General features: G+C 70.9%; 54 protein-coding genes and 1 riboswitch (1 of these 55 running past the window's edge). Of the genes, 26 read left to right on the forward strand and 28 right to left on the reverse strand.

The features are described from left to right. The 3 genes from ABH926_RS09340 to ABH926_RS09350 form a co-directional block, all read right to left on the reverse strand. Positions 1–156, reverse strand: the beginning of a protein-coding gene (locus tag ABH926_RS09340; RefSeq protein WP_370364998.1) for an ABC transporter ATP-binding protein. Its footprint begins 690 nt before the window's first position; only the first 156 of its 846 coding nucleotides appear in the window; its start codon is at positions 154–156; the stop codon falls past the left edge of the window. Further along, a complete protein-coding gene (locus ABH926_RS09345) occupies positions 153–593 on the reverse strand; it encodes a GntR family transcriptional regulator (protein WP_370364999.1) in 441 nt (146 codons plus the stop codon). The genes ABH926_RS09340 and ABH926_RS09345 overlap by 4 nt, the downstream gene beginning before the upstream one ends. Before the next feature lie 74 nt (positions 594–667). Beyond that, positions 668–1,711, reverse strand: a complete 1,044-nt coding sequence (locus ABH926_RS09350; RefSeq protein ID WP_370365000.1) for an NAD(P)-dependent alcohol dehydrogenase — start codon at positions 1,709–1,711, stop codon at positions 668–670. Positions 1,712–1,879: 168 nt separating this feature from the next. Here ABH926_RS09350 and ABH926_RS09355 point away from each other — a divergent pair, with 168 nt between their 5' ends. Further along, positions 1,880–2,902, forward strand: a complete 1,023-nt coding sequence (locus ABH926_RS09355) for an endo alpha-1,4 polygalactosaminidase (RefSeq protein WP_370365001.1) — start codon at positions 1,880–1,882, stop codon at positions 2,900–2,902. A 73-nt stretch (positions 2,903–2,975) separates the two neighbouring features. Here the strand turns inward: ABH926_RS09355 and ABH926_RS09360 are convergent, their stop codons facing one another. The 3 genes from ABH926_RS09360 to ABH926_RS09370 form a co-directional block, all read right to left on the reverse strand. Next, positions 2,976–3,446 (reverse strand): carboxymuconolactone decarboxylase family protein, encoded by a 471-nt coding sequence (locus tag ABH926_RS09360; protein WP_370365002.1) that lies wholly within the window; start codon positions 3,444–3,446, stop codon positions 2,976–2,978. A gap of 82 nt (positions 3,447–3,528) precedes the next feature. Beyond that, positions 3,529–4,227, reverse strand: coding sequence for an alpha/beta fold hydrolase (locus tag ABH926_RS09365; protein ID WP_370365003.1), 699 nt, complete (start codon positions 4,225–4,227; stop codon positions 3,529–3,531). Positions 4,228–4,232: 5 nt separating this feature from the next. After that, positions 4,233–4,790 carry a DUF4188 domain-containing protein gene (locus ABH926_RS09370; RefSeq protein WP_370365004.1) on the reverse strand — a complete coding sequence of 186 codons (558 nt, stop codon included), beginning with the start codon at positions 4,788–4,790 and terminating at the stop codon, positions 4,233–4,235. Between the two features lie 121 nt (positions 4,791–4,911). Between ABH926_RS09370 and ABH926_RS09375 the strand changes: the two genes are divergently transcribed. Continuing rightward, complete coding sequence (locus tag ABH926_RS09375; protein ID WP_370365005.1) at positions 4,912–5,565, forward strand: MerR family transcriptional regulator; 654 nt, start codon at positions 4,912–4,914, stop codon at positions 5,563–5,565. 23 nt (positions 5,566–5,588) lie between these two features. Here ABH926_RS09375 and ABH926_RS09380 read toward each other — a convergent pair whose 3' ends face one another. After that, positions 5,589–6,494 carry an LLM class flavin-dependent oxidoreductase gene (locus ABH926_RS09380; RefSeq protein WP_370365006.1) on the reverse strand — a complete coding sequence of 302 codons (906 nt, stop codon included), beginning with the start codon at positions 6,492–6,494 and terminating at the stop codon, positions 5,589–5,591. 228 nt (positions 6,495–6,722) lie between these two features. On the opposite strand from ABH926_RS09380, the gene ABH926_RS09385 reads away from it, so the two are divergent. From ABH926_RS09385 to ABH926_RS09395, 3 genes are read left to right on the forward strand one after another with little or no spacing between them, the layout of a single operon-like run. Beyond that, positions 6,723–7,628 carry a S41 family peptidase gene (locus ABH926_RS09385; RefSeq protein WP_370365007.1) on the forward strand — a complete coding sequence of 302 codons (906 nt, stop codon included), beginning with the start codon at positions 6,723–6,725 and terminating at the stop codon, positions 7,626–7,628. Positions 7,629–7,671: 43 nt separating this feature from the next. After that, on the forward strand, positions 7,672–8,028 hold the full coding sequence (locus ABH926_RS09390; RefSeq protein ID WP_370365008.1) for a YciI family protein: 357 nt from the start codon (positions 7,672–7,674) through the stop codon (positions 8,026–8,028). Positions 8,029–8,042: 14 nt separating this feature from the next. Beyond that, positions 8,043–9,341 carry an RNA polymerase sigma factor gene (locus tag ABH926_RS09395; RefSeq protein WP_370365009.1) on the forward strand — a complete coding sequence of 433 codons (1,299 nt, stop codon included), beginning with the start codon at positions 8,043–8,045 and terminating at the stop codon, positions 9,339–9,341. On the opposite strand, the gene ABH926_RS09400 is transcribed toward ABH926_RS09395, so the two are convergent. The 4 genes from ABH926_RS09400 to ABH926_RS09415 are packed head-to-tail and all read right to left on the reverse strand — an operon-like array spanning position 9,284 to position 12,326. Beyond that, positions 9,284–10,033 carry a MerR family transcriptional regulator gene (locus tag ABH926_RS09400; RefSeq protein WP_370365010.1) on the reverse strand — a complete coding sequence of 250 codons (750 nt, stop codon included), beginning with the start codon at positions 10,031–10,033 and terminating at the stop codon, positions 9,284–9,286. The two genes, ABH926_RS09395 and ABH926_RS09400, sit on opposite strands and share 58 nt — an antisense overlap. Positions 10,034–10,038: 5 nt before the next feature. Beyond that, positions 10,039–10,827 carry an ABC transporter permease gene (locus tag ABH926_RS09405; RefSeq protein WP_370365011.1) on the reverse strand — a complete coding sequence of 263 codons (789 nt, stop codon included), beginning with the start codon at positions 10,825–10,827 and terminating at the stop codon, positions 10,039–10,041. 10 nt (positions 10,828–10,837) lie between these two features. Further along, complete coding sequence (locus ABH926_RS09410; protein ID WP_370365012.1) at positions 10,838–11,785, reverse strand: ATP-binding cassette domain-containing protein; 948 nt, start codon at positions 11,783–11,785, stop codon at positions 10,838–10,840. Positions 11,786–11,840: 55 nt separating this feature from the next. Next, positions 11,841–12,326 carry a carboxymuconolactone decarboxylase family protein gene (locus ABH926_RS09415; RefSeq protein WP_370365013.1) on the reverse strand — a complete coding sequence of 162 codons (486 nt, stop codon included), beginning with the start codon at positions 12,324–12,326 and terminating at the stop codon, positions 11,841–11,843. Positions 12,327–12,463: 137 nt separating this feature from the next. On the opposite strand from ABH926_RS09415, the gene ABH926_RS09420 reads away from it, so the two are divergent. From ABH926_RS09420 to ABH926_RS09430, 3 genes are read left to right on the forward strand one after another with little or no spacing between them, the layout of a single operon-like run. Beyond that, positions 12,464–13,345, forward strand: a complete 882-nt coding sequence (locus tag ABH926_RS09420) for an RNA polymerase sigma-70 factor (RefSeq protein WP_370365014.1) — start codon at positions 12,464–12,466, stop codon at positions 13,343–13,345. A gap of 50 nt (positions 13,346–13,395) precedes the next feature. Next, positions 13,396–14,403, forward strand: a complete 1,008-nt coding sequence (locus ABH926_RS09425) for an LLM class flavin-dependent oxidoreductase (RefSeq protein ID WP_370365015.1) — start codon at positions 13,396–13,398, stop codon at positions 14,401–14,403. Continuing rightward, entirely contained in the window at positions 14,343–14,882 is a 540-nt protein-coding gene (locus tag ABH926_RS09430; protein WP_370365016.1) for a DUF6882 domain-containing protein, read from the forward strand. The genes ABH926_RS09425 and ABH926_RS09430 overlap by 61 nt, the downstream gene beginning before the upstream one ends. 40 nt (positions 14,883–14,922) lie before the next feature. Here the strand turns inward: ABH926_RS09430 and ABH926_RS09435 are convergent, their stop codons facing one another. Beyond that, a complete protein-coding gene (locus ABH926_RS09435) occupies positions 14,923–15,540 on the reverse strand; it encodes a hypothetical protein (protein ID WP_370365017.1) in 618 nt (205 codons plus the stop codon). Positions 15,541–15,880: 340 nt separating this feature from the next. Here ABH926_RS09435 and ABH926_RS09440 point away from each other — a divergent pair, with 340 nt between their 5' ends. Next, the gene (locus tag ABH926_RS09440; RefSeq protein ID WP_370365018.1) at positions 15,881–16,456 is read left to right on the forward strand and encodes a DUF1062 domain-containing protein; all 576 of its coding nucleotides are present in this window, start codon (positions 15,881–15,883) and stop codon (positions 16,454–16,456) included. An 85-nt stretch (positions 16,457–16,541) separates the two neighbouring features. Here the strand turns inward: ABH926_RS09440 and tuf are convergent, their stop codons facing one another. Together tuf and ABH926_RS09450 are read right to left on the reverse strand one after the other, a co-directional pair. Further along, complete coding sequence (gene tuf, locus ABH926_RS09445; protein ID WP_370365019.1) at positions 16,542–17,738, reverse strand: elongation factor Tu; 1,197 nt, start codon at positions 17,736–17,738, stop codon at positions 16,542–16,544. A 323-nt stretch (positions 17,739–18,061) separates the two neighbouring features. Further along, positions 18,062–18,475 (reverse strand): winged helix-turn-helix transcriptional regulator, encoded by a 414-nt coding sequence (locus tag ABH926_RS09450; RefSeq protein ID WP_370365020.1) that lies wholly within the window; start codon positions 18,473–18,475, stop codon positions 18,062–18,064. An 86-nt stretch (positions 18,476–18,561) separates the two neighbouring features. On the opposite strand from ABH926_RS09450, the gene ABH926_RS09455 reads away from it, so the two are divergent. Further along, a complete protein-coding gene (locus ABH926_RS09455) occupies positions 18,562–19,434 on the forward strand; it encodes an aldo/keto reductase family oxidoreductase (protein ID WP_370365021.1) in 873 nt (290 codons plus the stop codon). 48 nt (positions 19,435–19,482) lie between these two features. Here the strand turns inward: ABH926_RS09455 and ABH926_RS09460 are convergent, their stop codons facing one another. Next, positions 19,483–20,091, reverse strand: a complete 609-nt coding sequence (locus ABH926_RS09460; protein WP_370365022.1) for a TetR/AcrR family transcriptional regulator — start codon at positions 20,089–20,091, stop codon at positions 19,483–19,485. Then, the gene (locus ABH926_RS09465; protein WP_370365023.1) at positions 20,091–20,936 is read right to left on the reverse strand and encodes an oxidoreductase; all 846 of its coding nucleotides are present in this window, start codon (positions 20,934–20,936) and stop codon (positions 20,091–20,093) included. Before ABH926_RS09465 ends, ABH926_RS09460 begins: the two co-directional genes overlap by 1 nt. 573 nt (positions 20,937–21,509) lie before the next feature. On the opposite strand from ABH926_RS09465, the gene ABH926_RS09470 reads away from it, so the two are divergent. The 6 genes from ABH926_RS09470 (at position 21,510) to ABH926_RS09495 (ending at position 26,146) form a co-directional block, all read left to right on the forward strand. Continuing rightward, positions 21,510–21,782: a cell wall-binding repeat-containing protein gene (locus ABH926_RS09470; protein ID WP_370365196.1), complete on the forward strand. Its 273-nt coding sequence runs from the start codon at positions 21,510–21,512 to the stop codon at positions 21,780–21,782. 138 nt (positions 21,783–21,920) lie between these two features. Next, complete coding sequence (locus tag ABH926_RS09475) at positions 21,921–22,505, forward strand: hypothetical protein (RefSeq protein ID WP_370365024.1); 585 nt, start codon at positions 21,921–21,923, stop codon at positions 22,503–22,505. Between the two features lie 157 nt (positions 22,506–22,662). Next, positions 22,663–23,418, forward strand: a complete 756-nt coding sequence (gene nth / locus ABH926_RS09480) for an endonuclease III (protein ID WP_370365025.1) — start codon at positions 22,663–22,665, stop codon at positions 23,416–23,418. A 14-nt stretch (positions 23,419–23,432) separates the two neighbouring features. Further along, positions 23,433–24,134, forward strand: a complete 702-nt coding sequence (locus ABH926_RS09485) for a CoA pyrophosphatase (RefSeq protein WP_370365026.1) — start codon at positions 23,433–23,435, stop codon at positions 24,132–24,134. Then, positions 24,135–25,316 carry a MarP family serine protease gene (locus ABH926_RS09490; protein WP_370365027.1) on the forward strand — a complete coding sequence of 394 codons (1,182 nt, stop codon included), beginning with the start codon at positions 24,135–24,137 and terminating at the stop codon, positions 25,314–25,316. Between the two features lie 113 nt (positions 25,317–25,429). Continuing rightward, positions 25,430–26,146 carry a metal-dependent hydrolase gene (locus ABH926_RS09495; RefSeq protein WP_370341068.1) on the forward strand — a complete coding sequence of 239 codons (717 nt, stop codon included), beginning with the start codon at positions 25,430–25,432 and terminating at the stop codon, positions 26,144–26,146. 4 nt (positions 26,147–26,150) lie between these two features. On the opposite strand, the gene ABH926_RS09500 is transcribed toward ABH926_RS09495, so the two are convergent. Beyond that, positions 26,151–27,050 carry an alpha/beta fold hydrolase gene (locus ABH926_RS09500; protein WP_370365028.1) on the reverse strand — a complete coding sequence of 300 codons (900 nt, stop codon included), beginning with the start codon at positions 27,048–27,050 and terminating at the stop codon, positions 26,151–26,153. Between the two features lie 125 nt (positions 27,051–27,175). Here ABH926_RS09500 and ABH926_RS09505 point away from each other — a divergent pair, with 125 nt between their 5' ends. The 5 genes from ABH926_RS09505 (at position 27,176) to ABH926_RS09525 (ending at position 32,731) form a co-directional block, all read left to right on the forward strand. Further along, a complete protein-coding gene (locus ABH926_RS09505) occupies positions 27,176–28,423 on the forward strand; it encodes a GNAT family N-acetyltransferase (RefSeq protein WP_370365029.1) in 1,248 nt (415 codons plus the stop codon). A 24-nt stretch (positions 28,424–28,447) separates the two neighbouring features. After that, positions 28,448–29,278 carry an enoyl-CoA hydratase/isomerase family protein gene (locus ABH926_RS09510; RefSeq protein ID WP_370365030.1) on the forward strand — a complete coding sequence of 277 codons (831 nt, stop codon included), beginning with the start codon at positions 28,448–28,450 and terminating at the stop codon, positions 29,276–29,278. A 117-nt stretch (positions 29,279–29,395) separates the two neighbouring features. Continuing rightward, positions 29,396–29,525, forward strand: a riboswitch (cobalamin riboswitch). A gap of 105 nt (positions 29,526–29,630) precedes the next feature. Continuing rightward, positions 29,631–30,620, forward strand: a complete 990-nt coding sequence (locus tag ABH926_RS09515) for an ABC transporter substrate-binding protein (protein WP_370365031.1) — start codon at positions 29,631–29,633, stop codon at positions 30,618–30,620. A 9-nt stretch (positions 30,621–30,629) separates the two neighbouring features. Beyond that, positions 30,630–31,964, forward strand: coding sequence for a FecCD family ABC transporter permease (locus tag ABH926_RS09520; protein WP_370365032.1), 1,335 nt, complete (start codon positions 30,630–30,632; stop codon positions 31,962–31,964). Continuing rightward, the gene (locus ABH926_RS09525; protein WP_370365033.1) at positions 31,961–32,731 is read left to right on the forward strand and encodes an ABC transporter ATP-binding protein; all 771 of its coding nucleotides are present in this window, start codon (positions 31,961–31,963) and stop codon (positions 32,729–32,731) included. Before ABH926_RS09520 ends, ABH926_RS09525 begins: the two co-directional genes overlap by 4 nt. Here ABH926_RS09525 and ABH926_RS09530 read toward each other — a convergent pair. The 6 genes from ABH926_RS09530 to ABH926_RS09555 form a co-directional block, all read right to left on the reverse strand. Further along, positions 32,728–34,092, reverse strand: a complete 1,365-nt coding sequence (locus ABH926_RS09530) for an ABC transporter substrate-binding protein (protein WP_370365034.1) — start codon at positions 34,090–34,092, stop codon at positions 32,728–32,730. The two genes, ABH926_RS09525 and ABH926_RS09530, sit on opposite strands and share 4 nt — an antisense overlap. A 66-nt stretch (positions 34,093–34,158) precedes the next feature. Further along, positions 34,159–34,527: a hypothetical protein gene (locus tag ABH926_RS09535; protein ID WP_370365035.1), complete on the reverse strand. Its 369-nt coding sequence runs from the start codon at positions 34,525–34,527 to the stop codon at positions 34,159–34,161. A 35-nt stretch (positions 34,528–34,562) separates the two neighbouring features. Further along, positions 34,563–35,057 (reverse strand): SigE family RNA polymerase sigma factor, encoded by a 495-nt coding sequence (locus ABH926_RS09540; protein ID WP_370365036.1) that lies wholly within the window; start codon positions 35,055–35,057, stop codon positions 34,563–34,565. Between the two features lie 108 nt (positions 35,058–35,165). Beyond that, positions 35,166–36,065 carry a hypothetical protein gene (locus ABH926_RS09545; RefSeq protein ID WP_370365037.1) on the reverse strand — a complete coding sequence of 300 codons (900 nt, stop codon included), beginning with the start codon at positions 36,063–36,065 and terminating at the stop codon, positions 35,166–35,168. A 126-nt stretch (positions 36,066–36,191) separates the two neighbouring features. Next, complete coding sequence (locus ABH926_RS09550; protein WP_370365038.1) at positions 36,192–37,817, reverse strand: long-chain fatty acid--CoA ligase; 1,626 nt, start codon at positions 37,815–37,817, stop codon at positions 36,192–36,194. Between the two features lie 43 nt (positions 37,818–37,860). Beyond that, positions 37,861–38,433, reverse strand: a complete 573-nt coding sequence (locus tag ABH926_RS09555) for a SigE family RNA polymerase sigma factor (protein ID WP_370365039.1) — start codon at positions 38,431–38,433, stop codon at positions 37,861–37,863. A 313-nt stretch (positions 38,434–38,746) separates the two neighbouring features. Here ABH926_RS09555 and ABH926_RS09560 point away from each other — a divergent pair, with 313 nt between their 5' ends. After that, the gene (locus ABH926_RS09560) at positions 38,747–40,399 is read left to right on the forward strand and encodes a hypothetical protein (RefSeq protein WP_370365040.1); all 1,653 of its coding nucleotides are present in this window, start codon (positions 38,747–38,749) and stop codon (positions 40,397–40,399) included. A gap of 67 nt (positions 40,400–40,466) precedes the next feature. Here ABH926_RS09560 and ABH926_RS09565 read toward each other — a convergent pair whose 3' ends face one another. Further along, positions 40,467–41,612, reverse strand: a complete 1,146-nt coding sequence (locus ABH926_RS09565) for a DUF1906 domain-containing protein (RefSeq protein WP_370365041.1) — start codon at positions 41,610–41,612, stop codon at positions 40,467–40,469. 158 nt (positions 41,613–41,770) lie between these two features. Between ABH926_RS09565 and ABH926_RS09570 the strand changes: the two genes are divergently transcribed. Beyond that, entirely contained in the window at positions 41,771–44,077 is a 2,307-nt protein-coding gene (locus ABH926_RS09570) for a heavy metal translocating P-type ATPase (RefSeq protein ID WP_370365042.1), read from the forward strand. A gap of 104 nt (positions 44,078–44,181) precedes the next feature. Here ABH926_RS09570 and ABH926_RS09575 read toward each other — a convergent pair whose 3' ends face one another. Then, positions 44,182–46,092, reverse strand: coding sequence for a cell wall-binding repeat-containing protein (locus ABH926_RS09575; protein WP_370365043.1), 1,911 nt, complete (start codon positions 46,090–46,092; stop codon positions 44,182–44,184). A 239-nt stretch (positions 46,093–46,331) separates the two neighbouring features. Here ABH926_RS09575 and ABH926_RS09580 point away from each other — a divergent pair, with 239 nt between their 5' ends. Genes ABH926_RS09580 through ABH926_RS09590 form a run of 3 tightly spaced genes read left to right on the forward strand, consistent with a single transcriptional unit; the run spans position 46,332 to position 50,790 of the window. Then, the gene (locus ABH926_RS09580) at positions 46,332–47,411 is read left to right on the forward strand and encodes a glycosyltransferase family 2 protein (RefSeq protein ID WP_370365044.1); all 1,080 of its coding nucleotides are present in this window, start codon (positions 46,332–46,334) and stop codon (positions 47,409–47,411) included. Continuing rightward, the gene (locus ABH926_RS09585) at positions 47,408–50,272 is read left to right on the forward strand and encodes a YfhO family protein (RefSeq protein ID WP_370365045.1); all 2,865 of its coding nucleotides are present in this window, start codon (positions 47,408–47,410) and stop codon (positions 50,270–50,272) included. Before ABH926_RS09580 ends, ABH926_RS09585 begins: the two co-directional genes overlap by 4 nt. After that, a complete protein-coding gene (locus ABH926_RS09590) occupies positions 50,269–50,790 on the forward strand; it encodes a GtrA family protein (protein WP_370365046.1) in 522 nt (173 codons plus the stop codon). The genes ABH926_RS09585 and ABH926_RS09590 overlap by 4 nt, the downstream gene beginning before the upstream one ends. Here ABH926_RS09590 and ABH926_RS09595 read toward each other — a convergent pair. From ABH926_RS09595 to ABH926_RS09605, 3 genes are all read right to left on the reverse strand, one after another. Further along, positions 50,780–51,376 carry a dihydrofolate reductase family protein gene (locus tag ABH926_RS09595; RefSeq protein ID WP_370365047.1) on the reverse strand — a complete coding sequence of 199 codons (597 nt, stop codon included), beginning with the start codon at positions 51,374–51,376 and terminating at the stop codon, positions 50,780–50,782. The genes ABH926_RS09590 and ABH926_RS09595 overlap by 11 nt on opposite strands. A 142-nt stretch (positions 51,377–51,518) precedes the next feature. Further along, positions 51,519–53,375, reverse strand: a complete 1,857-nt coding sequence (locus tag ABH926_RS09600; protein WP_370365048.1) for a glycoside hydrolase domain-containing protein — start codon at positions 53,373–53,375, stop codon at positions 51,519–51,521. A gap of 103 nt (positions 53,376–53,478) precedes the next feature. Further along, positions 53,479–55,515 carry a cell wall-binding repeat-containing protein gene (locus tag ABH926_RS09605; RefSeq protein WP_370365049.1) on the reverse strand — a complete coding sequence of 679 codons (2,037 nt, stop codon included), beginning with the start codon at positions 55,513–55,515 and terminating at the stop codon, positions 53,479–53,481. Between the last annotated feature and the right edge of the window lie 91 nt (positions 55,516–55,606).

Consider the following 55,606-nt stretch of genomic DNA (forward strand, 5'->3'; position numbering starts at 1 on the left):
GGCGGCCATCGACATCAGCGTCGACTTGCCGGCGCCGTTCGCGCCGACCAGCGCGATGACCTTGTTGGCCGGCAGTGCGACGGTGAAGTCCTTGAGGGCCCACAAGCTGCGGTAACGCTTGCCGAGGCCGTTCGTCTGTATAGCGAACTCGGTCATCTCGCGGATCCGAGCTCTGATCCGTGCCCGGCCGCGCGCTGCTCAGCCGTCAACTCCCCCGGCGGCTCCGCGAGCACCGAGGTCATCAGGGCCCGCAGGTCGTCGTCCTCCAGGCCGGCGTCGCGGGCGTCGCCCACCCAGCCGGTCAGGCGGTCGCGCAGCTCGCCCATCACGGCCGGGTCGGCAGAGCCGCCGAGGGTGCCCGACACATAGGTGCCGGCGCCCTGCCGCGCCTCGACCAGTCCCGACAGCTCCAGCTCGCGGTAGGCCTTCAGGACGGTCGCGGCGTTGACGGCGCAGGAGGTGACGACCTCCCGCACCGTGGGCAGCTTGTCGCCGGGGTGCAGCAGCCCCAGCCGCAAGGCCTCGCGGACTTGTTGCACGAGCTGCGCGTAGGCCGGGACGCTGCCGGCCCGGTCGACATGAAAATCGATCACGAAAAGACTCCCGTCGCAGGATCGGACGAGAGAATTGTTACGGTTAACTAGAACACTAGTCAACCGTTACGCGGTCACCGCAGCGTGGAGATGTCGATGACGAACCGATACCGCACGTCAGAGGCGAGCACCCGCTCGTACGCCGCGTTGACGTAGTCGGCCGCGATCACCTCGATCTCGGCGCCGATCCCGTGCTCGCCGCAGAAGTCGAGCATCTCCTGGGTCTCGGCGATCCCGCCGATCAGCGAGCCGGTCAGGACCCGCTGCCGGTTCAGCAGCCGCAGGTGCAGGCCGCTCTCCTCCGGCGCCGCGCCGACGTTGATCATCACTCCGCCGCCGACGGCCAGCATCGAGATGTAGGAGTCCATCGGGAGCGGCGCGCTGACCGTGCTCAGGATCAGGTCGAAGCTGCCGGCCAGTTCCTCGAACGTGGCCGGGTCGGACGTCGCGCGGTAGTCGCTCGCCCCCAGGGCCAGGCCCGCATCCTTCTTGGACAGAGTCTGGGACAGGACGGTCACCTCGGCGCCGAGCGCGCGGGCGATCTTCACCGCGACGTGGCCGAGCCCGCCGAGGCCGACCACCGCGACCTTCTTGCCGGGGCCGGCGCCCCAGCGGCGCAGCGGCGCGTAGGTCGTGATGCCGGCGCACAGCAGCGGCGCGGCGGTGTCCAGCGGCAGCGCGTCCGGGATGCGCACCACGAAGCGGTCGGTCACCACGATCTGCGTGGAGTAGCCGCCCTGGGTGACGGTGCCGTCCACGTCGGTGTCGCCGTAGGTCCAGACCGCCTTGACCGAGCAGAACTGCTCCTGGCCGCGTTCGCACTCCTTGCAGGTCCCGCAGGAGTTCACCAGGCAGCCGACGCCGACCCGGTCGCCGACCGCGAACCGTGTCACCTCGGCGCCGACCTCGGAGACCACGCCGGTGATCTCGTGGCCCGGCGCCAGCGGGTAGGGGCACGCGCCCCAGTCCCCGCGGACCTCGTGGATGTCGGAGTGGCAGATACCGGTGTAATGGATGTCGATCCGCACATCTCGGGGTCCGACCTCGCGGCGCTCGATGGTGATCGGCTGGAGCGGGGCGGTCGCGGAGATGGCGCCGAAGGCGTTCACTGTGGGCACTCGATCATCAAACCCCCTGATCAACGGCTCGCGCCAATCACGGGACCGGCGAGGGCCGGCCGCACCGGCGCCGAGCTGGTGGAAAGTGGTCACGCGGGATGACCGATACCAAGCTCCTTACGCGCGGCAGCGGTTAGCATCGCCGTGTCGGGAGTGAGAGGTGGGGCGATGCGCGGGCGTGTAGTGGTCGTGGCGGCGGTTCTGGCCGTCGCGGGGTGTTCCAGCGGCGGCGGGTCGAAGCCGGATGCGGCGCAGGCCGGCGGTTCGACCGCGGCGAGTTCGTCCATGCCGAGTTCGTCCGCGCCGAGTTCGCCGGCGGCGGATTCGCCGGCGACGACGCCCGACCCGACGGCCGGCTCCTCGTCGTCCGCCTCGCATTCGCCCTCGCCCTCGCCGTCGCCGTCGGCCGGCAGCAAGTCCAGCTCGCCGAGCCAGGCCCAGGCCCCGGCCCCGGCCCCGGCCGCGGCCAAGGCCGGAGCCCCGCCGCCGACCGGTGTGAAGTGGGACTACCAGATCGGCGGCGCCTACGCCCCGCCGGCCGGCGTCCGTATCGTCTCCCGCGACAGCTCGGCCTCGTCGGCGCCGGGGCTCTACAACATCTGCTACATCAACGCCTTCCAGGCGCAGCCGGACGCCACCGGCTGGTGGCAGAGCAACCACCCCGACCTGTTGCTGAAGACCTCGTCGGGCGCGCCGGTGATCGACCAGAACTGGAACGAGCAGCTGCTCGACGTCTCCACCGACGCCAAGCGCACGGCGCTCGCGCAGATCGAGGGCGGCTGGATCGCCTCCTGCGCGGCAAAGGGATTCCAGGCCATCGAGGCCGACAACCTCGATTCCTACTCCCGTTCCCAGGGCACGCTCACCGCCGACGACGACGTCGCGATGGCCACCCAGCTGGCACGGCTGGCCCACGCCAAGGGGCTGGCGATCGCGCAGAAGAACACCACGGAGTTCCTGCCGCGCGCCCATCAGATCGGTTTCGACTTCGCCGTCTCCGAGCAGTGCGGGAAGTACGGCGAGTGCGGCGGCTACGCGAGCACGTACGCCGACCACGTGGTGGACGTCGAGTACGACGACTCGGGATTCGCCGCCGCCTGCCGCGACTACGGCGGGAAGATCGCGATCGTGCTGCGCGATCAGGACGTGAGCCCGGCCGGCGGCTCCTCCTACGTCTACAAGACCTGCTGACGCTGACGCTGACGACGCTGACGACGCCGATGACGCTGACGCTGTCGGGAGCCGCCGGCCGGGCCGGCTTTCCTCACCACTGGCCGGGCTGATAGCTCCCGGCGGGGGTGCGGGCGATCACGTTCAACCGGTTGTAGGCGTTGATCAGGGCGATCGTCGACACCAGGCCGGCCAGCTGCTCCTCGTCGAAGTGCTTGGCGGCGTTCTCCCAGACCGCGTCCGGGATCCCGCCGGCCGCGTCGGCGATGCGGGTGCCCTCCTCGGCCAGCTCCAGCGCCGCGCGCTCGGCGTCGGTGAACACCGTGGCCTCGCGCCAGGCCGCCACCAGGTTCAGGCGCTCGGGCTGGTCGCCGGCGTGGACGGCGTCCTTGTAGTGCATGTCGGTGCACATGCCGCAGCCGTTGATCTGGCTGGCCCGCAGCAGGACCAGCTGCGTCGTGGCGTAGGGGACGCCCGAACCCTCGGCGGCCTTGCCCGCCGAGTTGATGTACTTGCTGAACTTCTGGCCGGTGGTGGTGCCGTAGTAGTTGAAGCGGGCTTCCATGGCGTGCTCCTCGGGTCTTGGCTATCGCGTTCGCGTTCGCGTTCGTTAGGTAGACCCGTGGAACGGAGGAGATGTGACAGCCTCAGAGACCGGCCTCGTCGCGGTACTCCTCCAGCCGCCGGACGAGCTCTTCAGGCCGCGCGAGCGGGAGCAGGTGGCCGCCGGCCATCTCGTCCGGGGCGAAACCGAACCGCTCCTGGACGGTGCGGCGCTGGAAGTCCAGGGGGAAGAAGCGGTCGTCCCGGCCGGCCAGGAAACGGATGGGGAGGTCTGCCGGCAGCGCCGGCATCGGCGGCGGCCCGAAAGGCCGGTCGCTCTGGCCGACCTCGCCGTGCTCCCAGGCTTCGGCCACCACCTCCGCCGGGACGTTGTGGAAGAAGACCACCTTCAGATCGGCGTCCTGCGGGATCCCGAGGCGGGCATCGCTGTCCTGCTTGGCCTGGCGCCAGTCGGTCGCCTCCCACCACTGTCCGGCCGTCTCGCCCTCCTTCGGGGCCATCGCCGAGAGGAAGACCAGGAGCTTCACCGGGATCCGGTGAGTGAGCACGGTTCCGGTGAAACTCCCCATGGACTGCGCGACGACGATGATGTCGCTGTCGTCGGCGTGGTCGCCGAGTACCGCTACGGCCGCGTCGGCGTATTCCTCGATCCCCGCCTCGGGATCGGCGACGGGCAGGTCGGGGGTGACGACGTGGTGTCCGGCCGCGCGCAGCAGCGGGACGACGCGGTGCCAAAGCCAGGAGTCCGAAGACGCTCCGTGGATCAGGAGGTAGGTAGCCACGGTTCCTACGCTAGCTGCGCCTCACCCACTTTTTCGTAGCCGAAGCCGTCGGGTCGGGCCATCACCTCGTCGAGGCCGCGGAAGGCTCCGATGCCGGTCGGGGGCATGTCGCCGTACAAGCACTGATACGAGCCGGCGCGCACCGACAGCATCTCGTGCCAGATCCCGACGGCTCCGTTGGAGCCGGTGATGCGCTCCGTGAAGCGGTCCTGCGCGGGGCGGTGCGTACGGTTCTCGTCATGGGAGAACGCGCGGATGTCGCCCGCGCGGCGCCAGTACTGCACCACGGTTACCTGTCCGGGCCAGGGGCCCCACAGGATGCGGTAGCCCAGAAGCGCGCTGTCGGGGTCCGCGCTCAGTTCCTTGAGCATGCGCGGCATGGCGCGGAAGACCGGGAACCAGTGGTGCACGGCCCACCACTTGTTGATCCGCGCCCCGATCAGCAGCACCGCGATCGGCTCGGTGTTGTCGGCCATGAAGCGCCCGGACATCCGCTTGTGGTGGTTCGGTGCGCCGGGCACTGAGCGGGTCCAGTGCATGGGCATCGGGTTCTGGATCGGCATGGCGAGACCCCCATTGAGTGGTGGCTCCGGGTGGTGCGGGCAGCAAGGATAGTTGAACTATCCTTAGCGGTCAGGGTAGAACCCGGCGCGACGGCTGTCGAGACCCGGAGCGGGAGAGAACGTGCACCTGGCGGAGTTGAGTCGACGCAGCGGTGTGTCGGTCCCGAGCATCAAGTTCTACTTGCGCGAGGGGCTGCTGCCGGCCGGCGTTCCGCTGTCCGCGCGCAAGGCCGAGTACAGCGACGAGCACGTCCGGCGGCTCCGGCTGGTGCGGGCGATGCTGACCATCGGCAAGATGTCGGTCGCCCAGGTGCGCGACGTCCTGGCGGTCGCCGACGATCCGGCCTTCACCCGCCACGAGCGCCTCGGCATCGCGCAGTACATGCTGCCGCCGCACGCGGAGGCCCCTGCGGAGGACGCGGAGGAGCGGCCCGCGTGGGACGAGATGCGCACCTTGATCCGCGACGAACTGCGCGCCCTCGGCTGGCGCTTCGAGGACAAGGCGCCGGCGCTCGACATGCTGACGCAGTCCGTGGTGACGCTACGGGGCCTGGGCTACAAGGCGACGGTGGAGCACCTGCGCGGGTACGCGAAGGCGATTCACCCGATGGCCGAGACGGAGTACGCGACAATCGCCGAGTACGAGCAGATCGAGGAGGCTATCGAGGCGACGGTCGCCTACACGGTGCTGGTCGAACCGGTGCTTTTGGCGCTGCGGCGGTTGGCGCACGAGGATGTCTCGTCGCGGCTGCACTATGGCGATCGCGAGGCCTGATCGCCGTCGAGAAGGCGGGAGCGTCAGTGCTCGGCCAGGGCCTCGCGCACGCCGGGCGCGATCTCCTGCGCCCACAAAGCCGACGCGCGCTCGATCGGCACATCGCCGACCGGGAAGTACGTGAAGCCGCCCGCACCGTGCTCCAGCACCGCGCCGGTCAGCTCGCTCACCCACTGCTCCACCGAGCCGCCGAGCCAGCGGCCCTCCGCGTCGCGGGTCGCGGCCAGCGGCGTGGGGCTGATCCGGCCGGGGAGGTTGTAGACCGTGGCGACGGCCCGCGGATCGCGGCCGGCGGCGCGCGCCGCCTCGTCGATGATCGGCCGGGACTCGCGGTAGCGGGTGCTCAGCCAGTCGGCGGCGTGGCCGGGGATCCAGCCGTCGGCCTGCCGGCCGGTGACGGCCAGGGACTTCGCGCCGACCGAGCCGGTCCAGATCGGCGGGGCCGCGACCGGGGCCGGGTCGACGCGGTCCAGGCGGTAGAACTCGCCGTCGAAGCTGACCGGGTCGCCGCCGCCGGTCAGGGACCTGATCAGGCCGAAGGCCTCCTCGAAGGCGCGGACGGCCTCGGCGCCGCTGAGGCGGGGGAAGCCCAGGCGGGCGATGTCGTCCCAGGAGCCGCCGGCCCCCAGGCCCAGCACCACGCGGCCGCCGGTCAGCGCGGACAGCGAGGTGACCGCGCGGGCCAGCATCGGGGCGGGCCGGGTCGGCAGGTTGCTGACGTTGACCATGCCGCTGATCCGCCGCGTGCGGCCCAGCGCGACGCCGACCAGCGAGTAGGCGTCGAGCATGCGGCCGACGTAGGGGTGGTCGGAGACCGAGAAGTGGTCCAGGCCGGCCTCATCGGCGACGGCGACGATCTCCATGGTCTGGTCGATGTCCCGGACCGCGTTCGACACCCCGATGCCGAACCTCGCCGTGTTCTCGGGCATGCTGTGCTCCGTCCCCTAAGTAGTTCGCTGTACGAACTTAGTCGTTCGTGTAGCGAACTTCAACCGCGGCGCACGCTTCGGGACAAGAAAAAGGGACGCGCCGCGCCGTTCGGGGGGTGCGGCGCGACGCGTCCAACGGGCACGGTGACGGCCTAAGCCCTCTCCCCTGTGCCTTGTAGAAAAGGCGCCAGGTGATCGGAATCCGTTACACCCCTATGATCACCAGCCATGATCCTGGACCCGCAGGTTCTCGAAGCCGCGCTCAGCCGCTTCGAGGCCGAGTACATCGACCCCGACAAGGCGGCCCGCGCCGCCGCCGAGATCCGGCGTGCCGCGGCCGCTGGCGAATACGCGGACCTGGACGGTGCCGCGGCCTGCGCGGCCGTCACCAAGGTGTTTGCCGACGTCTGTCAGGACAAGCATCTGCGGCTCATATGGAGCCAGGAGCCCGAGCCGCTGGAGGAGGACGACGAGGAGGCCGGCGCGGCCATGTTCGCCGCGCTGTGCCGGGAGCACAACGACGGGGTCCGCAAGGTCGAGATCCTGGACGGCGGCATCGGCTATCTCGACCTCACGCTGATCCCCACGGCTGAGATCGGCGGCGCCACCATCGATGCCGCGATGCGGCTGGTCGCTGGTACCAAGGCGCTGATCATCGACCTGCGGACCACCATCGGCGGGTCCACTGACGGCGTGCAGCTGTGGTGCAGCCATCTGTTGGCCGGCGCCGACATCCTGCTCACCACCTCGCACTCCCGGGTAAAGGGCAGCCGTCAGTACTGGACGCTGGGCCACCTCGACGGGCCGCGCTACCTCGACCGTCCCGTCTTCGTCCTGACCGGCGCCCGCACCTTCTCCGGCGGCGAGGATCTGGCGTACACCCTCCAGGGCCTGAAGCGGGCCACGCTGATCGGGGCGACCACCCGCGGCGGCGCGCACCCCACGGACTGGTACCAGCTCACCGAGCACGTGACCGTGACCGTCCCGAACTGCCGCTCGGAGAGCCCGGTCACCGGGACGGACTGGGAGGGGGCCGGCGTCGTCCCGGACATCGCGGTAGCCGAGGACGAGGCGCTCGCCACGGCGATCGAGCACGCCCGGCTGTCGATCGGCGCCGGTGCGGATCGTCCCTAGGAGTGAGAGGGTCGAAAACCGGCCCGCTACGAAGGGAACGCGGATGGCGAAGTACATGCTCCTCATCTACGGCGACGAGCAGCGCTGGGAGAACCTGTCCCCGGTGGAGCAGGCTGAGATCGACGCCGGCCACGTCGCCTTCCAGAAGCGGGCCGGCGACCGGATCCTGGCCTCGGGCCAACTGGAGCCGTCCTCGACGGCCACCACGGTGCGCGCCGGCGACGGCGACGCGCCGGCGGTGACCGACGGCCCCTTCCTGGAGACCAAGGAGGTCGTCGGCGGCTTCTACCTGGTGGAGGCCGCCGATCTGGACGAGGCGGTGGCGCTGAGCCGGGAGCTGGCCGAGGTCCGGCACGACCACTCCGGCGTCGAGATCACGCCGCTGGTCCAGCACGGCTGAGGGGTGGTGCGGCGGTGAGCGGATCCTGCGAGTCGGGCGGGTCTGGCCTGTCCGGCGAGGCCGGCGAGGCCGTCGCGGCCGCTCACCGCGCCCACTGGGCCGGCGTCCTGGCCGCGACGGTCCGCATCACGCGCGACCTGGACACCGCCGAGGAGTGTGTGCAGGACGCCTACGCCCAAGCCCTGCGGACGTGGCCCTCGGCGGGCATCCCGGACCACCCGGGCGCCTGGCTGCGCACCGTGGCCGGGAACCGGGCCCGCGACCTGCTGCGGCGCGAATCGGTGTGGCGGCGCGCGATGCCGCTGCTGGTCGAGGAGGCCACCGCCACCGCCCCCGACCCGCAGGACGCGGCCGAACCCCCGGCCGTGGCCGACGACACGCTGCGCCTGGTCTTCACCTGCTGCCATCCCGCGCTCTCCCGGGAAGCCCGCGTCGCCCTGACGCTGCGCCTGGTCTGCGGCCTGTCCACGGCCGAGGTGGCCCGTGCCTTCCTGGTCCAGGAGAGCACCATGGCCGCGCGGATCACCCGGGCCAAGAAGAAGATCGCGGCGGCGCGCATCCCCTACCGCGTGCCGACGGCCGCCGATCTGCCCGAGCGCCTCGCGGCGGTCTGCGACGTCGTCCACCTCGTGTTCACCACCGGCAGCAACGCCCCGGTCGGCGAGCGGCTGATCCGCGAGGACCTGGTCGCCTCGGCGATCGGCCTGGCCCGCACCCTGCACCGGCTGCTGCCGGTCGCCGAGCCCGCCGGGCTGCTGGCGCTGCTGCTCCTGATCGACGCCCGGCGCGCGACCCGCACCGCCGACACCGGCGTTCCCGTGCTCCTGGAAGACCAGGACCGCTCCCTGTGGGATCGCGCACTGATCGCCGAGGGCACGGACCTGCTGACCGAGGCTCTTCGCGGCGGTCCGCCGACCCGGTACGCGGTCCAGGCCGCGATCGCCGCCGTCCATGCCGAAGCACCGACTTTCGAAGCCACGGACTGGACGGAGATCGTCGCGCTCTACGACGTCCTGCTCGGCCTGTGGCCTTCGCCGGTCGTCGAGCTCAACCGGGCGGTGGCCATCGGAATGCGGGACGGTCCGCGGGCCGGCCTCGTCGCCCTCGACGCCCTGGCTGCCGACGCCGCCCTGGCGACCTACCGCTATCTGAGCGCCGCTCGCGCCGACTTCCTCAGGAGGCTGGGACAGTGGCCGGAAGCCGCTACCGCATATGAGGAAGCCCTGCTGCTCACCGACAACGAACCAGAACGTGCCTACCTCGCTATGCGCTTGGCCACCATCTCGTTCAAGCGGACCCAGGCAGGCGAGTAGTCGTTGACGTAGGCCGCGAAGAGCTTCTGCTCCTCGGGGGACAGCACCTTCTCCATCCGCAGTTCGTCGGCGTGGTCCCCGGCTTCGGCCAACTGCTTGCGGAACCGTTCGGCCATGGTGTCGGCCAACGCGTCCAGGCGCGGATCGTCGACCTTCCAGTCGTGGGCCTGGTCGTAGGTCACATAGAAGGCCCGGTATTCGGGGTCCTCCAAGTCGGCCCGCTTCTGCGCCACCCAGCGCGGCGCCAGCCGCGGGTAGGACGCGGCCAGCATCATCCAGCCGTCGCGTTCCATCAGGACCCCGCGATCGCTGACCCCGGCGGCCCGCAGCTCCTCGATGTAGTCGGCGATCTCCGGCGGGAGGAACAGGCGCTCGCCGGAGGCCAGCTGCGCCACCCGGCGGCGCCGTTCCTTCAGCTCGCGGATCTGGTCCTGCATCGAGCGGTCGATCTCAGTGATAGCGGTGCCGAACTGCTCGGTGTCGGCGGCCAGCAGCTCCTCGATCCGGGCCAGCGGGACCCCGGCCTCGGCCAGGGTCTTGATGCGGATCAGGTCGATCACGGCCTGGGCGTCGTACCGCCGGTAGCCCGAGTGGTCGCGGTCCGGTTCGGGGAGCAGGCCGCGCTGGTGGTAGTGCCGCACGGCCCGTACTGTCACCCCGACGTAGTCCGCGAGCTGGCTGATGGTGAGCATCAGCATCAGTGTGCCCGAGGCTTCCGGAACGACGCCACGGCCCAGGCGTATCCGCCGGCCGCGATCACCGCGCACCACACCAGGGACACCGCCGCGTTGTGCCCGATCGGCGCGCCGGTGAGCAGGCCGCGCACGGTCTCGATGGCCGGGGTGAACGGCTGGTACTCGGCGAACTGGCGCACCCCGAAGGGCATGGACGCGGCCGGCGCGAAGGCGGAGCCGATGAAGGGCAGGAACACGATCAGCATCGGCGCGTTGCTGGCCGCCTCCGGCGTCGGGGACACCAGGCCCATGGCCACCGCCAGCCACGTCAGCGCGATGCTCAGGACCAGCAGCAGCCCGCAGGCCGCGACCCACTCGAGAGCCGAGGCGTGGGGCCGGAAGCCCAGCAGCACCGCCGCGAGGATCACCGATCCGGTCGAGATCACCGTGGTGACGACGCTGTTGACGACGTGCGCGGCCAGGATCGCGACCCGCGATATCGGCATGGTCCGGAACCGGTCGACGATCCCCTCGGTCATGTCCACGCAGACCGCGACCGCGGTGGCCATGCTGCCGGAGGCGACGGCCGTGATGATGATGCCCGGCGCGATGTAGCCGATGTAGCCGCCGGAGTGGGCTCCGGCCGCCAGGCCCTTGCCCAGCGTCCTGCCGAGGACGCCGACGAACAGCAGCAGCATGATGACCGGTCCGAACACCGAGCCGAGCGTCATCGAGGGATACCGGACCGTGTGGCGCAGATTGCGGCGCAGCAGGGTGAAGGTGTCGGTGGGGGTGTGGTTCTTGGCGGTCATGGCAGAGTCCTTAGCGGCCGGAGGTCAGGGTGAGGAACACGTCGTCGAGGTCCGGCGTGTGCACGGACAGCTCTTCGGCGGAAAGGCCCGCGGACGTCAGGAGATCCAGGACCGTACGCAGGGAGTCGAAGCCGCCGCCGGTGGCGACCTGGAGGGTGAGCGCGTCCTCGTCGACCGAGTCCGTGCCGAGCGTCCGTGCTGCTTCGGCGAGGCGGTCGGCGTCTGCGAAGCGCAGGGTGATGTGCCCGCCGGGAATCAGCCGCTTCAGTTCCGCGGCCGTCCCCTCGGCGACGATGCGGCCGCCGTCCAGCACGGCGATCCGGTCGGCCAGCTGGTCGGCCTCCTCGAGGTACTGCGTGGTCAGCAGGATGGTGACGCCGTCGGCGACCAGCTCGCGCACGATGGCCCACAGCTCGCGGCGGCTGCGCGGGTCCAGACCGGTGGTCGGTTCGTCGAGGAAGATCACCTTCGGGTCGCCGACCAGCGTCATCGCCAGGTCCAGCCGCCGGCGCATGCCGCCGGAGTACGTGGACAGCGGCTTGTCGCCGACCTCGGTCAGCCCGAAGCGCTCGAGCAGTCCGGCCGCGCGGGCCCGCCCGGCGCGGCGGCCGAGCCGGTACAGGTCGGCCATCAGGATCAGGTTCTCGCGCGCGGTCAGCAGGTTGTCGACCGCGGAGAACTGGCCGGTCACCCCGATCACCGAGCGCACCGCCTCCGGGGCCTCGGCCAGGTCGTGGCCGGCGATCGAGATCCGCCCCGCCTCGGCGGCGATCAGGCTGGACAGGATGCGCACCGTCGTGGTCTTGCCGGCGCCGTTCGGGCCGAGCAGGGCGAAGACCGTCCCGGCCGGGACGCTGAGGTCCACGCCGGCCAGGACGGTCTTGTCGCCGAAGGATTTGCGCAGGCCGGAGACGCTGATCGCGGGGGATGTGGCTGTCGTCGTCGTCATGACAGCCATGCTGGAAGGTTGACCCTGCGTCAAGGTCAAGCGGAGCTTCTCAGCCCGCCGGCGCTCACTCCTCCAGGACCGCGAACGCCCCCGGTTCGTACTCGCCGCCCAGCATGTTCGGGATGAGCGACATCCGGTTGGTCGCGTTCATCATCGCGATCAGGCAGATCAGGGTGCCGAGCTGGTCGTCGTCGAACCGCGCGCGGGCCGCGGCCCAGGTCGCGTCCGACACCGCCTCGCCGGGGGCGGTGATCCGGGTGCCCTCCTCGGCCAGGGCGAGGGCGGCGCGCTCGGTCTCGGTGAAGACCGTGCTGTGCCGCCAGGTCGCGACCATGTTCAGGCGCAGCGGCGTCTCGCCGGCGAGCGCGGCCTCCTTGGTGTGGATGTCGACGCACCAGCCGCAGCCGTTGAGCTGGCTGATCCGGAGCGAGACCAGGTCCTGGAGCGACTTGGGCAGCGCTGACTTCTCCATGACCTGGGACGTGGCGTAGAAGCGTTTGGCGAGCTTCGTGGCCGTCGGGCTGTCGAAGAGGTTGAATCGGGTTTCCATGGTCACCAGATGCCGGCCGCCCGAGCCCTGTGACGGTCTCCGAATGTGACGTGGGTCACTCGGTGGGGACGTCACAGAAACGCGGTCTGCGGAGTCCCGTGTAAAAGCGCTAGTAAGCGAGCAGATTGGTGCCGTCCATGAGCGAGTCCGCGACCGAGACCTTCATCACCCACCGCAACCTGCTGTTCACGGTCGCCTACGAGATGCTCGGCTCGGCCGCCGACGCCGAGGACGTGCTGCAGGAGACCTGGCTGCGCTGGACCACCGTCGACGTGGATACGGTGCGCGACCGCCGGGCGTACCTGGTGCGGATCACCACCCGGCAGGCGCTGACCCAGCTGCGTAGCCTCGGGCGGCGCAAGGAGTCCTACGTCGGGCCGTGGCTGCCCGAGCCGCTGCTGACCACGCCGGACGTGGCCGAGGACGTGGAGCTGGCGGACAGCGTCTCGATGGCGATGCTGCTGGTGATGGAGACGCTGACGCCGGCCGAGCGCGCGGTGTTCGTGCTGCGCGAGGTGTTCGGCCTGGAGTACGACGAGATCGCCGAGGCGGTGGACAAGAGCCAGGCCGCGGTCCGGCAGATCGCGCACCGCGCCCGCAACCACGTCGCGGCGCGCCGGCCGCGCGGGGTCACCTCCACGGCCGACGCCCGTGGCGCCACCGAGGCGTTCCGGAAGGCGGTCACGACCGGCGATCTGCAGGGCCTGTTCGACCTGCTGGCCCCGGACGTGGTGTTCATCGGCGACGGCGGCGGCGTCGTGCAGGCCACGCCGTGGCCGCTGTACGGCGCCGAAGTGGTGTCCGCCTTCATGGCCGAGGGCCTGTCCCACCTGGCGGGCTTCGTCACCATGGAGACGGCGTACGTCAACGGCGGCCTGGGGGTGATCCTGCGGGTCGGCGGGGCGGTCGACACGATCGTGGCGATGCACACCGAGAACGGCCTGATCAAGGGCATCTACGTGGTCCGCAACCCGGAGAAGCTGTCGCGGTTCGAGGAGGAGACCGCGATGGCGCGCTGATTCCCTCCGGGGAATTGAGGCGCCGCGGCACCGCGGCGAGGATCGAGGGCATGGACATCGGTGTGCTGCTTCCGACCGGTCAGGCCCAGTGGGAACCCGGGGACGATCCGCGCGGCGTCGTGGCGCTGGCGCTGCGGGCCGAGCGGATCGGGTTCTCCTCGCTGTTCGTCAACGATTCGCTGATCAGCCCGAGGATCGAGGCGCTGACCATGCTCGCGGCGCTGGCCCCGGCGACGGACCGGGTGCGGCTGGGGACCGGCGCGCTGCTGCCGTTCATGCGGCGCCCGGTGCAGGCCGCGCAGTCGCTGGCCTCCATCGACGCGTTGTCCGGCGGCCGGCTGACCGTCGCGGTCGGCGCCGGGTTCCCCGGGCGGTTCGGGCGTCCCATGTACACGCTCTCCGAGCTGCCATGGGAGCGCCGTTTCCAGCGGTTGGACGAGACGGTCGCGCTGTGGCGCGCGCTGTGGGCGGGGGCGACGTCGTTCCAGGGCGAGCTCGTCCGCTTCGACGAGCTGCCCCCGGCCACGAAGCCCTTCCGGGCGTCGGGACCGCCGATCTGGCTCGGCGGCGCGACGCCGGCGGCCTTGGCCCGCACCGCCAAGCACTACGACGGCTGGCTGCCCTACCCGCCGGATCCCTCCGACTATCGCAGTGGTCTGGCCTCGATCCGTGAGACGGCGCTGCGGGAAGGCCGCCCGGCCGAGGCCGTCACCCCGGCGCTGTTCGTGACGGTCCGCGTCGACACCGACGAGGCGGCCGGCCGGGCCCAGCTCGACCGGTACTCCCGCGCCAACTACGGCATGCCGCTGGACGAGCTGCGGACCATCCAGGCGGTGGTCACCGGCACGGCCGACCAGGTGGCCGCGGGCCTGGGCGCCTACATCGCCGCCGGCGCGCGGCACCTGGTGCTGCGCCTCGGCGCGATCGGCTTGGCCGCGCAGGCCGAACAGCTCGACCGCGTCGCCGCCCTGATCGGTCCCCTGGCAGACTGCGCCGCATGGGACCCATCGAGCGCGGCGCCGGACCGGACCCCGGCCCTTCCGGCACCTCGGACCTGAACGCGCTGCTGATCCAGGGCGAGGACATGATCGAGCAGCTCGGGGCCGCGCACGCCAAGGCCTGGGGCCTGGGCACGGCCGACCGCTGGGACCTGGACCAGCGGACCGGGCTGATCACCTGGACGTTCCCGGACCGGACCGCGACCGCCCCGGCGCAGATCCTCGGCAGCTTCAACGCCGAGGCCGAATCGTGGCTGTGGGCCTGGGCGAACGACAGTGTCCTGCCGGAGATGAGCCGCGACGCGTGGGCGGTGCACGAGTGGGGCCGGGCGAACGGCCATCGTGCGCTCACCGAGCCCAAGGTGCACGGCGACGCCAGCACGGCCGGCGCCCTGGTCGCGCTGGCGGTGCGGATCACGCGGGCGACCGGCTACTACAAGGGCGGCGACGGCGGCGCCATCCCGATCATCACGTTCGGACCGGTGACGCTGACCTCGCACGACGGCGGGACGCGGACGGTCACGGTCGAGATCGGCTGAGGGTCGGCGCGTTCAGGCCTGCTCGATCAGGCCGGCGCATTCAGGCCCGCTCGATCAGGGCCTGCTCGATCCACGACTCGACGGCCTGCTCGGCAAGGCGGGCCCGCTCCCCGGCCGGCGCCCTCTTGATCAGGGTACTGGCTCGCTGTGCCTGGTCGGTACTGGGCAGCCAGCCGATCAGCGCGAGCGGCAGAACCAGGCGGCGCACCAGGAGTTCGTCCTCTGACGTGACCTGAGGCCGCCGCACCACCGAGCCGTTGACCCGGACGCCGTGCTCGTTGCCCGGCCGCGCGCCGGGACGGTCCGTTTCGACGGCGGCGTAACGGAATCCGTGCGCGAGATCGCACGCCGGGCAGCCGACAGGTCCCCGGCTCAAGCGCCCGCCGCACTCGGGACAGGTCAGGCGGTCGTAGGCGGCGTCGACGATCCGCCAGTCGTGCCGGTCGGGTTCGGCGGTCACCATCTCGGCGAGGGTCTTCTCCTGATCCTGGCCGGGATCGACGTCCCAGCGCCGCAGGAACGCGGACCATTCGCCTTCGACGATGTCGTCCACCAGCGCGCGGCAGGTATCGCAGGCGGGCGCGCCGCCGTACTCGTAGCCGCCGCACTCCGCACAGCGCCGCAGCGGTGCGCCGACCGCGGGTCTGTGTCTGCTCACGGGCCCGCAGCCTAATCGGCTCTAATTCGCTGGCCACGCTTCATCGGCCGGCGTTACGCTCACAGCGTCATCCGGGATGGGCCGATCACATCGGCGAACCGGGCCGCCGCGTCAAGGGCAGGCCGTTGTACACCAGCTGAGACGTTCGTCGCGTCGAGTAGGCGCCGCCAGACCGGCTTTCTAGCGCTGTAGCGCTGCCGGTCCTGTTGCCCGTGCCCTCGACAGGTCATCGACGTCCGGTTGCCTTTCCCCGGCATCCGAAGGTCGAGCCGATGCTTTCCGCGTTCGCGCGGGGCATCGACGTCTCAGTGATGATCTCTCAGCAGATCGGCCTTTCCTGGTGCACGAAAACACCTTCCTCGTGCGCGCCGCCACGCAATGGCGCGTACGCCCGACCGCCCTCCCGACCATCCGTCGCCGCTGCCGGGCCTGTTCCTCGAACGAGTACCGGACCCAGGGCAAGTTCCGGGTCAACGCGAACCACAAGCTGCTCGACGTCTGGCTGCTGGCGCTGTGCGCGCAGTGCGGCGAGACGATCAAGCTGACGGTGATGGAGCGGACCCATGTCCGCACCATCGACCCGGAGACGCTCAGCCGGTTCCATGCGAACGACGCCTCGCTCGCGGCCAGGCTGCTGACCGATCCCCAGCTGCCGCACCGCAACGACGTCGCCCTGGACTGGACCGACGCGTGGCGGCTGGACATGGATCCGGTGGACCTGCCGAAGGCGGACATTCTGGAGGTGCGCGTCGAGTTCACGCACCGCATCCCGCTGCGGGTGTCGACGGTCATCGCGACCGGGCTGGAACTGTCGGGATCCGAGGTCGCCCGGCACATCGCGACCGGAGCGATCACCTCCGAGGACAAGCTGACCGGTCGCCGGGCCAGTGATTTCGGCTTCGTCATGCGGTGGTAGCGAGACAGGACACCGCGGAAGCGGCCCGATCGGTGTCCCGATCGGGCCGCTTCCGTTCTCGCCGGCCGGTTCCAGCAAGCCGGTCCTAGTCGACCAGCTCCAGCACGGTCCCGGCGCCGACGGTCCGGCCGCCCTCGCGGATGGCGAACCCGAGGCCCGGCTCCATCGCGACGCCGTGGCCGAGCTCGACCGTCATCGTGACCCGGTTGCCGGGCAGCGCCACGCCGCCGGTGCCCAGGTCCACCACCCCGACCACGTCGGTGGTGCGGAAGTGGAACTGCGGACGGTAGCCCGCGCCGAAGCCGGTGTGCCGGCCGCCCTCGGCGGAGGAGAGCACGTACACCTCGGCCCGGAAGCGGCTGTGCGGCCGGATGCTGTGCGGAGCCGCCAGCACCTGGCCGCGCCGGATCTGCTCCCGGCGCACCCCGCGCAGCAACAGCGCCGCGTTGTCCCCGGCCTGCGCGGCCTCCATGGTCCGGCCGAAGGTCTCGATGCCGGTGACCACCGCGGTGAACGCCTCGCCCTGCCCGGTCACCTCGATCTGCGAGCCCAGGGCCAGGGTGCCGCGCTCGACCGCGCCGGTGACGACCGTCCCGCGGCCGGTGATGGTCAGCACGTTCTCCACCGGCATCAGGAACGGCGCCTCCAGGTCCCGCACCGGGTCCGGGACGGTGGTGTCCACCGCGGTCAGCAGGTCCAGGATCCGCTGCGTCCACACCGGGTCGCCCTCCAGCGCGCGCAGCCCGGACACCCGGACCACGGCCACGTCCTGGCCGGGGAAGCCCTGCGCGGTCAGCAGGTCCCTGATCTCCAGCTCCACCAGGTCCAGCAGCTCCTCGTCGTCGACCAGGTCGGCCTTGTTGAGCGCGACGACGATGTGCGGGACGCCGACCTGCCGGGCGAGCAGGATGTGCTCCCTGGTCTGCGGCATCGCGCCGTCCTGCGCCGAGACGACCAGGATCGCGCCGTCCACCTGCGCGGCACCGGTGATCATGTTCTTCACGTAGTCGGCGTGCCCGGGCATGTCGACGTGCGCGTAGTGCCGCAGCGTGGTCTCGTACTCGACGTGCGCGATGTTGATGGTGATGCCGCGGCTGATCTCCTCCGGGGCCCGGTCGATCCGGTCGAAGGCGACGTAGTGGTTGGCACCGCCGGCGCCGCCGGGGCTCTCGGCCAGGACCTTGGTGATCGCCGCGGTCAGCGTGGTCTTGCCGTGGTCGACGTGGCCCATCGTGCCGATGTTCAGGTGCGGCTTGGTGCGGGCGAACTGCTGCTTGGACATGGTGGATTCAGATCCCTGAAGCTGACGCGGGCGCGCGGCATCGGCGCGGGTTCCGCTGAAGGGGTCGGCTGAGTGACGGCCCTCATGCGCGCCTGCCGAGACGCGCGGGGCCGGAGAAACCGGAAGGGGAGCCACCCTCCCCGCTCGGTTTCCGCCAGAGGCGGGGAGGGTCAGCTTCGGACGCCGGTGAACACGGCTGCTGCTGCGAATGCCGCGACGACGGCAGCCGGAACCGGCAGGGCGATGCCTGCTGCGGTCGGCGCGAAGGTCGTCGGGGACATGCGTTCATGATGAACGCGGGTGCGCTGTTTGTATAAGGGTTTTCAAGCCTCGCGGCCGTCGTAGGTCTCGCGGTGGGCCAGCACGTCGTCCATGTGCCCCTCGGCCCAGTCCTTGATGCCGCGCACCATCGCGTGCAGCGACACGCCGAGGCCGGTCAGCTCGTAGGTGACGGTGACCGGCACGGTCGGCGTCGCGGTGCGCGTGATCAGGCCGTCGCGCTCCAGCGAGCGCAAGGTCTGGGTGAGCATCTTCTGGCTGACGCCGGCCAGCAGACGCGACAGCTCCGAGTAGCGCATCGGCCGCGGCTCGCCGGAGTTGCCCAGAGCGCACAGGATCAGCGTGACCCACTTGTCGGAGATCCGGTCGAGCAGTTTGCGGCTGGGGCACACCGCCAGGAACGCGTCGTACTCCGTCTTGGCCTGGGCCCGCTGCTGGGCCGCCGTCCTCGTGGCCATCGGTCGCTCCTCACACCCGTGGGTACCTTACGCACTTCTAAGTGCCTACTTCCCGATGGGAAGCTACCTGTCCACACTGAAGTGCTATGAGCACGCTATCTCCTTCGTTGCCCGGCGGAACCTGGTCCCTGGGCGATCTGACCGTTACCCGGTTCGGCTACGGCGCCATGCAGCTGGCCGGTCCCGGCGTCATGGGACCGCCCGCCGACCCGGACGGCGCACGCGCCGTCCTGCGCGAGGCCGTCGCCCTCGGCATCACGCACATCGACACCGCCGACGCCTACGGTCCGCACTTCACCAACCGGCTGATCCGCGAAGCGCTGCACCCCTATCCGGGCGCGCTGCACATCGTGACGAAGGTCGGCGCGACCCGCGACGCGAACGGCGGCTGGCCGCCGGCCCGGGAACCCGACGCGGTGCGCCGCGCCGTCCACGAGAACCTGGAGAACCTCGGCCTGGAAGCGCTCGACGTGGTCAACCTCAGGCTCGGCGACGCCACGGGACCGCAGCCCGGCTCGCTTGCCGAGCCCTTCGAGGCGCTGGCCGACCTTCAGCGGCAGGGCCTGATCCGGCACCTCGGCGTCAGCAACGCGACGAGCGAGCAGGTCGCCGAGGCCCGGGGGATCGCGCCGATCGTGTGCGTGCAGAACCTGTACAACCTCGCCTACCGGCAGGACGACGAGCTGATCGACGCGCTCGCCGCCGCCGGGATCGCCTACGTGCCCTTCTTCCCGCTCGGCGGGTTCAGCCCGTTGCAGTCCTCGGCCCTGTCGGCGGTCGCCACCCGCCTCGGCGCGACCCCGATGTCGATCGCGTTGGCCTGGTTGCTGCAACGGTCGCCGAACATCCTGCTGATCCCCGGTACGTCGTCGGTGGCGCATCTGCGCGAGAACGCCGCCGGCGCGGGACTCGTGCTTTCCGACGAGGACCTCGCCGAACTGGAGAAGATCGGCGGGTAGCCGGGACGCGATCGGCGCCTGCCGCCGGCCAGGTTCCGGGAGCCTTCCTCAGGACAGGCCGGCGCTGATCAACCAGATGTGCTCGCAGGTGTCCGAGGTGTTCTTCAAGCTCTCGCGGGACTCCTGCGAGGCGTGGTAGAAGTTCCGCTCGATCATCCAGCACAGGGCGCGCGCCATCGCCGAGGCCTGCTTCGGTCCGCCGCCGGGCGCCACTCCGGCGCGTTCCAGCACCGCGGTGATGGCCGCGATGAACAAGTCGGCGGTGCGGTTCCACAGGGTGCCGATCTCGGGAACGGTCAACGACAGGTCGATCGCGGTGCGCATGACCGGGCCGTGGTCGTTCCACAGCTCGACCGTGCGCCGCATCGCCGTCGCCACGGCCGCGCGCGGTTCGTCGGCCTCGGCCGTGGCGCGGGAGCGTTCCCACAGGTGCTCGACGGTGCGCGCGACGAGCGCGGTGACCACCTCCTGTTTGGAGCCGAAGTAGAAGTACAACGCGCCGCGGGTGATGCCGGCGCCCTGGGCGATGTCGTTGACGGTCATGGCGTCGTAGCCCTTGTCCGTCAGCAGTGCTTCGCAGGTGTCGAGGATGGCCCGCTCCCGCAGATCGCCCTTGCTCTCGGCGGCGCGCCGGCTCGATGTGTCGTGGCCGGGCATCAGAGCTGAGCACCCTCGGCGAAGTCGGTGGTGCGCGAGAGCGCCTCCCAGTCGCGGATGTCCGCGTCCACGGCCGCGCGCGCGGCCCCGACCAGGCGCAGCGCGTCCGAGCCGAGGAGCAGGTGCGACGGCGGCGCCTCGACCGAGGCGATGTGCACCACGGCCTCGCCGGCCTTGGCCGGGTTGCCCAGCTGGTTGCCGCTGGCCTTGCGGCGGGCGTCGCGGATGGGGCCGAACAGGTCGTCGTAGTCCTCGACGGTCCGGTCGGCGCGGGTCATGGAGCGGCCGGCCCAGTCGGTGCGGAAGGAGCCCGGCTCTATCGCGGTGACGTGGATCCCGAACTGTGCGACCTCTTTGCCCAGCGCCTCCAGGATGCCCTCGAGGGCGAACTTGCTGCCGCAGTAGGCGGACATCCCCGGTACCGCCATGAGTCCGCCCATGGAGGTGACGGCCATCAGGTGCCCGCGCCGGCGGCGGCGCATGGCGGGTAGCGCGGCGCGCAACGTGGCCACCGCCCCGAAGACGTTGACCTCGAACTGCCGCCGCACCTCGGCCAGCGGCGTCTCCTCGAAGGTCCCCTCCAGGCCGTAGCCGGCGTTCGCGATGACCACGTCCAGGGGCCCGACGGCCGTCTCGACCTCGTCGACCGTGCGCGCGACGGCGTTGTCGTCGGTCACGTCCAGGACGCGGCCGTGGGCCCGTCCGGGGGCGAGGGCTTCGAAGGCCCGCGAGTCCTCCTCGGAGCGCACGGTGCCGGCCACGGTGTGCCCGGCATCCAGGGCGGCCTGCGCGAACGCGCGGCCGAGGCCGCTGCTGACTCCGGTGATGAGCCACTTCTGCTGCATCGTTTCTCCCATCGACGAAAAAAAGTCTACATCATGTCGATTTTCGTCATCGCGGTGTCGATTTTCGGCGGGTTCGCAGAAGGGTGAGATGGCCTCGACCGAACGTATGATCACGTCGTCGCACGCTCGCGCTAGCCTCCCTGACATGCGTCGTCTTGGTTATCGTCGGGCTTCGAGACGGTGGCGGCCGATGGATCGCAGCCCGCGCACGTCGCCGTCGTCGGCGGAGGCTGGGACACCAGCCATGTCGCCGACAACCCGGCGGTGTCGCCGGACGGATCACGCATCGTCTTCGAGGATCAGACCGCCAACACCGTGTGGGTCTGCGACCTGGGCGGCCGGAACGCCCACGAACTCGTCGCCCCGGGGACCTCGGACGTCGGTGGCTCTCCCTTGCAGAACCTGACTCCAGTCCGCTCTGGGCGGACAACGGCACAGTGCTGTTCGCTCGCACCACGCACTCGTACGATCCCACGCACAATCCAGTCGTCATCCCGGCGACCACGATCATGTCGGTGAAGCTGGACGGCACCGGGCTGAAGACCTTTCTGAAGACCCCGACCACCGCCGACTATCCCGTCTCCAAGTCGGCCAACGGACTGCTCCTGTACGCGACGATCCACGGGCGTCTGCGGCCACGACCGCTACGCGACGGCCGCCAACCTCGCCGGCGCCTGGAACGAGGACGTACCGACCGCGACCCCCGTCGGCGTCGCCAGCGGAACGGCCTTCGCGGACAGCCTCACCGGCGGCGCGTACATGGCGCTCATGAACGGCCCGCTGTTGCTGACGGCCACATCTTCGGCGGACCCACCGCGATCTCGCCGGTCGTGGAGGCACGGCTGATCACGGACGCGAAGCGCTGAGCGCCGCCCGGCCGTTCCGCGGCCGGGCGTTCAACCCTGGGGTGGAGGCGTGGTTTCCACCCCCGTCCCACCTCAGGGTTGAAGAAACAGCAGGTCGTCGGCTTGCATAGTCGTAGTCATGACGACAACCGACTGGATCATCGACATCGCGCTCGTCCTGATCGTCTTCCGCCAGCTGCGCGAGGAGCGGATCTCCAAGGCCACGTTCATCGTGCCGATCGCGATGATCACCTTCGCGGCGAAGAACTACCTGCACGGCATCCCCACCGCCGGCAACGACCTGGTGCTGATCGCTGTGTTCACCGGTGTCGGCGTCGTGTTCGGCCTGTTCGGCGGCCTGCTCACCCGGATGCGGATGCTGCAGGGCCACGCACACATCAAGGCCACCGCCGGCGCCGCCGCACTGTGGGTCATCAGCATGGGTTTCCGCCTGGGCTTCGCGGTCTGGTCCTCCCACCCCTCCGGCGCCGCACACCTGACCAAGTTCTCGGCCGCCCACGACATCACCAGCGGCCAGGCCTGGGTCACCGCCCTGATCCTGATGGCCTTCAGCGAAGTCATCGTCCGACTGAGCACCATCGGCGCCCGCGCCTGGACCCTGTCCTCGCGCACCACGCAGACACAGATCCGGACCCGGACGGCGCCGCAGAACCAGGGCCAGAACCGGAACCGCGAGTACGTGATGACGGCCGGCCGCCGGTGAGCGAAGGCGCGCGACCAGATTCTCGCCAAGCGAGGCCCGGCACCCAGGTGCCGGGCCTCGGCCGTCGTCCGCCGCGGCCCGCTTCACCCCGCCGCCATCGGGTGACGACCGCGAGTTCACACCCGCCTCTTAGGTTCATCGGCTTACAGTGGAGCCCATGACCCGAGCCGCCGCCGACGTCTCCGACGTGAAGACAGCGAAGCCGGAGACCCACACGGCGCTGGTCAGGCGCGCCCGCAAGATCTACCGCGAGCTCAGCGACGTCTACCCGTACGCCAAGTGCGAGCTGGACTTCGAGGACCCCTACCAGCTCCTCACCGCGGTCATCTTGTCCGCCCAGTCCACCGACGTCGGAGTGAACAAGGTCACGCCCGCGCTGTTCCGGCGCTACCCGACGCCCGCCGACCTGGCCTCCGCCGATCCCGAGGAGCTCGAGGCGCTGATCAAGCCCACCGGGTTCTTCCACAACAAGGCGAAGTCGCTGCTGGGCATGTCGAAGGCGGTGGTCACCGACTACGGCGGGCAGGTGCCGGGCAAGCTCAACGAGCTGGTGAAGCTTCCGGGGGTCGGCCGCAAGACCGCCAATGTCGTGCTCGGCGACGCGTTCGGCGTCCCCGGCATCACGGTCGACACCCATTTCGGGCGCCTGGTGCGCCGCTGGGGGTGGACCGATCTGGAGGACCCGGTCAAGGTCGAGCACGCCATCGGCGAGTTGTTCCCGCGCAAGGACTGGACGCTGCTCTCGCACCGGACCATCTACCACGGCCGGCGGGTCTGCCATGCGAAGAAGCCGGCGTGCGGAGCGTGCCCGATCGCGAAGCTGTGCCCCAGCCGGGGGATCGGGGAGCAGGATCCGGTGAAGGCGGCCGCGCTGCTGAAGTACAAGCCGGGGGAAGGCGGTCTGCCGCTGTGAGCGTTGCGCACGACATGGACATTCCGATAGCCGATCCGCTGCCCGACTGGCTGCTTCCGCTCGCCCGCGCCGCCGAGAACGGGAGCGGGATGGGGCCCCGGTTCCAGCGGCCCGCGGATCTGGCCGGGGAGCCCCGGCGCTCCGCCGTGCTCATCCTGTTCGGTGAGGATCCCGTCGAGGGGCCCGACGTGTTGTTCGTCGAGCGCGCCAAGACGCTGCGGAACCATCCCGGCCAGCCGGCGTTCCCCGGCGGTGCCGTGGACCCCGGGGAGGGGCCGGTGGCGACCGCGCTGCGGGAGGCCAACGAGGAGACCGACCTGGATCCGGACGGGGTCCAGGTCTTCGGGATCCTGCCCGATCAGTACGTCTTCCCCTCGGACTTCCTGGTGACGCCGGTATTGGGCTGGTGGCGCGCCCCGAGCCCGGTGCGGGTGCGCGATCCGCGGGAGGTCGCCTCGGTGCGCCGGATCGCGGTGCGCGAGCTGGTCGACCCGGCCAACCGGATGCTGGTCGGCAACCCTTCGGGGCGGTCGAGCCCGGCCTTCGAGGCGGGCTCGCTGTTGATCTGGGGTTTCACCGCCGCGCTCCTGGACGGGGTGCTCAGGGCGGGCGGATGGGAACAGCCGTGGGACACCGGGCGGGTCGAGCCGCTGCCGCAGGAGGTGCTCGCGCTGGCGTTCCGCAGCCGCGGGGCGCCGGGGGGAGAAGATAAGTAGATGGACATCCTCGACATCCTGCTGCTGCTGGTCGTGGCGGCGTTCGCGGTCTCCGGGTATCGGCAGGGTTTCGTCGTCGGAGTGGTCTCCTTCGCGGGCTTCCTCGGCGGTCTGGCGCTGGGCTTCGTGATCGTCCCGACGTTCCTGGACCGCTCCTCGGCGAGCCTGCTGGCCTCGGTGATAGCGCTGTGCGCGGTGCTGGCGCTGGCGGTGGTCGGGCAGGTGCTCGGCTCGATGCTGGGCGGCAAGCTGCGCGAGGCCATCACCTGGGAGCCGGCCCGGCTGGTGGACGCGGTGAGCGGCGCGGTGGTGTCGGTGGTCGCGGTGCTGATGGTGGCCTGGTTCCTGGGCCTGGCGCTGTTCACGTCCTCGGTGCCGACCATCAGCGACCAGGTGCGCTCCTCCAGCATCCTCAAGGGCATGACCCAGGTGCTGCCGCAGGGCGCCAACCAGTGGTTCAACGGGTTCTCCAACGTCCTGAACCGCAATGGCTTCCCGCAGGTGTTCGCGCCCTTCCAGGCCGAGGACCCGGCGAACGTCCCGGCCCCGGACCAGTCGCTGGTGGGCAGCCCGGTGATCGCCGCCGACCGGGCCTCGATCGTGAAGATCCGCGGCCAGGCCCCCTCCTGCGGCAAGGACATCGAGGGCTCCGGGTTCGTGTACGCGCCCGGCAAGGTGATGACCAACGCGCACGTGGTCGGCGGCACCCGCTCGCTGGTGGTGCGCCAGTCCAACAACCGGCAGTACGCGGCCACCGTGGTGCTGTTCGACCCCAAGCGCGACATCGCGGTGCTGGACGTCCCCGGCCTGAAGGCCCCGCAGCTGAACTTCGACCTGGACGGCAAGGCCAACGACTCCGCGATGGTGGTCGGCTACCCCGAGGACGGCCCGTTCAGCGTCGACCCCGCGCGCATCCGCGAGCAGATCACCGCGACCGGCGCCGACATCTACTCCAACGGCAACGTCCGGCGCCAGGTGTTCGCGCTCTACGCGCAGGTGCAGCAGGGCAACTCCGGCGGCCCGCTGCTGTCCACCGACGGCCGGGTGCTCGGCGTGGTGTTCGCCAAGTCGCTGGAGGACAAGAACACCGGGTACGCGCTGACCGCGCAGGAGGTCTCCTCCGACGCGTCCGCCGGCGCCGCCACCGACGTTCCGGTGAACACGCAGGCCTGCGCGATCTGAGGCGCCGGGCCGGCGACCCGGTTTTTCAGCCCTCTGCCGCACTGACCTCCGTCGTGCCCTCCTGATACGTTCATGCCACTGTCGGCGAAGCACAACCAGGGGGCGGATCGGCCATGCTCGGGCACTCACACGCGACCAGCGGCGGACTGGCCTGGGCGGCGGCCGCCTCGGCGCTGCCGATGAGCGTCCTGGCCTATCCGGCCATGCATGGCTCCACCGCGCACATCCAGGTCAAGGACCTGATCTTCGGGACCTTCATCACGGCCGGAGCGGCGCTGCTGCCGGACATCGACCACCCGAACGGCACCATCGCGCACGCGATCGGGCCGATCACCCACAACCTGTGCAGGGCGATCGAGAAGATCAGCGGCGGGCACCGGCACGCCACGCACTCGTTCGCCTTCGTCGCCGCCGTCACCTACGGCACCTGGGCCGGCGAGAAGTACCTCGGGCGCTACTTCACCCTCGGCCTGGTGTTCTTCATGCTGGCGCTGGCCGCCCGGGCGCTGAACCTGTGCCCGCCGGGAGAAGGGCTTCACGCCTACGGGCCCTGTATCCTGCTGGCCGGCGGCGGCACGGTCCTGATGGACCGCTGGATCGCCAGCGCGCCGAGCTGGCTGCCGTTCGCCATAGGCCTCGGGGCGCTGACCCATCTGGCGGGTGACTGTCTCACCGACCACGGCTGCCGGCTGTTCTGGCCGTTCACGCTGCGCACCGGGATACCGCTGATCCAGCGCACCGGCAACAAGATGGAGACCTGGTTCCTGGCGCCGGCGATGGCCGTGGGGTGCGCGGTGCTGCTCTACATAAAGACTTCTGGGAAGTCGTAGTCGGCTAGCTCTTCAGCCAGTCGATCAGCTCGCCGTTGAAGCGCATCGGCGCCTCCTCCTGCGGGAAGTGGCCGATGCCCTCCAGCAGCCGCCAGCGGTACGCGGCGGTCACGTAGCGGCCCGAGCCGCGCGCGATGTGCGGCAGCAGGGCGTTGTCGAGCTCGCCCTGCAGGTGCAGAACCGGCACCTTGACCTCGGTGCGCATGCGCTGCGCGTACCGCATGCCGTCGGGGCGGACCAGGGACCTGATGAGCCAGCGGTAGTACTCCAGCGAGGAGTGCGCGGCGCCGGGGACGAGCATCGCCTCGCGGTAGCGCTGCGCGACGTCCAGCTCCGGCCAGCCGGTCGCGCCCCATTCCGCGAGCAGCTGCTCGACCAGCATGGCCGCGTCGCGGGTCAGTGCCTTCTCCGGGGCCCACGGCCGCTGGGCGGACCACATGTAGCGGGCCGCCGAGATCTGCCTGGGATCGGTCAGCAGGCCCTGGCGGAGCCGGCGCGGATGGGCCGAACCGGTGACGGCCAGGCGGTTCACCGCGGCCGGGCGGAAGACCGCCGCGGTCCAGCCCAGGAAGGCGCCCCAGTCGTGGCCGACCAGGGTGGCGTTGGACTGGCCGAGGGCGCGGATGACGCCGGTGACGTCCATCGTCAGGGTCAGCGGGTCGTAGCCGCGCGGGGTCTTGTCGCTGCCGCCGTAGCCGCGCAGGTCCATGGCCACCGCGCGGAAACCGGCGTCGGCCACCGCCGGGAGCTGGTGGCGCCAGGACCACCAGAACTCCGGGAAGCCGTGCAGGAACAGCACCAGCGGGCCCTCCCCCATCTCGGCGACGTGGAAGCGGGCGCCGTTCGCGGTGATGTCGCGGTGCGTCCACGGGCCGGCCAGGCGGATCGGATCGGAATCCTGCATGGGATCAGCCTGCCATGGGGAGCAGGCCGAAGGGGGCCGCGTTCACGCTCCGTGAGGCGTCGCGCGACCCGCCGCCGGGTGAATATCTGCTCGCTGTCGGGACGAAGCGGTGTTAGCCATGGACTATGAGCTCCAACGGCGCCTACCATCCGATCCGTCCCATCACGGACGACGAGGTCCAGGCCTACACCGCGCACCTCGACCTCGCCTTCCACGAGAACCCGCCGCAGGAGGCGCACGACCTCGCGATGCGGCTGCTGGGCGGCCGCGCGATCGCCGGGTTCGACGGCGCCGAGCTGGTCGGCACCGGCGGCGACCACGTCTTCGAGCTCACGGTGCCCGGCGGGGTCACGGTGCGGGCGGCCGGCGTCTCCTACATCACCGTCAAGGCCACACACCGCCGGCGCGGAATCCTCACCTCGATGATGCGCTACCAGCTCGACGGCCTGCACGAGCGCGGCGAGGCGCCGGTGGCGATCCTGGAGGCCTCCGAGCCCGCGATCTACGGCCGGTTCGGCTACGGACTGGGCTCCCAGCAGTTCGAACTGACCATCCCGCGCGGCGACAACGGCTTGTCGCGGGTGCCGGGCGGCGACAAGTTCCAGCTGCGGATGGCCGATCCGCTCCAGGCCTACGAGCGCTGCCAGGAGGTCTTCGAGGCGAACCGGCTCGGCCGGCCGGGGATGCTGCCGCGGGCCGGCGACGCCTGGCACGACTCGGCGCTGGCCGACCACGACTTCGCCCGCGACGGCGCGGGCCCGCTGCGCTGCGTGGTCGCCGAGGACGCGGCCGGCCGGGCGGTCGGGTTCGCGCGCTACCGGATCAAGGAGGACTGGGACAACCCCGCGCGCCCGGACTGCAAGGTGCGGGCCAAGGAGGTCTACGGCCGCGACCTGGCGTCCTACGTCGCGATCTGGCGCTTCCTGCTCGACATCGACCTGACCAGCGAGATCCACGCCGAGGTGCCGACCGACGACCCGCTGCTGTTCCTGCTCGCCGATCCCCGGCAGGCGGTGCCGCGGGTGCAGGACGAGCTGTACGTGCGGATCGTCGACGTGGACCGGGCCCTGGCGGCGCGGCGGTACGCGGCGCCGGTCGACGTGGTGTTCGAGATCTCGGACACCTTCTGCGCGTGGAACACCGGACGCTGGCGGTTGCGCGGCGATGCCGAGGGGGCGGTCTGCGAGCGGACCACGGATCCGGCGGATCTGGTGCTGGGGCCGCGCGAGCTCGGGACCGCCTACCTCGGCGGTTTCTCGCTGGCCGCGCTGGGCCGGGCCGGGCGGGTCGAGGAGCTGCGGCCGGGGGCGCTGGCCGAGGCGTCGCGGGCCTTTGTGAGCGATGTCGCGCCCTGGGTGCCCTTCGGATTCTGACCTTGGTCTCATAATCTGGGCGCCATGAACGAGGTAACCGAGAAGGATTACAAAGGCGTACTCCTGCGGCGGCACCCCGCGTCCGGCAACGGCGTGGTCGCGGAGATCGTGCTGAACCGCGCGTCGGCGATGAACGCGATCTCGACCGCGATGGCCGCGGCGATCCGGGACGTCGCGCCGGAGCTGGCCGAGGACCCGGCGGTGCGCGCCGTGGTGGTGTCGTCGGCGCCGCCCGCGGCCGAGGGGAAGAACCACGCGTTCTGCGTCGGCGTGGACCTCAAGGAGCGCAACCAGATGAGCGACGCCGAGCTGGTCGCCACCCGGCCGGCGTTCCGGCGGACCTGGGGCGCGTTCGGCTCGCTGCCGATGCCGGTCGTGGCTGCGGTCTCCGGCTACGCCCTGGGCGGCGGCTGCGAGCTGGCGCTGGCCTGCGACCTGATCGTGGCCGACGACGGCGCGGTGTTCGGGCTGCCCGAGGTGTCCGTCGGCGTCATCCCCGGCGGCGGCGGCACGCAGACGCTGGTGCGGCGCGTGGGCATGAACCGCGCCGCCGACCTGATCTTCACCGCGCGGCGCATCGACGCCGACGAGGCCGACCGGTTCGGGATGGTGGACCGGCGGGTGCCGGGGAGCTCGACGGCGCGCGCGGCGGCGCTGGAGCTGGCGCAGCAGATCGCGAAGAACTCGCCGATCGGGGTGCGCAACGCCAAGCACGCGCTGAAGGTCGGCGCGGACCTGCCGCTGGCCGCCGGGCTGGACGTGGAGGACGGGGCGTGGCGGGCCACGGCGTTCTCGGCGGACCGGGCCGAGGGTGTGCGGGCGTTCGTGGAGAAGCGGTCGCCGGTCTGGCCGTGAGTGGTGCGGGGTTCTTGAAGCAGCGCGGGGCTTTTGAAGTAGCGCAGGCTTCTTGAAGTAGTGCAGATCACCAGCCGTCGCCCCATTTGCCGTTAGGCGAGTGCGTCCGCGCTTGCTAGCGTCTTGGGCGACGGCGGTGTGCGCCGTCCACATCGAGTGCAGCGAAGCCGGTGGGAATCCGGCGCTGTCCCGCAACTGTGAGCTCTCCGTTCGGAGGGCGAGCCAGGTCGCCTCACGCGATGTGCCAAGGTTCGGCCCTCGCGGTTCGGGGCGGTCCGGCTGTGTGCGCGGCACGCCTGCCTGGGTCGGCGCGCGCGGCGGGGACCGCGGATCAGCCGGAGGAGCTGACCTCGTGCATTCTCGTCTGCACAATTCGACGCGGCGCGTGGCCGTCGGCCTCGTCGCGGCCTCGGCGCTGCTGGCCGCCGGGTGTTCGTCGTCGAAGTCGGCGTCGGCCCCGGCCGGCTCGGGCACCGCGTCCACCACGACCGCCGCCTCGTCCGCGGCCGCCTTCCCGGCCACGATCACCGCCAAGAACGGCGCGGTGAAGTTGGCGGCCGAGCCGAAGAAGATCGTGTCGCTGTCGCCCTCGGCCACCGAGGACCTGTTCGCGATCGGCGCGGGCTCGCAGGTCACCGCGGTCGATGACCAGTCGGACTATCCCGCGAGCGCCCCGAAGAGCGCGCTGTCCGGCTACAAGCCGAACGCCGAGGCGATAGCGAAGTACAACCCGGATCTGGTGGTCGTCGCCGACGACAGCTCGCAGATCGTGGAGCAGCTCGGCAAGCTGAACGTCCCGGTCCTGTGGTTCGACGCCCCGAACACCCTGGACGACGCCTACAGCCAGATCACCGAGCTCGGCGCCGCCACCGGCCACACCACCGCCGCGACCACCGAGGTCGCCACGATGAAGCAGCAGATCACGGCGGCGATCGCGGCCACGAAGAAGCCGGCCACACCTCTTAAGTACTACTACGAGGTCGGCACCCCCGGGAACTACAGCGCCACCTCGAAGACCTTCATCGGCTCGATCTTCGCCCAGTTCGGCCTGACCGACATCGCCGACCCGGCCGACAAGACGGGCGGCGGCTACCCGCAGCTCTCCGACGAGTACCTGGTGACCGCGGCCCCCGACCTGATCTTCCTGGCCGACACCAAGTGCTGCCAGCAGACCTCGGCCACCGTCGCCGCCCGCCCCGGCTGGTCGGCGATCCCGGCGGTGAAGAACGCGGCGAAGGGCACGGTCGTCGGCATGGACGACGACATCGCCTCCCGCTGGGGTCCGCGCCTGGTGGATCTGGTGCAGCAGATCTCGAAGGCCGTGAACCAGGCCCAGGGCTGAGCCACGGCGATGCGGCGGCAGGGAGCGGATGCGGATGCTGACGCGGCGGCGGCGGGGGGTGCCGAAGCCGCGGCGGTCGATGCTGCTGCGACGATGGTGGCCGCGGGCGCTGACGCGGCGGCCGGAGTCCTGGCGCCGGGACCTGCCGCGCATGTCGCTGCCGAGTCTGCGAGCGGCGACCGCCCGGCGACCGATGAGCCGAACTCGATCCCCCCGCACTCGCGCCCGAGCCGCCGCCTTGCCCGCTCCGCGGTCGATGAGCCGAACTCGATCCCTCCGCACTCGCTCCCGCACTCACCCCCACGCCGCCGCCTCGCCCGCCCGACCGTCGCCCTCCTCGCCGCGACCGCGGTCCTCCTTCTCGCCGTCCTCGTCTCCAGCCTCGGCGGCGCCGCGGGCCTCCCGGTCGCCGGCACCGCCAAGGCGCTGCTGGACAAGCTCCCCTTCGTAGACCTCCATACCGGGCTCGGGCCGGTGCAGCAGAGCGTGCTGGACCAGATCCGGCTGCCGCGCGTCGTCCTGGCCACGCTCGTCGGGGCGCTGCTCGCGCAGGCGGGGGCCGCGTATCAGGGCGTCTTCCGCAATCCGCTCTCTGACTCCGGGACCATCGGGGCCTCCGCCGGTGCCGGGATGGCCGCGACGCTCGTCATCGTCTATGGCGGCGGGCCCGAGCACACCGTGGCGGGCATCGGTGCCGTGCCGCTGGCCGCGTTCGTCGGTGCGCTCGGCGGGGTGCTCGCCAGCTATGTGCTCGGCACGTTCGTGGGTCGGGGCGGGACCGCCTCGCTCATCCTCGCCGGGGTCGCGGTCAGTTCGTTCGTCGGGGCGGTGCAGGCGTTCGTCATGCAGCGGAGCACCACGGACGTGCGGCAGGTGTACTCGTGGCTGTTCGGGAGTTTCGCCGCCGCCGACTGGTCGCTGGTGCGGTTGGCGCTGCCCTACGCCGTCATCAGTGTCCTGATCGTCACCGTGCACGCGCGGCATCTGGACGTCCTCGCGCTCGGCGACGACGAGGCCGCCACCCTCGGCCTGAACCCCGTGCGGACCCGGCTGATCGTGCTGGCCGCGGCCTCGCTGGCGACCGCGACCGCGGTCGCGGTCAGCGGCATCATCGGGTTCGTCGGGCTGGTGGTGCCGCACGTCGTGCGCCGTGTCGCCGGGCCCGGGCACCGGCTGCTGCTGCCGATGAGCCTGCTGGTGGGCGGTGCGTTCCTGGTGCTGGCCGACCTGCTCGCGCGGACCGTGCTGGCGCCGGCCGAGCTGCCGATCGGGGTCGTGACCTCGTTCGTCGGGGCGCCGTTCTTCCTGGTGATCCTGCGGGCGACGCGGGAGCGGGACCGGTGAGCGCGGTCAAGGCCGCCGGGGTGCGGGTGAGGCTGGACCACAAGCCGATCCTGCACGGCGTCGACCTCGCCGTGGCCTCCGGATCGTGGCACGCCGTGCTCGGCCCGAACGGCGCGGGCAAGTCCACGCTGCTCAAGGCGATCGTCGGCATCCTGGCCTACCAGGGCGACATCCGGGTCGGCGGGGAGTCGGTCGCGAAGCTGTCCGCCAAGCACCGGGCCCGCCTCATCGCCTACGTCCCGCAGCAGCCGCAGCTGCCCGGCGACATGACCGTCGCCGAGTACGTCCTGCTCGGCCGCACCCCGTACCTGGGCTACCTGGGCGTGGAGTCCCGTAGCGACCGCGCGGTCGCCGAGGGCGCGCTGGAGCGCCTGGACCTCGCCGGATTCGCCGGCCGCCGGCTCGGGGCGATGTCCGGCGGCGAACGGCAGCGGGTGGTGCTGGCCCGCGCCCTCGCGCAGCAGGCCGGCGTGCTGCTGCTCGACGAGCCGACCACCGCCCTGGACCTCGGCCACCAGCAGCAGGTCCTGGACCTGGTCGACGAGCTGCGCGCGACCGAGGGCCTGACCGTGGTCAGCACCCTGCACGACCTCAGCCTGGCCGCGCAGTACGCCGACGAGCTCACTCTCGTGGCCGGCGGCGCGGTGGTCGCCACCGGCACGGCGCGAGAAGTCCTTACCGAGCAACGGATCGCCGAGCACTACGGAGCTCGGGTCAAAGTATTCGACGACGGCGAGGGGCGCCCGGTCGTCCACCTCGTCCGCTAGGGCGAGTAGGAAACCTCGGGCACGTCGTAGCAGTTGGTGTCCATGTCCGGCACCCGCGTGACCCAGCCGCCCTTCCCGCCGTCCGCGGAGTCCTGCCACTGCGCCACGTCGAAGCACGCGTGCGTCGTCCCGGTCGGCGCCTTCACGGTGAACGCCGCCGGCGTGATGATCCCGTGCGCGTCATAAGGCTTCCCGGAGTTCATGAACTTCTCGACGCACACCCGCGTCACATCCGCCCCGCACGAGGCCACCGCGTCGGTGAGCCACTGCGCCGAGGCCCAGCCGTCGATCTCCCACTCCGACAGCTTTCCCTCCCGGTCCGGGAAGTACTTCGCCATCGCGTCCCGGAACGCCTTCACCGCCGGGTTCGACGTGTCCTCGTAGTTGGCGTCGGAGGAGTTGGCGTACAACAGGTTCCGGCACTTCGGCGCGTCCTTGTAGGTCGTGGCGACGGTGGCGTCCCAGCTCTGGACCGTCGTCATCTTCGCCTTGATCGGCACCCCGGCGTCCTCGATCGCCTTGCACAGCCTGGCGTTCCCGTCGGTGTCGATGGTGTCGAACACGACGTCCACGCCCTTGTTCTTCATATCCAGAGCCGCGGAGTCGAAGTCCGCCAAGGCGATGTCCAACTGCTCCGGGACGACCGTGAACCCCTCCGCGCGCAGAGCCTGCGCCTCATAGGAGGCGAAGCGTGCCGAGTCGGCCTCGTTGTACGAGACGAGCCCGGCGACGCGCGCCTTCAACACCGTCTTCGCGTAGTGCTCGGCCTCGGTGGACGAATACAGCTTTCCCTGCCATCCGATGGTCTTGCCGTCGCGCGGGTAGTCGCTGCCGTAGATCGAGTACAGGTGCGGGTACTGGTCGTAGGCGTTGCTGATCGGCTCGCCGCCGATGTCCGGCACGTCTTTGGCCGAGACGTAGGACGCGCCGTCGTACTGGAAGATCGAGTTGCCCGAGAACGCGAAGACCTTGTCCTGGTCGATCAGCGTGTGCGCGCACGAGACGTCGGTCCCGCCCACGCCCTGGTCGTCGCACGTCACGAAGGTGATCCGGCGCCCGTCGACCCCGCCTGCGGCGTTCAGCGCCTTGAAGAAGGCCTGCGCGCCGTACATCGGGCCGGAGAAGGTGTCCGGGCCGAGCAGCGAGTCGACCGAGTCGATCATTCCGATGGTGATCGAGGCCGGGGTGACGCCCACGTCGCTGGCCGGGTTCGCGGATCCGGCGGCCGTCGTCCCGGACGCGCCCGGGCTCTGCGCGGCGAAGGCCGAATCCGGCAGCCGGGTCCCGCACGCCGCGGTCGCGAGCAGCGGAAGGCCCGCTCCGAGCACGAAGACCAGCCGCATCCGCTGGATCCGTCGCATCGGCCCTCCCAAGGCCCTCAGCCCTTCAGCCCCTCGGCCCCTCGGCTCCTCGTTCCTCAGAGCGTGTCAGGGGTCGACGCTTACCGTCCCACCACTGGTCCCGCTGCTCTGCGCGCCTCCGCTCAGCGTCGTCCCGCCGACCGGAGGCGCGGGGGGCCCTCCGCTGCCGCCGCCGGGGACCACGTTCGTGACGCTCGTGTGCGTCGAGTGCGCCACGGCGGCGATCCCGCCGACCATGCCGAACCCGGCGACGCACAGCACTCCGGCCGCGACGCCGGTACGCACCCGCTGCCGGTGGCGGATGTGCCCGCCGAGGGCCTCCACGGCGACCATCACGTCGTCCACGTCCGGCAGCGCCGGTTCCCCGGCGGTGAAGGCGGTCTCCATCAGACCGCGCATCGCGTCCTCGCCCGCGGACGCGTCCACCGCGTTCATCCGTGTCCTCCTTTCGCCGGATCCGCACCCATCGTTCAGACCGCCTGGTGTACAGACGAGTCGAGCAGACCTTTCAGTTTCGCCAAGGCGCGTGCGGTGTCCGACTTCACGGTGTTGGCCTTCATACCGAGTGCCTCGGCGGTGGCCTCCACACTCATATCGTCCCAGAACCGCAGCGCGACGACGGCACGCTGGCGCGGTGAGAGCTGCTTCAGCGCCGCCATCAGGGCCAGCCGGGTCTCGATCTCCGGGCCCTCGGTGCCGGAGTCGGGCAGTTCGGCCGTGACCAGTTCGTGGTTGCGGCGCTTGCGCGACTCGTCGATGTAGGTGCGCACCAGTACCTGGCGCGCGTAGGAGTCGACGGCTTCCACGGCGCGCACCCGCGACCAGGCGACGAAGAGCTTGGCCAGCGTCTGCTGGGTGAGATCCTGCGCCTGGTGCCAGTCGCCGCACAGCAGATACGCGGTTCGCCGCAGAGCGCCCTGGCGGGCGGTGACGAACTCACGGAAATCCTCGGTCCCCGACCGCATCGGTATCAGTGGCCTTCACACGTTTTCGGCGGCTTGCCTGGACTGCTCAGGTGGCGCTGGACCTCGTCGTCGGTTCCTCTGTCGCACTGAGGGGGTGCGAAGGACTGGTCAGCCGCCGGAGCCCACGACCGCGGTGGTCAGCAGGCCGAGGACGGCCGTGGCGGCGTCGGCCGCCGGGTCGGTGTCCGAGCCGGCTTCCAAGTCGTAATACCCTGCGTCGGCCTTGGCATTCCCGCGTGTGTAGGTGATAACCACGTATCGCCCGCGGCGCTGTGCCACGACCGAGATCGTGACATGGCTCTGGGTGTCGGTGTAGACGAACACCCCCTGGGAGTTGTCCCAGGACGGGCCGACCTCGCCGATGCCGCCGCCGACGACCTCGTCCTTCGCGCCGTCCCCGGGCCCGCCGCAGTTCGGCGCGTTGGGGTCGACGGTGCCCATGCCGGCCACGGCGGCCTGGGCGGCGTCCGAGCTCAGGTAGGCGATCGCGGTGCTGACGACCCAGTGCGCCGGGTTGCCGTCGCTCGTGGAGGAGGACCCGCTGGAGCTCGACGAGGTCGGGTTCGAGGAACCGCCCTTGTGGCTGTGGCTGGAGGAGCTTGAGCTCGACGTGGTCGACGGCGCCACCGGATCGCCGGGCAGCGCGTCGGCGCGGAAGTAGCTGGTGACCGGTTCCAGCGACTTCTGCTTGGTGTCGATCATGTTCTGCGTGCAGGCCCAGGCCTGCTTGAGCAGGATCTTCGAGGCGTCCGCACCCTGCCACGTCTGCCATTTGTTGTCAGTGGCGAATGCACTGTCCAACTCCTGGGTAGTGAGTTGCAAGGAGTTGAGGACCTGCACGTCGTTCTCGTTGGCATCGGCGTTCGCCAGCGACTGCGACGCCGCGGCACTGGATGCCGCGGTACCACCGCCGGATGAGGAGCCGGAACACGCCGTCATCGACAGCGCGGTGAGCACCGATGCCGCGCCCGCGGCGGCGCCGCGCGAAAACCGCCGAGATATCCGCATGTCCGCGGTGCCTCCCCTGCCGAGTACTACTGATGTTCCAGCGCTCAAGTTCTCGGCACTCTACACTGCGGACTTTTCCACGGAAGAGGCGTTCAGGCCCTGGTCTACAACGCTTCTACAACGCTGCTACAGCTCCGTGACCTCAAGCTCACCGGCCGCGTACGCGCGGCGCACTTCTTTCTTGTCGAACTTGCCCACCGACGTCTTCGGGACGGCGTTGAGGAACGCCCACCGCTCGGGCAGCTGCCACTTCGGGATCAGTCCGGACAGATACTCCCGCAGTTCGGCCGGCGAGGCCTCGGAACCCTCGCGCAGCACCACCGCGGCCAGCGGCCGCTCCTGCCAGCGCGGGTCCGGGACGCCGACCACGGTCGCCTCGGCCACCGCGGCGTGCGCCATCAGGTGGTTCTCCAGCTCGACCGAGGAGATCCACTCGCCGCCGGACTTGATGACGTCCTTCTCCCGGTCGGTGAGCGTCAGGTAGCCGTCGGGGGTGATGGTGCCGACGTCGCCGGTGCGCAGCCAGCCGTCGCGGAACCGCTCGGGGTCCTCGTCGCGGTAGTAGGAGGCGGCGATCCAGGGGCCGCGCACTTCCAGCTCGCCCACCGCCTCGCCGTCGTTGGGCACGATCGCGCCGTCCGGGCCGGCCAGCCGGGCCTGCACCCCGGCCGGGAAACGGCCCTGGGACACGCGGTAGGACCAGGCCTGCTCGCCCTCGGCGCCGGCCGGCGGATGCGAGACGCTGCCCAGCGGCGAGGTCTCGGTCATGCCCCAGGCGTGGATGATGCGCATGTCGTAGCGCTCTTCGAAGGCGTGCATCAGCGCCGGCGGGACCGCCGAGCCGCCGACCACCGCGCGCTTGAGCGTCGGGATCTTCTCCCCGGTGGCGTCCAGGTGGTTCAGGACGTCGGCCCAGATCGTCGGCACCGCGCCGGCGAAGTTCGCCCCCGCCTCGTTGATCGCCCGCACCAGGGCCGGGGCCTGCATGAACCGGTCCGGCATGACCAGGCTGGCGCCGCTCATCAGCGCCGCGTACGGGATGCCCCAGGCCATCGCGTGGAACATCGGCACGATGGTCAGGACCCGGTCGGTCTCGTTGAGCTGGAACGACTGCGGCATCGTGACCTGCATCGAGTGCAGGTAGATCGAGCGGTGGCTGTAGACCACGCCCTTGGGGTTGCCGGTGGTGCCGGAGGTGTAGCACATCGCGGCCGCGTCGGTCTCGACGAAGTCCGGCCAGTCGTAGGTCATCGGCTTGCCGGCCAGGAGTTCCTCGTACCGGTGGATCCGCTTGCCCGCCGCCTCCAGCGGCGCCGGGTCGCCCTCGCCGACGACGACCACGTGCTCGACGGTCTCGAATCCCGGCAGCACCCGGGCCAGTAGCGGGATCAGACTGCCGTCGACAAGCACCACCTTGTCCTCGGCGTGGTTGGCGATGTACGTGACCTGATCCGGGTACAGCCGGATGTTCAGGGTGTGCAGCACCGCGCCCATGGACGGGACGGCGAAGTACGCCTCCAGGTGCTCCTGGTTGTTCCACATGAACGTCGCGACCCGCTGGTCGCCGCGGATGCCCAGGTCGTCGTGCAGGGCGTGGGCCAGCTGCGCGGCGCGGGCGCCGACCTCGGCGAAGGACGCGGTGCGCAGGCCCTCGGCGGTCACGGTGTGCACCCGGGAGCCGGAATAGACGGTCGAGGCGAACCTCAGGAGCGTCGGGATGCCAAGCGGGGTCTCCTGCATGGTCGAGCGCATCGCTGACCTCCTGAGGGGTTGAGGTTACCGGGCGGTACACCGGTCAGTCTGCATCGACCCTTGCGGATTTCGGAAGGGGTTCTCCGGCAGGCGGGCTAAGCGGAGCGGGGATGGCGACCCGCGCGTCGCGCAACGCGCCGTCCGTCCGGAGTTTGGCCAAAGCACGGGAAGCGGTCGATTTCACCGTGCCGACTGAGATCCCCATTACTTCGGCCGTCTCGGCTTCGGACAGATCCTCGTAATAGCGCAGGACGACCACCGCGCGCTGACGGCGCGGCAGCTGCGCCAGCGAGTTCCAGACCGTGGAGCGCAATTCGATCTCGGCCGGCCGCGTGTCCTCCCAGACCTGTTCGGGGAGCTGGTCGGTGGCGTACTCCTCGACGCGGCGCTTGCGCCACCAGGAGGTCTGGGTGTTGACCAGGACGCGCCGTACGTATCCGTCGAGCGCGCCTTTGTCCTGAATACGGCCCCATGACAGATAGGTCTTGGCCAGCGCGGTCTGTAGAAGGTCCTCGGCGTCGGCGCGGTTTCCGGTCAGCAGATAGGCGACTCGCAGTAGGGCGCCGGACCGTTCGGTGACATAGCGGGAGAACTCCTGGTCTCTGTCCTCCGTCACGCCACAACGTTATGCCGAGGGGGCGCTGGGATGACAATCGAGGGGCGGCCCGGCGTGGTGCCGATCTGGGTGTTGTGGGCAGCGCACAGAAATCACGGCTACTTCTTAGTAGATGCCCTACCGCTGGGCTCCAGTATTGAGTACCGTTTGCGCAACGATCCCACCACATCAGTGGACATTGATCACACACAGCACTGCGGACACAGCGGCAACGGGGGCCGCCTCATCCCGAGCTTCTGAGCCGAGGCGGGCGACACATGGTGACGACGAGCAGGGTTCCGGACTCGCACTCCGGAGAACGGTCAGGCAGCCGATGAGCCTCGCGTACGGCGAGCAGCAGAGGAACAGCTCGGCGATGAGCGCGTCCGGGGCCGGTGGCCAGCGGGAGCTCGAGCGCCAGTACCACGTCGTGCTGCAGGACTCACTGGGCCACCCGGCGCTCGGCTTCCGCGAGGGCACCTGGTTCCGGCTGACCGTGTCCGGTCCGCAGCCGCTGCAGCTGCGCGGTGCGATCCGGACGTGCCCGCACGCCGCCGGGTCGATCGTGCAGATCGCGTGCTGGTGGATGCGGGAGAACCCGATGCAGCCGCGGTCCCTGGACCTGGCCACCGAGCTGGCGCTGACCGTCGGCGAACTGGTGCGGGTGTGTCCGGCCGACGGGCTCGGGACGACCTCGATGGACCTGCTGCCGATGGCGATGGCCGCGGTGGCGCAGAGCGGGCCGCCGGTGTCCCCGGCGCCGGCGCTGCCCAGCGGGTCGAGCGGGTACGCGACGTCCGGATCGGCCTTCGGATCGACCCCGGCGCTGGGCTCGTCCGCGCCGACCTCCTCGGACGCCTTCGGCACGGGGCCCGCGTTCGGTTCCTCGAGCAGCGACGCCCTGTACGGCAGCGGGGTGAGTACGAGTTCTGCGACCAATGGCTACGACTCGACGAGCCTGTATGGCTCGACGAGCACTTATGGCTCGACCAGTTCCTCCGGCGGCTACGCCACCGAGACGAGCGGTTATGGCTCCTCGGGCGGCTACAGCACCTCGGCCGGCCCGACCGACGCCTACAGTTCCGGCGCGAGCGGTTACGGATCGACCACGAGCTCGTCCGGCGGCTATGGCTCGACCAGTTCCTCGGGCGGCTACGGCTCCTCGAGTTCCTCGGGCAGCTACAGTTCCTCGAGTTCCTCGAGTTCCTCGGGCGGCTGGGGGTCCGGCTCGTACGCGTCGCTCGCGAACCCGCTGACCGACCCGCTGCCCTCCTCGTACTCGTCCGCGCCCGACCCACTGGATCAGAGCACGTATTCGACGTCGCCCGATCCGCTCGGCCAGAGCGGCTACTCCTCCGGGACGTACGCCTCGTCCGGCTCGTACGACTCGGCACCGACCTCCTACCTGCCGGCCGCGACCGGCGCGCGGGCGGCGAACAACGGCTGGTTCGAGCCCGCGGACGGGACCGGCACCGGGGGCTTCCCGGCGGTACCGCCCGCCCCGGTCATGGGCCGTCCGGCCAAGCCGGTACCCGCGCCTTCGGCGCCGCCCCCGGCTCCCGCGCCGGCCAAGCCCTACTCGAGTGCTCCCGGAGCCGGAGCGGGCCGCGGCTACCAGGGCGGCCCGACGCAGCAGGCCGCGCTGCCGCCGGCGAACCGCCCTCGCGAGACCGGCGCCGACTGGGAGCCGCGTGCCGCCGCACCGCGCCGCCCGGGCGTCGGCGGCCCCTCGCACCAGCCGCGTCCGCAGCCGCAGCAGCAGGCCGCCCCGCGTCCGGTGCCCGGCGCGACCGGTCAGCAGCCGCGCCCGCGGCCCCAGCAGCCCCGCGACGGCTACGGCCGCCCCGCCGAGCCGCAGCAGGACCTGAGCCGTTCCAGCGACCGCAACGGCGTGCCGCCGCGTCGGCCCGCCGCCGCCGCGCAGCCGCAGCGCGGGACCATGGGACGCCGTCCGGCGACCCGGCCCGGGCGGCCTTCGGAGCGGTAGTCGGCTTCGGCTGCTGCTGAGGATGGCGGGACCGGCGATGACCGGCGACGGCTAGCGGGCCGGCCCGCTAGTTGGCGGCTGCCGCTGGTTTCAGCGCCGCGACCGGCGCGTCCAGCACGTTCAGATCGATGTTCAGCCGCTTGCCGCCGTACGTCTCGTTGTGGCCGCCCCGGTACTGCTTGATCCGGCGCGCGCCCGGCCAGTACCGGTCGGCCAGCGTCGGGTCGCCGAACAGCCGCGGGATCTTGTCCCAGTGCGCGTACCACACCACGTCGGCGCGGTAGGCCGCCTGGCTGTCGTACAGCAGCGCCATGTCCGCGAGCGCGCCGTGGGAGCTGCTGTAGATCCCTGAGACGAACCCGCGGGTGTGCAGCTCGTCGGTCCACGCGCTCAGGAACGCCTGGACGTCCTGGGTGCAGCCCGGGTTGTCGCGCGGGTAGTACTCCATGTCGAAGTAGATCGGGCTGCCCTGGGCGATGCCGAAGGAGTCCGCGCGGTCCGCCGCGTTGTCGGCCGCCTCCTGGCCCTCGGTCCAGCGGCGGCCGCGGTCGATCAGCGCGGGGTGGCCGTGGTGGGGGTCCTTCCAGCACGGGGCTTGCAGGCCCACGTAGATCGGGAAGAGCTTCCAGCCCTGCTGGTCCACGGTCTGGATCCAGGCCGGGGTCAGGTTGCCGTCCGGGCAGGCGCGGTCGACGCCGCCGATGTAGATGCCGACGGCGTGGTACGGCGAGGCGCCGGCCCAGGCCTTCATGGCGTCGGTGGTCGGCGCCGCGCAGGTGTCGAAGCCCAGGCCGGAGTAGGTGGCGGCGGCCTTGACCGGCCGCTCGGGGATGTGGGGGCGGTTTGGGGGGGCGGTTTGGGGCACCTCGCCGGTCCCGTCGCCGGTCTTGTCGCCGGACGCCTGGTGGCCCCGGGTCCGCGTCACGCTGCCATCCGAGGCGATCCGCACGGTGTCGGTCCGTCCCACGGCGCCGGCCGGGCAGTTCTGGTCCGGCCCCGGATCGCCGAGGTACACCGCGTGGCGGTCATACCGGATACAGGTATGCGGATGGGCGGTCAGATCGTGCACCGGCCAGCTCACGGGGACCTCGACGGTGGTGCCGGCGTAGCTCACCTCCTTGAGCCCGGACAGCGGACCGACCGCCGCGTCGACGGCATTGCCGCAGCTCAAAGTTAGGACCGCGGTCAGCGCGACGAGTGGGAACAGACGCATGACGCTCCGTCTACCCGGTGGCGCGCCGGCGATCACTCCCTTGAACCCCGGCGGCGCAATGGTCATATCGACGGACCGGCCGCTGGCGGAATACCCCCATGGGGTATACCGTTGGGTGTACTGAGAGACTGAACCCCTTCCCGCACGCGGAGGCAGCGATGGTGGACACCGCCTTGGAGGCGCCGGCCGAACCCGGCCCGCTCAACGACGTCGAGCTGGCGATCGGCGGGATGACCTGCGCCTCCTGTGCCTCGCGCATCGAGCGCAAGCTGAACAAGCTCGACGGCGTCACCGCGACCGTGAACTACGCCACCGAGAAGGCGAAGGTCAGCTTCCCCGACGGCTACGCGCCGGCCGATCTGGTCGCCGTCGTCGAGGCCGCCGGCTACACCGCGGCGCTGCCCGAGCCGCCGGCCCCCGCCGGGCCCGCGTCCGCCGAGGACGGGTCCGCGCCGGTGCGGACCGCCGCCGAACTGGAGGACGAGCGCCGCGCGGTATCGCTGCGCCAGCGCCTGACCACCGCGGTCGTGCTCTCCGTGCCGGTGGTCCTGATGGCGATGATCCCGGCCCTGCAGTTCCGCAACTGGCAGTGGGCCTCGCTGACGCTGTCCGCGCCGGTGGTCACCTACGCCGCCTGGCCGTTCCACAAGGCGGCCTGGACCAACCTGAAGCACCGCGCGGCCACCATGGACACCCTGGTGTCCGTCGGCGTCTCAGCGGCCTTCCTGTGGTCGCTGTGGGCCCTGTTCTTCGGCGACGCCGGGATGCCCGGCATGAAGCACGGCTTCGACTTCGCCGTCTCGCGCACCGACGGCTCCGGGTCGATCTACCTGGAGGCGGCCTCGGGCGTGACCGCGTTCATCCTGGCCGGACGGTACTTCGAGCACAAGGCGAAGCGGCGCTCCGGCGCGGCCCTGCGGGCCCTGATGACGCTCGGCGCGAAGGACGTCGCGGTGCTGCGCGGCGGCGCCGAGGTACGTATCCCGATCAGGGAGCTGGCTGTCGGCGACTCGTTCGTGGTGCGGCCGGGCGAGAAGGTGGCCACCGACGGCGTGGTCGAGCAGGGCCGCTCGGCGGTCGACGCCTCGATGCTCACCGGCGAGTCGGTCCCGGTGGACGTGGTCCCCGGCGACGCCGTCACCGGCGCGACCGTGAACACCTCCGGCCGCCTGGTGGTGCGCGCGACCCGGGTCGGCGCCGACACCCAGCTGTCCCGGATGGCGAAGCTGGTCGAGGAGGCGCAGAACGGCAAGGCCGCGGCGCAGCGGCTGGCCGACAGGATCTCCGCGGTCTTCGTCCCGACCGTGATCCTGCTGTCCCTGGCGACCCTGGCCTTCTGGCTGCTGACGGGCACCGGCGTGGCCACGGCGTTCGCCGCCGCGGTCAGCGTCCTGATCATCGCCTGCCCCTGCGCCCTGGGCCTGGCCACGCCGACCGCGCTGATGGTCGGCACCGGCCGCGGCGCGCAGCTCGGTGTCCTGATCAAGGGCCCGGAGGTGCTGGAGAACACCCGCAAGGTGGACACCATCGTGCTGGACAAGACCGGCACCGTCACCACCGGCGCCATGGCCCTGGTCGGCGTGGCCGTCGCCGAGGGCGAGTCGCCGCAGGAGGCGCTGCGCCTGGCCGGCGCGCTGGAGCAGGCCAGCGAGCACCCGATCGCCAAGGCGGTCGTGGCCGCCGCGGCCTCGGCCGAACCGGGTGGCACGCTTCCGGCGGTCGAGGGCTTCGAGAACGTCGAGGGCCTGGGTGTGCAGGGCGTGGTGGACGGCCACGCGGTCGTGGCCGGCCGGGAGAAGCTGCTGGCCGAGTGGGCCCAGCACCTGAGCCCGGAGCTGGCCGCGGCCAAGGCCGAGGCCGAGGCGGCGGGCCGCACCGCGATCGCGGTCGGCTGGGACGGCCGGGCCCGCGCCGTGCTGGCGGTCGCCGACGCGGTGAAGCCCACCAGCGCCGAGGCCATCCGCGAACTGCGCGCCCTGGGCCTGACCCCGGTGCTGCTGACCGGCGACAACGAGACAGTCGCCCGCGCGGTCGCCGCCGAGGTCGGCATCGGCCCCGACGAGGTCCTGGCCGAGGTCCTGCCGGTGGGCAAGGTCGAGGCGGTGAAGCGGCTGCAGGCCCGGGGCCGGGTGGTCGCGATGGTCGGCGACGGCGTGAACGACGCGGCCGCCCTGGCCCAGGCCGACCTGGGCCTGGCCATGGGCACCGGCACCGACGCCGCCATCGAGGCCGGCGACCTGACCCTGGTCGGCGGCGACCTGCGCACCGCGGCCACCGCGATCCGCCTGTCCCGCCGCACCCTGGCCACCATCAAGGGGAACTTGTTCTGGGCGTTCGGCTACAACGTGGCGGCCCTGCCGCTGGCCGCCGCTGGGCTGCTGAACCCGATGATCGCCGGGGCCGCGATGGCCTTCTCGTCGGTGTTCGTGGTGAGCAACAGCCTGCGGCTGCGGCGGTTCCGGTAGGCGCTGCCGCTGTCGCCGGACAGGCGGAAGCCCCGCAGACCCCCCTGGTGTCTGCGGGGCTTCCGGTTATTCGGTGACAGCTACGGGACCGAGACGGACACGGCTCAGGCGTGCGGGTTGAGCACGTAGTCGTACCCGGCCGGGCCGGAGATCCCGCCGCCGATGTTGGACTGCGTGACGCCGCCGTCCACGACCTTGGTCCCACCGAAGATGTAGGCGTTGGTCGTGGCCGGCGCCCAGCCGAAGATGTAGTTCTGCTCGGCCGCCGACGGTCCGACCCCCGGCTGCAGCAGCAGCAGCGGGCCGCGCTTTTCGCCCATGACGGCGCCGCCGGACAGGGCGTCCGGCCAGTCCGCGCCGGTGGCGAAGCCGATGCTCGTCGGGAAGGCCGCGCCGTTCGAGCCTGCGAAGAAGGTCTTCGCGACCAGGTACGAGGTCTGGTACCGGTCGTTGCCGACGAGGCCGGTGTGCTTGTAGCCGATGCCGGTGAGCGCGATGTCGGCCTGGCCGCCGACGCCGTAGACCGGGGTCGTGTAGTTCGCGCTGTTGTGCGCCTTCACCTGAGCCAGGTACGCCGCGGTGGAGGCCGGCATCTGCTTGTCGTTGGTCAGGACCACGACACCCTCGGGGGGCCCGGGGTAGCCGCTCGCCTCCGCGGCCGCACCCGCGGACAGCGCGTCCGGGGCCAGGTTGCCGGTGGCGACCAGGACCCGGTCCGGCTGGACCCAACCGTTCGACTGGGCGTTGTTGGTGACCTGCTCGGCGATGGCCACCGAGGTCGCGTAGCGGTCCGTGCCGGAGATCCGCTTGACGTCGTAGCCCAGGCCCTTCACCGCGTTGTACACGGCCGGGGACAGCGCCTGCTCGCCGCCGAGCACGTACACGGTCTTGATGCCGCCCGGCGCACCGAGCGCCCGGGTGATCTCGGCCTTCACCGCGGCGTCGAGGTGGTCGGTCGGGGTGAGCAGCAGCGGGCCGGCCTCGGCGGTGGCCAGGGTGCTGCCGCCGAGCGCGTCGGCGAACTGGTCGGACCGGCTGAGCACGACGGTGCTGGCGGTCCCGGCCTTCCACTGGGACTGCGAGGCGGCGATCGCGGTGCCGAGCCGGTCGGCCCCGGCCAGCCGGGTCTCGGTGTTCTTGACCAGCGGCTGGTAGTCCGGCAGGCCGACGGAGGCCGACTCCTGACGCTGCCCGCCGCCGTCGGCCGCGGACACGGACTCCACGTCGTTCGGGGCCCCGTTGGTGGCGGTGCGCGCCTCGAAGGCGATCCGGCTGCCGTCCGCGGAGAAGGCCGGGAAGAGGTGGTCCTCGGCGCCGGTGGTGAGCTGCTTCGGCGTGCCGGCCGCCGGGGAGGCCTCCTGGCCGTTCCACGCGACGGTCCAGATCTGCTCGCGGCCCGCGTTGTCCTTGCGCATGAACGCGACCGTCTTGCCGTCGGGGGAGATGGTCGGCGAGTCGCCGTTCGCGGCGGCCAGGATGGGGCCGGCGCTGCCGCGGCCGTAAGCGTCCTGGACGTAGATGTCGTCCTGGTTGGTGGCCGTGTTGTGGTGCTGGAAGGTCAGGCTGTCGCCGTTGGCGTCCGGCGCGCTGTCGCCGCCCTCCTGGAACTTCGAGCCCGGCGTGGCCAGCGGGTCGCTCTCGACGACCGGGTCGCCGGCCGGGGTGTAGTCCGGGATCGCGACGATCTTGGAGACCCCGTTCACGGTCTCGGAGAACACGATCTCGGTGCCGTGGTTCCAGAACGTCGGGTTCGAGCGCGCGACGCCGGCCTTGGCCGGGTCGACCACGATCTCCGCGCCGCCGGGCAGGTTGCGGGTGGCGATCGAACCGTCGGCGTTCGCGTGCACGTACCGGCTGCCGTCGGGGGCCCACGAGCCCTTGCCGACCGTCAGCGGCGAGTTCGCCGCGCCGGGGTACGTGGCGTGCGCCGCGGCGGAGAACCCGACCGCGGTCGCGACGGAGCTGGCGAGGACGGCCGAGGCCGCCAAGGACTTCTTGAGCTTCGAGCTGCGCATAGTGTTTCTCCCCAGAACACGTGGCTCTTCAGAGCCTTGTCACCTGGAACGACGCGGGGCCGGTCGAACAGTTGACCCCTGTTACCGACTCGTTACACAACTCTTGAGGAACCTGGGTCGTGTGTGGCGTTCTGCGGCAACCGTCCACTCCCGCGCACGCGTCCTCACCAGTAATGCCGTCCGCCCCGGCGTGCTCGGGTAGCCTGGCCCCGCAGTCCACGTCCATAACCGGAGATCCCATGCGTCTGTCCCTGGTCGTCCCGTGCTTCAACGAAGAAGCGGTTTTGGCGAGGTTCCACGAGGTGGTGCGGGCCGAGACCGCGGGGATAGCGGATGCGGTCGAGCTGGTCTTCGTCGACGATGGCTCCTCCGACAGCACCCTGGAACTGCTCAAGAAGTTCTCGGTGGAGGACCCGGAGGCCAAGTACGTCTCCTTCAGCCGCAACTTCGGCAAGGAGTCGGCGATCCTGGCCGGCCTGAAGCGGGCCAGCGGCGACGCGGTGATCATCATCGATGCCGACCTGCAGCACCCGCCAGAGTTGCTGCGGCGCATGGTCGACCTGCACAAGCAGGGCTTCGACCAGGTCATCGCGCAGCGCAACCGCGAGGGCGACAAGAAGATGAAGAGCCTGGTCGCGCGGACCTACTACAAGCTGATCAACAAGATGGTCGACGTCGAGCTGGTGGACGGGGTCGGCGACTTCCGGCTGCTGTCCCGGCGCGCGGTCGACGCGCTGCTGGAGATGCCGGAGTACAACCGCTTCTCCAAGGGCCTGTTCGCCTGGATCGGCTTCGACACGGTCACCTTCAACTACCGCAACGCGGTGCGCGAGGCCGGCGAGACCAAGTGGTCGTTCCGGCGGCTGCTGAACTACGGCGTGGACTCGCTGCTGTCGTTCAACAACAAGCCGCTGCGGATGGCCATCTACCTCGGCTTCCTGTTCTTCAGCATCTCCTTCGTCTACATGGTGTGGCTCATCGTGCGGACGATGATCAGCGGCAACACCACCCCCGGCTACGTCACCACGATCGCGGCCATCGTCGGCATCGGCGGTCTGCAGATGTTCACGATCGGCGTGATCGGCGAGTATGTCGGGCGCATCTATTACGAGGTCAAGCGGCGGCCGCACTACCTGGTCAAGGAGACCGAGTCCGGCCCGCTGCGGCACCAGGACGACTTCCAGGCCATCTCCGGCGACCACCGCTCGGCGGACCGGCCCGCCGCGCCCGCCGCGCCTTCCGGGGGCTCGGCGCCGGAGGAGAGCAGTGACCCGGTCAACGGCGTCCCCGGGGCGCGAGAGCTGAACGGAATCCAGTGAGCAGAACCGTCTCGGGGACCCTGCGCCGCAATCTCTACCTGGTCCTCGCCTTCGTCGTCCCGACGGTGGTCTACGCGGCGATATTGGCCGACCGGCAGATCTACCCGTTCGACCCGCACGGCCCGTACACGCCGTTCATGATCGACCTGAACAACCAGTACGCCCAGTTCTACTCGTACTTCGACCAGGCGCTCAAAGGCCACGGGTCGCTGCTGTTCACCTGGCGCGCCGACGGCGGTATGAACTTCTGGCCGATCGTCGCCTACTACCTCACCAGCCCCTTCGGTCTGCTGACGCTGTTCGGCTCGGACCACCAGCTGCCGGTGCTGATCGCCTTCGCCACGGTGTTGAAGCTCGGGGCGGCCGGGCTCGGGATGGCGCTGTTCCTGCGTAAGTTCCGGGGCGAGCCGGGCCCGGGCCGGAGCTCGGCCGTCGACAAGGCCGTGATCGTGGTGCTGTCGGCGTCCTACGCGCTCGGCGCGTGGTCGCTGCTCTACGCCTTCAACATCATGTGGCTGGACGCGCTCTATCTGCTGCCGTGGGCGCTGCTCGGGGTGGAGCGGCTGCTGACCAAGGGCCGGATCGCCTCCCTGGCGCTGGCCATCGGGCTGAACCTGGTCATCGACTTCTACACCGGCGCGATGATCTGCGTCTTCGTGTGCCTGTACGCGCTGGCGCGGTACGCGGGCGTGCGGGAACGCTTCGAGCGCGCCGAATTCCTGCGCACGGCCGGCAAGTTCGCGGCCGCAGGTGCGATCGGCGGCCTCATCTCCGCCGCGTTCATCCTGCCCACCTACCTCGGCGGGCTGACCCAGAAGACCAAGCTCCACGCCGACGCCTCCGTCGACCCGCAGAAGCAGCCGGTGCTGTCGCTGCTCGTGCGCTTTTTCGGCGGTACCAGCGATGCCGGCCAGCACACCCCGGACATCGGGGCCGCGACGTTGATCCTGGTGCTGGTGCCGCTGTTCTTCGCGGTGAAGAGCATCAAGCGCGCCGAGCGGATCGCTTTCGGCGCGGTCCTGGCGTTCCTGCTGCTGGCCCTGAAGATCAAGCCGTTGTACCTGGTGATGCACGGCGGCCAGATGCCGAACGCCTTCCCGTACCGCTTCGCGTTCCTCATCATCGCGCTGTTGACCTTCCTGGCGTTCCGGGCCTGGGTCGGCATCGACTCGGTGAAGCAGATCAAGTGGCTCGGGGTCAGCGCCGCGGTCTGGTTCGTGATCCTGTACTGGGGGCGCCAGAGCTACCCCCGGATCGTCAGCCCGCAGGTGGTGAAGTTCGACGCCGTGATCCTGGTCGCCGGCACCGCGCTCCTGGCCTTCGCGCTCTATCTGCGGGTACGGCCGGCCGGCGAGCCGCTGCCCAAGCGGCTGGCCTGGATGCCGAAGCCGTTGGCCACCCGCAAGGTCGGCGCGGTGCTCGCCGTCGCGGTGCTGGCCGTGGACGTCTCGGGCTCGGCCGGACTGGTCGGCCAGAACTCGATCGGCAACCTGCCCCACGGCGACGGCTCGGTGAAGACGTTCAACTGGAACAGCTCGCCGACCGCGTCCTACGGCACGGCGCTGTCCTCCCTGCAGCCGAGCAACGACGAGTTCTACCGGGCCGAGGGCTACGACCAGAACCTGCGCACCACCAACGACAGCCTGCGCTACGGCAACTTCGGCTTCACGCACTTCTCCTCGCTGTCCTCCGGCAAGCTGCACACCACGATGCAGAACCTCGGCTTCGCGCACCACGATGCCGACGTCTGGTCCGCGCACACCGGCGCCACGCTGTTCACCGACGCGCTGCTGGGCTACCAGTACCTGGTCGGCACCACGCGCGAGTCCGCCGACGGCACGATCGACCGGCTCGGCACGACGCTGCAGAAGACGTACGACAACGGCGCGTCGAATGTCACGACGGTCTACAAGATCGACGACACGCTCCCGGTCGGCTTCCGGCTCACCGGCTCCGACCTCGCGGACTTCACCGCGCCGGTGCCGCAGAGCTCCCCGTTCGCCGCGCAGGAGCAGGCGTTCGGCCTGCCGGGCGCGTTTCAGTCGATGTGCGGGGCGCCGATCGTCACCGCCAGCGACGGGGTGACGGTCACGCAGAACAGCGACGGCACCGCGTCCATCAAGATTCCGGCCACGGCGCCGACCGGTGCCGAGTACTACAGCGACAAGATCGTGTGGCAGTGCCAGTCTTCGGGGCCGCGCCAGGTGTACCTGTACGCGCCGACCGCGATGCCCACCGGCCTGTCGTATGTCCGGGTGGACGGCCAGAACCGGCCCGCACCGAAGGCCGGCGCTGTGTCGGCGGACAAGGCGAACATCCCTTACCCGGCGGGCTTCGCCAACGGTGTGCAGGACCTCGGAAGCGTCCAGTCCGGCTCGTTCACGGTGACGATGTCCAGCGACGAGCTGACGCTGAAGAACACCTACACGGTGCCCGCGAACCCGGTCCGCGGCCTGGACCCGACCGCTGTCGATGCCAAGCTGTCCCAGCTGCGCACCGGCGGCGTGACCGACGTCCACTGGAACGACACCGGCCTGTCGGCCACCACGACCGGCGACAGCGCGGCGACCGTCTTCCTGTCGGTCCCGACGATCCCCGGCTGGTCGGTCACGGTCGACGGCAAGTCGGTGAAGACCACCGAGCTGCTCGGTTCCTTCACCGGCGTCCCGGTCCCGGCCGGCACCCACCGCATCGCGATGTCCTTCACCCCGCCGGGGCTCTACGCGGGCATCGGCGGCAGCACCGTCGGCCTGCTGGCCCTCGGCGGCGTCTGGTGGTTCCAGCGGCGCCGCGCGGCCGCGGGTTCGGCTCCGGCGGCCGCTGCCGGCGAGGAGCAGGTGTCCGAGGACGTGATGTCGTGACTGCCCTCATCAGGAACCTGGCGAGGAACACCTTCGTCCGCTACGCCTTCAGCGGCGGCTCGGCGCTGGTGACCGAGGAGGTCGTGCTGTTCCTGACGCACGGCCTGATGAAGTTCCCGCTGTGGCTGGCCACGGGTCTGGCCTACCTCATCGCCTTCGGCGTCAACTTCTCCATCAACCGGATGCTGACGTTCGCCGACCACGGCGCGCGCGAGGGCGCGGTGCACAAGCAGACGGTGCGCTTCGCGCTGCTGGTCTCCGTGAACCTGGGTGTCACGCAGGTGCTGATGTACTCGCTGACCGGCGCCGGCGTGAACTACCTGATCGCCAAGCCGCTGTCGACCGTGGTCATCACGCTCTACAACTTCTGGCTGTACAAGCACTGGGTGTTCAAGCCGGAGACGGTCGCGCAGGCCGAGCCCGGTGCGCAGGTCGGGTCCGGTGCGCAGGGCGAGCCCGGCGCGGTGGCCGAGGCCCAGCCCGCGCCGGAGGCACCGGCTTCCGAGGTCAGTGCTTGATGACCCGATAACCCAGGTGCACGACGCCGTTCCCAGGGCGCGTCCAGAGCTGTTCCAGCTCGTAGGGCGCGCCCTTCAGGTTGTCGAAGAAGCGCGTCCCCGCGCCGAGCATCGCGGCCACCAGGTCGACGGTGAGCTCGTCCAGCAGCCCCTCGTCCAGCGCCTGCTGGGTCGGATCGGCGCTGCCGATGACCACGTCCTTGCCCCCGCCGACCTCGCGCCCCTTGGTGATCGCGGCAGCCACGCCGCCCTCGGTGACGAAGTGCACCGCGGCGCCCTCGCGCGGCCAGCCCTCCGGGACGCTGTGGGTCAGCACCACGACCGGCACGCCGAGCGGGTGCCGGCCGTTCCAGCCCTCGGCGGCGTCGAAGGAGCGGCGGCCGTAGACGATGGCGCCGATCGAGGTCTTGGCGTCCTCCAGGCCCTCGGCCTCCTCGGCGCTGGTCTTGAACTCCCAGTCGTAGTCCCCGTCGGTCTCGGTGACCACCTCCCCGCGGCTGTACCAGCGGAAGAGGGTGTCGATGCCGTCGGTCGGATGGCTGACGAAACCGTCGAGGGACATGGACATGTTGGCGGTGACCTTCATCGGGCGCGCTCCTGTCTGGGTGTTTCGGCTGCTCAGGACTGTCGTGCACCCAAACGTCGAACGGGCCGCGTCGTTTTCGACACGGCCCGCTCGATTTCTCCGAAGAGCGTTCCGGTTCTTGAAGAGCGCTCTGTGAACGCGGTCAGTTGATGGTCACCAGGTCCCACTGCCCCGGGTAGCTGAAGCTGTTGCCCAGCGCCGTGGCGGCCGCCGGCGAGATCGCCGCCGTGCCGCCGACCAGGGTGGCGGTGGTGATCGGGTTGCTCTTCGCGCCGAGGTAGTAGCCGGTCGGGCCGGGGAGCACCTTCGGATCGGTCAGCAGCAGCGGGACGGCGCGGTGCGCGGCCATCGCGCCGCCGGACAGCGCGTCCGGCCAGTTCATGCCGGAGGCCACGACCACCGAGGTCGGCAGGTAGGAGAACCGGGCGGCGACAGCCGCCGCGGTGCCGTAGCGGTCCGCGCCGAACAGCGGGGTGAAGGTCGTCCAGTCGTGCCAGGAGGGGAACGAGGCGTGCACCGCGGCCACCGCCTTGCCGCCGATCCCGTACATCCTCGTCACGTTCGGGTCCAGGCCGGACAGGTAGGCCTTGGTCGCCGGCGGCAGGACCCCGGCGTTGCTGAGCACGACCACCGCTCCGGCGCTGGGCGGCGTCGCGCTCTGCGCGGAGATGCCGAGTGCTCCGGCCGCCGCTCCGGCCGCCAGCGCGTCGGGGAAGTCGGTCCCGGTGGCCACCAGCACGCTGGAGGGCGGCCCGTTCGGCGAGATGGTGTGCGCGATGCTCACCGCGGTGGCGAAGCGGTCCGGCCCGGCGACGCGGCGCGGGACGAATCCGTTGGCGGCGATGGCGTTCTCCACAGCTGGGGACAACGCCTGCGTCCCGCCGAGCAGGTACACGGTCGACCCCGGTGTCAGGATCCTGTGGAGCTCCTTCATCGTGCTCGGGTTCATCGCCTTGGACCCGGTCAGCAGCAGCGGTCCGTCGGCCTGCGCGGCCAGCGCCGAACCGCCGAGCGCGTCGGCGAAGGTGTCGTCGCGGCTGAGCACCGCGGCCTTGGCCTGGTCGCGTCCGGCGTTGGCGCAGCCGTGGCAGTCGAAGGTGCGGATGCTGGCCAGGACGGCGGTGATGTCGCGGTCGAACCCGGCCAGCCGCTCGACCGTGCCCCGGCTGGCCTGGCCGACGTCGAACCAGTCGGTGTCGATGTTGATGGTGACCCCGCCGTAGGTCTCGTCGTGGCCGCCCTGCGTCTGGTGCACGCGCTGGTGGTTCGCCCACTGCGAGGGCTTCACGTTGGGGTCGTCGGTGGTGTTCTGGTTGTCCCAGGCCGCGATGTCGATGACGTCGGGGGAGCTGGCGCCGTACGCGGCGGACTGGTCCTTGATCCCGGTGCTGGAGCTGGAGTACCAGCCGGCGCGGAAGCCGTTGCGGTGCAGTTCCTGGGTCCAGCCCTGCGAGTAGGCGATGACCAGCTGGGTGTAGCTGGAGTCGTAGTTCTCCATGTCGTCGTAGACGACCGAGGCCGGCGGGAAGTTCAGGGCGCGGGCCTGGTTCGCGGCGTCGTCGGCCTCGGAGGAGCCCAGCTGGAAGGCGGTGGCGGTGGTGAGCGTCGTGAAGTCGCTCTGGTAGTTGCCGCTGCCGTCCTTGTACTGCGCCTGGCTGCCCACGTACAGCGGCAGGAAGCGCCAGCCCATCGCGGCCTGCCGGCCCACCCATTCCTTGGTGAGGTTCGCGGTGTTCTGCGCCTTGCAGCCCGGCGCGTATCGCAGGCCCCCGATGTAGATGCCGACGGCCCGGTACGGCGACTGGAGCCAGGCGTCCATGGAGGCGTTGTCCGGGGCCCAGCAGGGATCGAAGCCGGCGCCGGAGTACACCGTGCTGGGGACCGCCTGCGGCACCGGCGGGCTCGCGGTCGCGGTGAGTAGCCAGGTGGCCAGCCCGGCCATGGCCAGGGCGGCCGCACAGACCGCCGCCGTGACCCGCTTGGGCCACCGATGAAACAACGCCGACACCTAACCCACACCCCACCCTTTGTTTCTGCGAAGCAGGCGGCGCGGGCTCCCCTTGAGCCCGCGCCGCCTGCCCGAATCCTGCGGTCGGTGGGCCTCAGCCCACCGGGTTGGACGAGTAGGCGACGCCGCCGGTCCCGGCGATCAGGCTGCCCACAACCTTGTCGACGCTTCCGGGGACCGCGGCGTTTCCACCGAAGATCTCGGCGCGGTTGAACTGGCCGGCGTCCTGGTTCAGCCACTGGGCCGCGCCGGCCGGCACCCCGGCCTTCGGGTCCACCAGCAGCAGCGGGCCGTCCTCGGTGCCCATCTCGGCGCCGCCGGACAGCGCGTCGGCCCAGTTCATCCCGGTGGCCAGGCCCGCGGAGTTCGCCGAGCCGAAGAAGTACCGGGCGACGAAGGCCGAAGTCTGGTACCGGTCCGTGCCCCACAGGCCAAGGAACGAGCCGCCCTGCGAACCCGCGGGGATCCAGTGCGACCCCAGCGCGGCCGAGGCCTGCCCGCCGATGCTGTCCAGCTCGATGAAGTTCGCCGGCCGCGAGTGATCCGTGTTCAGGTTGGTCCTGCCGAGCAGCGGGGCCAGGTACTGGATCGTCGGCTTCGGCATCACGGTGTTGTCGGTCAGCAGCACGACCGCGTTCTTGCCCTGGTGCGCGTCGATCGCGCCGGCCGCGGCGCCGGCCGACAGCGCGTCGGGGAAGTTCTCGCCGGTGGCCACCAGGATGTAGTCCGGGGCGACGCCGGGGCCGGTGACGGTGTTCGCGATGGCCACCGCGGTCTCGAACCGGTCGCCGCCGGAGACCCGCTGCACCTTGTAGTGCAGTGCGGTCAGCGCGTTCTGCACGTTCGGGGACAGCGCCTGGATTCCGCCGAGCACGTAGACGGTCTTCACACCGTCGCCGGGGCCCAGCACCCGCTGGATCTCGGCCTTCACCGCCGGGTCCAGCCCAGCGGTCTGGGTCAGCAGCAGCGGGCCGCCGACCTTCGCGGCCAGCGCCGAGCCGCCGAGGGCGTCGGCGAACTGGTCGGAGCGGGTGAGCACGACCGCCTTGGCCGCGGCACCCGGGGAGTTCGCGACGCCCGCGGAGGACCAGTGCGACTGGGAGACCTTGATGGCGGTGCCCAGACGGTCGGTGCCGGCGATGCGGGTCACGCTGTCCTGGACGTCGGGCCGGAACGCCGGCTGGCCGGTGATCTTGGTGCCCGGGACGACCTCGGTGTACGCGGCGCTCTTCACGGCCGTGGCCGGGACCGACAGGGTGTCGACGTCCTTGCCGGTGCCGTCGAGCTGCTCGAAGACCAGACCGTTGCCGCTCGGCGTCCACGCCGGGTTGTCGAAGCCGCCGCCGCCTGCCGTGACCTGGGTCAGGGTGCCGGCCGGGTTGCTCAGGGCGACCGTGTAGACGTTGGTGCCGGCCGGGCTCGCGGTGTTGGCGACGAACGCGACATGCGTGCCGTCGGCCGAGATCGAGGGGCTCCAGCCGGTCGCGATCGCCACCGGCGCCGCGCCGGTCGCCCGGTTCCACAGGTAGATCTGGGGCGCCTTGCCGGACGTGTTCACCTGGTACACCAGCAGCGAGCCCACCGAGTCGGGGTGGTAAAGGTCGCTGCCCGCCACATTCTGCAGGGTCTGGACGGTCGGCGCTCCGCCGCCGCCCGCCACGCCGCTGCCGTAGGCGCCCTGGATGCCGCTGCCGTAGGCCCAGTTCAGGACGGAGTTCTTGCCGGGGACTGTCTCCGACCAGACCACCTTGGATCCGCCGTCGATCCACGCCGGGTGCGAGCGGACGATGCCGGCGCCCGGCGCGGGGGCGATGACCTCGGACGCGCCGCCCGGAACCCCGGCCACGACCGCGTTGGTCGCCGGGTCGATCCACGCGGCCCGGGCGCCGGTCGGCGCCCACGCGAGATTCTGCGCCTTCGGGGCGAACCCGAGTGCGTACTTGGTGCCGGCGACGGTGCTGGTCGCTGAGGGCGCCGTGGTGCTGCCCCCGGAGACCGTCAGGTTCGCGGTGCCGTTCGGGCTCGCCGTGGTGGCGTTCGCCACCGGGGCGATGAGCCCGGCCGCGGCGGCCACCGAGGTGGCCAGCGTTGCGGTCAGCGCCAGCGGCCGGCGCAAAACAGAGTCAGACATGAAGTGGCTCCTTGGCCTGTCGTCAGCGCGGCGCCGCACCCGATGCGGGTGCTCCCCGAAACGCGCGGGCATGCCGCAGCGACGAGGTTAG

The organism is Catenulispora sp. GP43 (assembly GCF_041260665.1).
Taxonomy (GTDB): domain Bacteria; phylum Actinomycetota; class Actinomycetes; order Streptomycetales; family Catenulisporaceae; genus Catenulispora.

Coding starts and splice junctions, on each gene's coding strand:
- ABH926_RS09355 (WP_370365001.1), top strand. CDS start 1,880: ATGCGCGGGCGTGTAGTGGTCGTGGCGGCGGTTCTGGCCGTCGCGGGG.
- ABH926_RS09360 (WP_370365002.1), bottom strand. CDS start 3,446: ATGGAAGCCCGCTTCAACTACTACGGCACCACCACCGGCCAGAAGTTC.
- ABH926_RS09370 (WP_370365004.1), bottom strand. CDS start 4,790: ATGCCGATCCAGAACCCGATGCCCATGCACTGGACCCGCTCAGTGCCC.
- ABH926_RS09380 (WP_370365006.1), bottom strand. CDS start 6,494: ATGCCCGAGAACACGGCGAGGTTCGGCATCGGGGTGTCGAACGCGGTC.
- ABH926_RS09385 (WP_370365007.1), top strand. CDS start 6,723: ATGATCCTGGACCCGCAGGTTCTCGAAGCCGCGCTCAGCCGCTTCGAG.
- ABH926_RS09390 (WP_370365008.1), top strand. CDS start 7,672: ATGGCGAAGTACATGCTCCTCATCTACGGCGACGAGCAGCGCTGGGAG.
- ABH926_RS09400 (WP_370365010.1), bottom strand. CDS start 10,033: ATGCTCACCATCAGCCAGCTCGCGGACTACGTCGGGGTGACAGTACGG.
- ABH926_RS09405 (WP_370365011.1), bottom strand. CDS start 10,827: ATGACCGCCAAGAACCACACCCCCACCGACACCTTCACCCTGCTGCGC.
- ABH926_RS09410 (WP_370365012.1), bottom strand. CDS start 11,785: ATGGCTGTCATGACGACGACGACAGCCACATCCCCCGCGATCAGCGTC.
- ABH926_RS09415 (WP_370365013.1), bottom strand. CDS start 12,326: ATGGAAACCCGATTCAACCTCTTCGACAGCCCGACGGCCACGAAGCTC.
- ABH926_RS09420 (WP_370365014.1), top strand. CDS start 12,464: ATGAGCGAGTCCGCGACCGAGACCTTCATCACCCACCGCAACCTGCTG.
- ABH926_RS09425 (WP_370365015.1), top strand. CDS start 13,396: ATGGACATCGGTGTGCTGCTTCCGACCGGTCAGGCCCAGTGGGAACCC.
- ABH926_RS09430 (WP_370365016.1), top strand. CDS start 14,343: ATGGGACCCATCGAGCGCGGCGCCGGACCGGACCCCGGCCCTTCCGGC.
- tuf (WP_370365019.1), bottom strand. CDS start 17,738: ATGTCCAAGCAGCAGTTCGCCCGCACCAAGCCGCACCTGAACATCGGC.
- ABH926_RS09450 (WP_370365020.1), bottom strand. CDS start 18,475: ATGGCCACGAGGACGGCGGCCCAGCAGCGGGCCCAGGCCAAGACGGAG.
- ABH926_RS09455 (WP_370365021.1), top strand. CDS start 18,562: ATGAGCACGCTATCTCCTTCGTTGCCCGGCGGAACCTGGTCCCTGGGC.
- ABH926_RS09460 (WP_370365022.1), bottom strand. CDS start 20,091: ATGCCCGGCCACGACACATCGAGCCGGCGCGCCGCCGAGAGCAAGGGC.
- ABH926_RS09465 (WP_370365023.1), bottom strand. CDS start 20,936: ATGCAGCAGAAGTGGCTCATCACCGGAGTCAGCAGCGGCCTCGGCCGC.
- ABH926_RS09475 (WP_370365024.1), top strand. CDS start 21,921: ATGACGACAACCGACTGGATCATCGACATCGCGCTCGTCCTGATCGTC.
- nth (WP_370365025.1), top strand. CDS start 22,663: ATGACCCGAGCCGCCGCCGACGTCTCCGACGTGAAGACAGCGAAGCCG.
- ABH926_RS09485 (WP_370365026.1), top strand. CDS start 23,433: ATGGACATTCCGATAGCCGATCCGCTGCCCGACTGGCTGCTTCCGCTC.
- ABH926_RS09490 (WP_370365027.1), top strand. CDS start 24,135: ATGGACATCCTCGACATCCTGCTGCTGCTGGTCGTGGCGGCGTTCGCG.
- ABH926_RS09495 (WP_370341068.1), top strand. CDS start 25,430: ATGCTCGGGCACTCACACGCGACCAGCGGCGGACTGGCCTGGGCGGCG.
- ABH926_RS09500 (WP_370365028.1), bottom strand. CDS start 27,050: ATGCAGGATTCCGATCCGATCCGCCTGGCCGGCCCGTGGACGCACCGC.
- ABH926_RS09505 (WP_370365029.1), top strand. CDS start 27,176: ATGAGCTCCAACGGCGCCTACCATCCGATCCGTCCCATCACGGACGAC.
- ABH926_RS09510 (WP_370365030.1), top strand. CDS start 28,448: ATGAACGAGGTAACCGAGAAGGATTACAAAGGCGTACTCCTGCGGCGG.
- ABH926_RS09520 (WP_370365032.1), top strand. CDS start 30,630: ATGCGGCGGCAGGGAGCGGATGCGGATGCTGACGCGGCGGCGGCGGGG.
- ABH926_RS09530 (WP_370365034.1), bottom strand. CDS start 34,092: ATGCGACGGATCCAGCGGATGCGGCTGGTCTTCGTGCTCGGAGCGGGC.
- ABH926_RS09535 (WP_370365035.1), bottom strand. CDS start 34,527: ATGAACGCGGTGGACGCGTCCGCGGGCGAGGACGCGATGCGCGGTCTG.
- ABH926_RS09540 (WP_370365036.1), bottom strand. CDS start 35,057: ATGCGGTCGGGGACCGAGGATTTCCGTGAGTTCGTCACCGCCCGCCAG.
- ABH926_RS09545 (WP_370365037.1), bottom strand. CDS start 36,065: ATGCGGATATCTCGGCGGTTTTCGCGCGGCGCCGCCGCGGGCGCGGCA.
- ABH926_RS09550 (WP_370365038.1), bottom strand. CDS start 37,817: ATGCGCTCGACCATGCAGGAGACCCCGCTTGGCATCCCGACGCTCCTG.
- ABH926_RS09560 (WP_370365040.1), top strand. CDS start 38,747: ATGAGCCTCGCGTACGGCGAGCAGCAGAGGAACAGCTCGGCGATGAGC.
- ABH926_RS09565 (WP_370365041.1), bottom strand. CDS start 41,612: ATGCGTCTGTTCCCACTCGTCGCGCTGACCGCGGTCCTAACTTTGAGC.
- ABH926_RS09570 (WP_370365042.1), top strand. CDS start 41,771: ATGGTGGACACCGCCTTGGAGGCGCCGGCCGAACCCGGCCCGCTCAAC.
- ABH926_RS09575 (WP_370365043.1), bottom strand. CDS start 46,092: ATGCGCAGCTCGAAGCTCAAGAAGTCCTTGGCGGCCTCGGCCGTCCTC.
- ABH926_RS09580 (WP_370365044.1), top strand. CDS start 46,332: ATGCGTCTGTCCCTGGTCGTCCCGTGCTTCAACGAAGAAGCGGTTTTG.
- ABH926_RS09595 (WP_370365047.1), bottom strand. CDS start 51,376: ATGAAGGTCACCGCCAACATGTCCATGTCCCTCGACGGTTTCGTCAGC.
- ABH926_RS09605 (WP_370365049.1), bottom strand. CDS start 55,515: ATGTCTGACTCTGTTTTGCGCCGGCCGCTGGCGCTGACCGCAACGCTG.